This is a genomic window from Nocardioides sp. LMS-CY (assembly GCF_018732145.1).
Taxonomy (GTDB): Bacteria; Actinomycetota; Actinomycetes; order Propionibacteriales; family Nocardioidaceae; genus Nocardioides; species Nocardioides soli.
Genome location: NZ_CP076104.1, coordinates 1080896 through 1136539, shown reverse-complemented (window position 1 = coordinate 1136539; position 55644 = coordinate 1080896). Strand labels below are relative to the sequence as shown.

The following is a 55644-nucleotide window of genomic DNA, read 5'->3' as shown; positions in this document are numbered from 1 at the left end:
GGCGAGGCGACACCCAAGGTGGACGGCGACCCGATCCCGCAGTGGACGTGCGTCACGGTCCGGGCCGGGCAGGTCCTCGACGTCGGTGTCATCCGACGTGGCCTGCGTACCTATCTGGCCGTCGGCGGAGGCTTCGACGTCGAGACCTATCTCGGGAGCCGGTCGACCCTGCTCTCCGCCGGGCTCGGAGGCCACCAGGGCCGCGCTCTTCGGGCGGCGGACGAACTGCGCCTCGGGCGTCCCTCCCCGCGCCCAGCCGAAGAGACGGCGGCCGAGCTGCCACTGCCGGTGGTCGGAGAGGTCTGCCGAGTCCGCGTCCACGCCGGTCCGCAGGCGCACCTGTTCACCGAGGAGAGCCGGCGGCTGTTCCACGACGCGGTGTGGAAGCTGACCCCGATGAGCAACCGGATGGGCAGCCGGTTCGTCGGTCCGACTCTCGAGTTCGTGCCGCGGCCCGACTACCTGGACGCTCAGGCGGGTTCCAACGTCTCGAACATCGTCGACGACATCATCCCGATGGGCGGGGTCCAGTGCCCCGACGGGGCTGCTGCCATCGTGATGAACGCCGAGCATCCGACTGCCGGGGGATACGCCAAGATCGCCTCGATCGTCGCCGCCGACCTGCGTCTCGTCGCCCAGATGAGGCCGGGCCAGGAGGCAAGGTTCAAGCTCGTCGAGTCAGCGGAGGGACATCGATGACCAGCAACGTGACCAGGTCGACCCTGGACGTCAACTGCGACCTCGGGGAGAGCTTCGGCAACTGGCGGATGGGTGAGGACGAGGCGATCATGCCGCTGGTCAGCACCGCCAACGTGGCGTGCGGCTTCCATGCCGGCGACCCGGTGACCCTGCTGGAGACGGTCCGCGCGGCGCGCGTCCACCAACTCGCCATCGGCGCTCATCCCGGGCTGCCGGACCTGGTGGGATTCGGCCGTCGGCGGCTGGACATCAGCGAGGACGACGCGTACGCGCTCGTGGTCTACCAGGTGGGCGCCGTGCAGGCGGCGCTGCGCGCGCAGGGCGCCTCCCTTCACCACGTGAAGCCGCACGGGACGCTCATGTCGATGACGATGTACGACGACCACATCGCCGACGCCGTACTGGGCGCGATCGCGGACGTCTGCGACGCTCCCCTGGTCTACGCGACCTCCCCGACTGCTGGCACCGCCCTCGAACGAGCGGCCCGGAGTCACGGGGTCGCGGTGGTGCGGGAGGTGTACCCCGACCTGGAGTACTCCGACGACGGAGCGGTGATCGTCCAGCGGCGCAAGCTCGCCACGCACGTCCCGACCGCCCAGGCCCAGCTACGACGGTTCCTCAGGTCGGGAGTGGTGCGCAGCGTCAACGGCATCGAGATCCCGCTCGAGGCGGAGAGCCTGTGCGTCCACGGCGACAGCCCCAACGCCCTCGAGGTCGTGACCGGCCTGCTGGACGTCCTCGAGGAGGAGGGGATCGGCGTCCGGGCCGTCCACCCGAGGAAGGAGCCCGCATGAGGTACGACGTGCCGCTGGTCAGGACGATCAGCGACAACTACCTGACCGTGGAGCTGGGCGACGTGATCGACCTCCGCGACAACATGCGGCTCCAGGGCGCGGCGCGGCTCCTCGACACGATGTGCCTGCCGGGTGTGATCGAGGTCGTGCCCCATCTGCGCAGCCTGGCGCTGGTCTTCGAGAGCGGCACGAACGTCACGCTTCTCGAGGGGGCGGTTCGCGAGGCCATCGCCGGTGCGGAGCGCCTCGAACGGGTGCGGTCCCGCCTGTTCCGGCTGCCGGTCTGGTACGACGACCCGTTCTCCGACGCCACCGCGAAGCACTTCGGCGTCGAGAACAACCTGTCGTACGTGGCCCGGCTCAACCGGGTCTCCGTGGACGAGGCGGTCGCCAGGCACACCGGCGGCGATGCCTGGGTCGTCGCCGTCGGATTCGTGCCGGGCTGCTTCTGGTCCGTCCCACTCGACCCGAGCCTCACCCTGAGCTCGCCCAAGTACGTACAGCCCCGGGATCGAACGCCGTCGCGGACGGTTGCCTTGGCCGGCATCACGACCACCATCTATCCGTATCCGGGGCCGGGCGGCTACCAGTGCATCGGCCGGTGCGCGGTCGATGTCTACCGTGCACCGTCGCAGCCGGCGGACCCGATGTTCGGCGAGGACGGGGTCCTGGTCCGCCCCGGCGACCGGCACCGCTACTACTCCGTCGGACCGCTGGAGTACGAGGCGATCCGGCAGGAGGTTCACGCCGGGACCTACAGCTACGACGTCATCGAGGAGGACCTCGACGTCGCGGAACTCTTCGACGCCACCACCAACAGCGAGGAAGACACATGAAGTTCGGACTGATGTACAGCTTCGTAGTGCCCCCCGACTCGGGGTTCACCAACCTGGACGCCTATCGCGAGATGGACGACCTCCTCCCCTACGCCGAGCAACTGGGGTTCGAGGCCTTCCACACGACCGAGCACCACTTCCAGTTCAACGGGTGGGCGCCGAGCCCGCTCGTGGTCCTCGGCAAGGCGGCGGGCCTGACCAAGCACATGCGGCTGGTGACCAACATCCTCATCGTGCCCCTGTACCACCCGCTGCGCCTGGCCGAGGACGTCGCGACCCTGGACAACCTGTCCGAGGGCAGGGTGACGCTGGGCGTCAGTCCCGGGTACGTCTCGGAGGAGCTGGCGGCGTTCGGAGTGCCGTCGAAGGAGCGATTCGGCCGCTTCGAGGAGTCCCTGGACCTCATGCAGGAGGCCTGGAAGGGAGAGCCCTTCACCTGGGAGGGCAAGCACTTCCAGATTCCCGACGCACAGGTGGTCCCGCGACCGGTGCAGGAGCAGATCCCGATCTGGTACGGCGTGTCCGGGCCCAAGCTCCTCCAACGAGCTGCCGAACGGGGCGTCCCGGTCACCGCGTCACCGCGTCACACCGTGGACGAGCTGATCGCCCACTTCGAGCACTACGGCACCATCGCGGCCGCGAACGACTACGTCCCGGACGAGCGGCCGATCATCCGCGAGGTGTTCGTCGCCCCCACGACCGAGGAGGCCGAGCGCCTCGCCGGCCCCGCCGTCACCCATCTCTTCAGCCTCTACGGCAAGAAGTCCGCTCAGGGGGAGCGAGACCTCCGCAACGACCAGGGCGAGCTCATCACCGACGCGGCGATGGTCGACTACCGGACCTTCAGCTCTCGCTACATCATCGCCGACCCGGCGACGGCGATCGAGGAGATCAAGCAGCTGCAGGAGCAGGTGCAGCCCACCGAGCTGATCTGCCGGATGCAGCTCCCGGGCATCCCGACCAAGAACCTCGAGGAGTCGATCCGCCTGTTCGGCGAAGAGGTCATGCCGGCCTTCCGAGCCTGAGCCCACGCCAGATCCAGCACACTGACAGCAAGAGGACGTTCACATGAGTCAGACAATCGATTCCACAGCCTTGGCTCCGCACCTGACCGGCGCCCTGACCATCGAGCAGGTCGAGACGACGGCGATCAGGGTCGAGCTTCCCCGCGTCTACCGGGGCAGCCAGTACCAGATGACCCATCGCTCGACGATCATCGTCCGCGTGCACTGCGCCGGCGGGATCATCGGCGAGGCGTACGCGGGCGACGAGGACAAGACGCTCTTCGAGATCGACGCGATCATCCGCGATGAGCTGGCACCCAAGATCGTCGGCCTCGACGCCCGCGCGACCGAGCTCTGCTGGGAGACCATGCGCCCGGCGACGTTCGACATCCTGCGCGACCGGCGCCTGGGGCTCGTAGCCTCGGGCGCCCTGGACGCCGCGCTGTGGGACGCGGTCGGGAAGAGCCTGGGCCAGCCGCTCTGGCGCCTCTGGGGTGGCTATCGCAACCGGATCCAGATGATCTCCATCGGCGGCTACTACGGTTCCGAGATGTCCATCGAGGAGGAGATGGCCGATCTCCGGGCCCGACAGCTGGCGGGCGTGAAGTTCAAGGTCGGGGGCCTGTCACCGGCCGAGGACGCCGAGCGCTTCAGGCGAGCCAGGAAGGCCGCCGGGCCGGACTTCGTGATGGCGGCCGACGCCAACCAGGGATGGTCCCCGGCCGAGGCGGTCGAGTTCGCTCAGCGAGTTGCCGACCACGACCTGCGCTGGTTCGAGGAACCCTGTAACTGGCAGAACGACCGGATGGCCATGCGCGACGTGCGTCTCAAGACCGGCGCCCAGGTGTGCGCCGGGCAGAGCGAACTGTCGGCCGCCGGGTGCAAGCTGCTCATCGAGTCGGGGTCGATCGACGTCTGCAACTTCGACTCCTCATGGTCCGGAGGACCGACCGAGTGGCGACGCGCCGCCGCGGTCGCCGCGATCTCGGACGTGCAGATGGGACACCACGAGGAGCCGCAGATCTCGTCGCACCTGCTGTGCTCCATTCCCCACGGCACGTACGCCGAGTGCTTCCACCCCGAGCGCGACCCGATCTGGTGGAACTTGATCGCCAACCGTCCCGAGCTCGTGGACGGATGGATGACGCTCAGCGAGCGACCCGGCCTCGGCTGGGATCTCGACGCCGACTACATCGATGCGCACCGAGTGCAGGCCTGATCCATCTCTGCCCAGAACAGGAGTCCCATGAACCACCACGAAGTCGAGCCCTGGCACGTTTGGATGCCGTTCAAGGCGCCGTTCGGTCCCCAGTCGGACCTGCCGGTGCGGATCGTCCGCGGGGAAGGCTGCTACCTCTTCGACGACCAGGGGAACCGCTACCTGGACTCGTTCGCCTCGATCTGCTCCATGGCGCTCGGGCACGGACGAGCCGACGTCGTGGCCGCCGGGGTCGAACAGGCGAAGCAGGTCGGCTACTCGCAGATGTGGAACTACCGCAACGAGCCGGCGGAGGCCCTGGCGCAGTTCATCGTCGAGCGCGCACCGGAGGGACTGGAGCGGGTCTTCTTCACCAGCGGCGGCAGCGAGGCCGTGGAGTCGGCGATCAAGCTCGCTCGGCAGTATCACCGGGTGCGCGGCAACCTCGGCAAGACCAAGATGATCGCCCGGAAGGTCGCGTACCACGGGACGACCATGGGCGCTCTGGCCCTCACCGGCCTGACGCCCATCAGGACGGCGTACGAGCCGATGCTGGACGGTGCGTGTCACGTCTCCAACACCAACGTCTATCGGCTGCCCGACGGACAAGACCCATCGGTCTACGCCGAGGAGATCCGCGACCGGATCCTGTTCGAAGGGCCGGAGACCGTGGCCGCCGTCTTCCTGGAGCCGGTCCAGAACGCCGGTGGTTGCATCCCGCCGCCGGAGGGCTACTTCCAGCGCGTCCGAGAGATCTGTGACGAGTTCGACGTGCTCCTCGTGAGCGACGAGGTCATCTGCGCGTGGGGCCGGTTGGGGGACTGGTTCGGGGCGAGCCGAATCGGCTACTCCCCCGATCTGATCACCGCGGCCAAGGGACTGACCAGTGGCTACGCACCGCTGGGGGCCGTGGTGATCTCCGACAAGGTCGCCACGCCGTTCCTGGAGACCGGAACCCCGTTCCTGCACGGCTACACGTTCTCCGGGCACCCGGTCGTGTGTGCCATCGCCCTGGCTGCGTCGAGGGTCATGGAGGAGGACGGGCTGATCGACAACGTGCGGCGACACGAAGGGGCGCTGGCCGACATGCTGGCATCGCTGCGCGACATCCCCATCGTCGGGGACACTCGGGGCGTCGGCTACTTCCAGGCGATCGAGTTCGTCAAGGACGCCGAGACCAGGACCAGCTTCGCGCCTGCCGAGGCGGCCGCCCTCACCCAGCGGATCACCGCGCTCTCCCTGTCCGCGGGCATGCTCGCTCGATCCGACGTCCGCGGCGAGCCGGTGCTCCAGGTGGCTCTTCCGCTGGTGGCGGGTCGCGCAGAGATCGACGAGCTCGGCACGATCCTGCGGAAGGTGCTGACGCAGGTGTCGGACGAGTTCGCCCCGGCGACCAGCTGACGCAGGACACCGTCCGCGCCCGCCACCAAGCGGCGGGCGCGGACGGGAGGGGCCGGCCTTCGGGCAGGTCGAGGGCCCTGGTGGTCATCACCGCGGTCGAGATCGAGGCATGCGGATCGCGACGCCGAGGTTCGTGGGATCAACCGCCATGGACTTGGTACGCAGCGTCGTCATGTTCGACGCGGCCGACCACGTCCCCCCTGAGTGGCCGGACGGAGCGCCCTCAGCAAGTGCACGTCGACCTCCACGTCGAGGACGCCAGGGCAGCGCACGAGCAGGCGATGGCCCTTGGCGCGCGCCTGCTCCCGGCAGCACCTGACCTGCACCGCACCGAGGGACACCAGGTGTACGCCGCCCCAGCGGGCCACCCGTTCTGCATCGGTTGGGGGGCATCCGACTCGCGAGGAGCGAGCCACCTTCGTTGCCGAGAGGCTGGGATGACGGCGCTCTGCGTGTCGGTGCCGGCTGAAGTCGCGGCTCGACCCCGCCGGGAGGTCGCGGGTGACCCGGATCCCGCGCCGACCACGGTCATACTCGCCACACCCGAGTCGGCAGCACACCTGACGAGACTGCTCTCAAATCCGCGGATCCACGACCCTCAGGTCAGGTGAACGAGGTCTGGTGCGCATTGAGTCCGGTCCGACACTCCAGTCGCCTCTTGGAGGAGGTCGGGACATGGCCTGTCACTTGCCACATCTGCCACGCGGGGGCGGATAGCGAGCCGATCCCCGCGAACTTCAAGATGTGACAATGTTTGGAGTTGTACTGAAGGTCGCACGCGGTCTGCACCATCTCCCAAGCAACTTCAAGAAGCGAAAATACTTGAAGTTGGCGCTCCCGTGGCTAGGCTGGACCACAAGTTCAAGCCTTGGCAGATCTAGGAGTTCGCGTTGAAGACGCCAGTTGCGCCGCCTGACTATGACGCGATCCTCCTCAACCTTCAGGAGAGCGGACGATTCAGCGCCGTCCTGCAGCAGGCGCTGCCCGACGGGGCACTCACCACGCGCTACCTTCCGTGGGACAAGCTTCGCTTCAAGACGCCACCTGGTGACCTGACCCACGAGGAATGGTGGCTCGCGATCCGTCTGCTCCGCCGCAGCGTCCAGCGCGCGATCGATGTCCTGCGCGACAAGGACGACCGACCATTCTCCTATGCCCTACCCGACGAGGTCCTTGCGGCGATTGATCAGATCACGCGGGACGCGAGCGGCAACATCACGATCAGCGAAGAAGTCACGAATCCTGCATCGCGAGACCGCTACGTCGTGAACTCACTCATCGAGGAAGCGATCACCTCAAGCCAGCTCGAAGGCGCTGCGACGACTCGCCAGGTCGCCAAGGACATGCTCCGCAATGGCCGCGAACCCCGCGATCGAAGCGAGCGGATGATCTTCAACAACTTCCACGCCATGCAGCGGATCACCGAACTGCGCAACGAGCCCTTGACTCCCGACCTCGTCTGCGAGATCCACCGCATCGTGACCGACGGGACTCTCAAACACCCCGAAAACGCTGGACGGCTGCAAGACGTAGACGCCGATCGCATCGCCGTGTGGGACGAGTGGGGCAACCTGCTCCACCAGCCGCCGCCGGTAGCCGAACTCCCCAGGCGCTTGGAGCGTCTCTGCGAGTTCGCCAACGGCGGTGGCTCAGATCACTACATGCCGGCCGTCCTACGAGCGATCGCAGTGCATTTCATGGTCGGCTACGACCACTACTTCGAGGACGGCAACGGACGCACCGCGAGAGCTCTCTTCTACTGGACCATGCTGCGCAACGGGTACTGGCTCACCGAGTTCCTGACCATCTCGAGAATCCTGAAGAAGGCTCCGGCCCAATACGGACGCTCCTACCTGCTCACCGAGCAGGATGGCGGCGACCTCACTCACTTCTTCATCTACCACCTCGGCGTCATCAATCGCGCGATCTGCGACCTCCACGAGTACCTGGCGGAGAAGGCCGCCCAGCTTCGCGAGATGACGCGAGCGATCCAAGCCGCCCCGGGGGAGTACAACTATCGCCAACTCGCCCTGCTCGAGCACGCGGTCAAGCAGCCCGGGGCCAGCTACACCACGCGGAGCCACGCCCGAAGCCATCATGTGTCAGGAGAGACGGCACGGCACGACCTCATGGACCTGGAGTCGCGCGGGCTCCTCGACCGATTCAAAATCGGCCGCCAGTTCGCCTGGGCTCCGGCCGCCGACCTTCAGACACGCCTGCTCACGTAGCAGGTACCGACCGCGCCGGCGTACCGTTCGCTGCCCTACATACCTGCGCAATGCCTTCGCAACCTGGAACAACCCGCGAGCCAGGGAACGCTGCTGGCAACAGCGCCGGCATAGGCTGGCGACAGGTCGGCCAGCACTCCATCGGGCCCTACCACCACGCACCCGACAGCACCCGCCAACACCTCAACAGCACGTTCTTCGAGCGATTCTTCCCGACGACGAACCACTCAAGGTCACCGGCGACGACCGCCTCCCACCCTTCGACGAGTTCCCCGATGCGGTCGCCGTCTACGGCGGCCCGGATCGTGTTGGCACGCAGGAGGGCGGCCACCGAAACCTAAAAGGCGACCCGTCCCATCGGACAGATCGCCTTCTCGTAACCGGACACCCGTACTCGCCGACCTTCTTCCGGTCAGTGTTTCGAGTAAGCCTGTCCTGGTGGAGCTGAGGGGATTCGAACCCCTGACCTTCTCATTGCGAACGAGACGCGCTACCAACTGCGCCACAGCCCCAGTGCGTCGTACGACGCGGTGGGAAACGTTAGCACCCGGCCTCGGTGAGCACCGAATCGGCTCAGGCGCCGAGCTTCCCGGAGTCCGGTTACGAGCCGACCGCGCGGTTGTCGTCGCCGTCGCGGCGGGAGCGGGCGGCCTTCTCGGCCTTCTCCGCCTCGTCGGCCTCGCGGGCGAGCTGGGCGTCCGCGTCGGTGCGGCCGGAGGTCCACACGCCGGTGGAGTCGAGGTCGATGGTGCGGACGGTACGGCGGGTGGCGGCCGGCTTGGTGACGTACGTCGGGAGCGTGACCGGGACCGGGTCCCACATCGCCGGGTCGACGATGGCGGAGATACCGGCGGAGGTGTCCTCCATCGGGTCGATGTCGTCGGCCGCCTCCTCAGCGGCCTCGACCGCCGGGTCGGTGACCTCGCGCTCGCGGGTCTCGGCGTCGTCCTCGGCCGGTGCGTCGGCGGGGGCGTCGGCGGGCATCCGGTCGACCGGCGTGCGATCGGCGGGGCGGCGCGCGGGCAGCAGTCGCTGCTCGCCCTTGACCATCAGCCGGCACAGCACCAGCCAGCCGACGAGCAGCGCGGCCGGGAGCGCGACGTACGGCCACGCGAGCACGCCGAACGCGGCGAGGCCGATGACCACGAGGTTGGTGAGCAGCACGACGCCGAGCACGTTGCGGCGCCGCTTGGTGGCCCGCCTGGCCGCGGCCCGGCGGGCCCGGACCTGGGCGGGAGTGAGCGAGGCGGCGAGGCGCTCGGCCTCGGCGGCCCGGGCCATCTGGCGCTCGGCCTTCGCGGCGCGACGCTCCGCTCGGCGCTCGGCGCGGGAGACCCCGGCCGGCTGCTCCTCGTCGACGGCCTGGCCGTCCGGCGTCACCAGCCGGGCGGTGCGCTTGTCGACGGGCTCGCGTCGGGCCAGCACGCGCATCGTGTGCGAGAACCGGTCGACGGTGCGGCTTCGGGCGTCCTCGTCGTGGTGCTTGAGCGCCTTGGGCACGAGGTAGACCGCCCACGCCACGGCGAGGGCGACGAAGATCAAAGCGCTCATGTCCACGAGACAGAGGTTATGAGTGCTACCTCACGAGGCCGCGGATGTCCACAGGTGTGTCGCAAAATCACTCGTGTGACTCGTGAGAATCGAGCCTCCGGAGCATCCCCTCGGGGCACTCCTCGACGGTGACGGCGTAGATGCGGTGATCGCGCCACGCGCCGTCGATGTGCAGGAAGAGCGGCGCGAAGCCGACCTCACGGATGCCGAGCTTCTCGACGACCCGCAGCGAGTTGGAGTTCTCGGGCCGGATGGCCACCTCGATCCGGTGCAGTCGGGCGACCGTGAAGCAGTGGTCGATCACCAGCGCCACGGCGCGCGGCATCACCCCGCGCCCGGCGTACCGCTGGTCGAGCCAGTAGCCCACCGAGGCGAACTGCGCCGAGCCGCGCACGATGTTGTTCACGGTGAGCTGTCCGGCGAACCGGCCGTCGACGTCGATCGCGAAGGGGTACGTCGTGCCCGCCCGCGCCTGCCGGTGCAGCCGGCGCACCAGCGACCGGAACGTCGAGGGCCGGGCGTCCGCCCCCGGTGGCGCGGTCGCGTCCCAGGGTGTCAGCCACGCACCGTTGCGCCGGCGGGCGTCGCGCCAGGCGCGGGCGTCGGAGCCGACCAGCGGGCGGACGGTCACCTCGCGCGACTCCAGCCGAGCCGGCCACCCGGCGGTCAATGATCGCCTCCGGCAACCTGCTCCACGGCGTGCACGAGCATCGGGCGGAGCACCGCGAGCCCGTCCTTCACCCCACCCCGCGAGCCGGGCAGGTTCACCACCAGGCACCGGCCGACGACGCCGGCCAGCCCACGCGAGAGCACCGCCGATGGGACGCCGTTCGCGACGCCGTACGCCCGGATCGCCTCGGCGATCCCCGGAGCCTCGAAGTCCAACAGCACCCGGGTGACCTCCGGCGTGCGGTCGGTCGGGGTGAGCCCGGTGCCGCCGGTGGTGAGCACCACCCGCGCGCCGGCCTCGGCCGCGGCGGCGATCGCCGCGCCCACCGGCTCGCCGTCGGGTACGACGGCCGGGGCATCGACGGCGAACCCCAGCTCGCGCAGGAAGTCCACGATCAGCGGCCCGGTGGCGTCCTCGTAGACACCGGCCGCGGCCCGGTTGGAAGCCACGACCACCGCGGCGGGCAGCGCCGACTCGTCCGGCCCGCTCATGGCCGCGACCAGTCCCCCGACTTGCCGCCGGTCTTGGTCTCGACGCGCACGTCGGTGATCACGGCGCCCTTGTCGACGGCCTTGACCATGTCGACGACGGTCAGCGCGGCCACGGACACCGCGGTCAGGGCCTCCATCTCCACGCCGGTGCGGTCGTTGGTGCGCACGGTCGCGACGATCTCGACGGCGTCGCCGGCGACGGAGAGGTCGACGATCACCCCCGAGATCGACAGCGGGTGGCACAGCGGCACCAGCGACGGCGTCTGCTTGGCGCCCATGATGCCGGCGATCCGGGCGACCGCGAGCGCGTCGCCCTTCGGCACGCCGTCCCCGCGCAGCAGCGCGACGACCTCCGGCGACACCAGCACCCGGCCCGAGGCCGAGGCGGTGCGTGCGGTGACGGCCTTGCCCGACACGTCGACCATCCGGGCCGCGCCCGACTCGTCCACGTGCGTCAAGCGCGGTTCCGACATCAGAACTCCTCGTCGAGCCTCAGCACCTGCACCTGCGTGCCGGCGGCGACCGAGGTGACGTCCTCGGGCACCACGACCAGCGCGTTGGACGATGCCAGATCGCCGATCAGGTGGGAACCGTGTCCACCGACCGGCGTGGCGTACGCTGCGCCCGCGTCGACGCCGTACTCGGCCCGCACCAGCTGCCGGCGCCCGGCGGGCGAGCCGATCGCGTGGGTGAGGCGCGCGGGCACGGTCGGTCGCGCGTACGGCGTGCGACCCATCAGCTTGCGGATCGCCGGCAGCACGAACTGCTCGAAGGAGACGTACGACGACACCGGGTTGCCCGGCAGCGTGAAGATCGGGGTGCGGTCGTCGCCGACGTGGCCGAAGCCCTGCGGCTTGCCGGGCTGCATCCGGATCCCGCCGAACCACACGGTGCCCAGCGGGGTCAGCGCCTCCTTGACCACGTCGTAGTCGCCCTGCGAGACGCCGCCACTGGTGACGACGAGGTCGGCCCGTACGAGCTGGTCGTGCAGCGCGTCGAGGAAGGCATCCGGCTGGTCGGGGACGATCCCCACCCGGTAGGCGATCGCGCCCGCCCGCCGCGCGGCCGCGGCCAGCAGATAGGAGTTGCCGTCGTAGATCGAGTCCCGGCCCAGCGGCGTGCCGGGGTCGCGGAGCTCGGATCCGGTGGACAGCACGACCACCCTCGGACGCGGGCGGGAGCGCACGGTGGCCCGGCCGACGGCGGCCAGCAGGCCGAGGTGGCGCGGCCCCAGGACCGTGCCCTGGGAGACCAGCACGTCGCCGACGGCGACGTCGTCGCCCATCGGCCGGATGTGCTGCCCGAGCGTCGGCGCCGCGCTGATGCGCACCTGGGCGACGCCGCGGTCGGTCCACTCGTAGGGCACGACGCTGTCGGCGCCGGCGGGCACCGGCGCACCGGTCATGATCTTGGCGGCCGTGCCGGGCGGCAGCGCCAGCAGGCCACCCTGGCCCGCACCGATCTCGCCGACCACGGGCAGGTGCACGGGCGTCTCGTCGGTGGCCGCGACGACGTCCTCGCGGCGTACGGCGTAGCCGTCCATCGCGGAGTTGTCGAACGACGGCAGCGCCACCTCGGCGACGACGTCCTCGGCGATGGCCAGGCCCAGGGCGTCCATGAGCGGCTGCGGGAAGTCGGGCAGCGGCTCGATCGCCTCCAGGATGCGCGCGCGGTGCTCGTCGACGGTGAGCAGCTCGGGGTGCGCCCCCGCGGCCGGGTCAGGCATCCGAGCCGGTGGTCAGCACGGCGTCCGCGGGGACGCGCTGGGCGGCGCCGGCCTCGAGCTCGACGTCGCCGACGACCTGGACGCCGGGGCCGAAGGTCCAGTCCCCCGCCACCCGCAGCGACTGCGCCTTGCGCATCGAGGGGGCGCCCTCCGGGAAGCGCTTGTCGAACTCGCCGACGAGCCGGTAGTAGCTCGCGTCGAGGTCGACGAAGGGGACGTCGGGAACGGTCTGGTCGAGCACGAAGTCCTGGCCGATGTCGTAGACGTCGGAGCGCAGCACCAGCAGGTCGTTGGTGGTCTTGACCGGCACGAACCGGTCGCGCCCGACCTCGATCAGCGCCGCACCCTCGAACACCTCGATCGCCGCACCCATGGCGGTCTCGATCTGGATCACCTCGGGCGTGGACCTGTCACTCGGGTCGACCGGCTTGACGTTGCGGATCAGCGGCAGGCCGAGGATGCCGCCGCGGCGGTCCAGCTCGTTCTGCATCGCGACCAGGTCGAACCAGAGGTTATTGGTGGAGCAGAAGCGGTGCCGGTCGAGGTCGGCGAGCGCCTTGCGGTCCTCCGCCGGCGTCTGGGCGGTCTCGCGCAGCACCAGGCGGCCGTCGGACTTGCGGCGGGCGAAGTGGCCGCCCTTGCGGTCGGACGGCGTACGGCGGACCGCCTCGATCGCGAACGGCGCGCCGCTCGTGGCGAACCAGCCGGCGACCAGTGGGTCGGGCACCGCACCGAGGTTGTCGGAGTTGGAGACGAACACGTACCGGTAGCCCGCCTCGATCAGCACGTCGAGCAGGCCGGTGCCACGCAGCGCGGTGTAGAGGTCGCCGTGGCCGGGCGGGCACCACTCGAGGTCGGGGTCCTTGGGCCAGCTGACCGGGCTGAGGTCCTTGGCGAGCAGCTTGGGCTCCTTGTTCTGCAGGAACTCCAGCGGCAACCCCTCGACCGGCAGGTCCTCGTAGCGGGCCAGCGCCGCCATCGTGTCGGCGGAGGTGCGGAAGCTGTTCATGAAGATCAGCGGCAGCGTCGCGTCGTAGTCGCGCCGCAGGTGCAGGATCTGCCGGGCGATGATGTCGAGGAAGGACAGCCCGCGCCGCACGCACAGCAGCGACTTGGCCCGGTCCATGCCCATCGAGGTGCCGAGGCCGCCGTTGAGCTTGATCACCGCCGTCGCCCGCACCGCGGCCGCGCCATCCTCGTCGGACACCTCGACGTCGGCCAGCGCGTCGATGTCGACGGGGTCGATCGACGCCTCGGGGATCATCCCCGTCTCACCGTGCTCGAGGAGCCGGTAGTAGTGGGCGAAGGTCTCGATCGCGATCTCGTCGATGCCCGCCGCCGACATCTTCTCGCGTGCCCTCTGGAGGCCAGCAGAACCCATACTCACGATCGTAGGCTTCCCTGGTGAGGCACATGCAATCTCCGGCCAAGCTGGCTGTCCGGGACCGGCTGCTCACCGCCCGCGGCCGCCGCCCGCTGGTCGACGTGGTCGCCGACGCGCACGCCATCGCGGCGCACCTGCTCGGGGCACCGGAGGTACGCCGGGCGGCGACGGTCGCGGCGTACGTCTCGATCGACGGCGAGCCCGGCACCGGCCCGCTCCTCGACGGGCTGCGCGCCGCCGGCAAGCGGGTGGTGCTGCCGGTGCTGCTGCCCGACGGCGACCTCGACTGGGCGGCGTACGACGGTCCGGACTCGCTGCTCCCCGCGCGCTTCGGCCTGCTCGAGCCGGCCGGGCGGCGACTCGGACCCGAGTCGGTCGGCACCGCCGACGCGGTGCTCGTGCCGGGGCTGGCGGTCGCCGCGGACGGGCTCCGGCTCGGTCGCGGGGGCGGCTCCTACGACCGGGCGCTGGGCCGGGTCCCCGTCGGCACCTTCACCTGCGTGCTGCTCTACGACGAGGAGGTCGGGGTCGCCGTGCCGGCCGAGCCGCACGACCGCCGGGTGACCCACGCCGCGAGCCCGGCGGGAATCGTGCGGCTGCGCGGCTGACGCTGGAGGTCTCGGGTACTCTTGGCACTCGTCAGTGCCGAGTGCCAGCCCGGGGCCGTCCGAGAAGGAGAACCGTGCCGACCTATCAGTACGCCTGCACCGAGTGCGGGCATGCCTTCGAGCAGTTCCAGAGCTTCTCCGACGACGCGCTGACCACGTGCCCGGAGTGCCAGGGCAAGCTGCGCAAGCTCTTCAACGCCGTCGGCGTCGTCTTCAAGGGCTCGGGCTTCTACCGCACCGACAGCCGCTCCGGCGGGTCCGCCACCGACGGCGGCTCCTCGAAGTCCGACTCGTCGACGTCGGACTCCTCGAGCACGAAGACCGAGACCAAGAGCGAGTCGAAGCCAGCGGCGACCGCCGCCGCGGCGTCCTCCGACTGAGCCCGGGCCGGGCCCTGTGGAGAGCCGGAGCGCGACCCCGGCTCCTTCTCCTAGCGTCGCGGCATGTCCGTCCGTGACCGTCTCGCCGTCGTACGCCGAACTCTGCGCCGCACGCTGCTCGCGCGCCGGCGACTGCTCGCCGCACTGCTGACGGCGGTCGCCGTCGCCGCCGGCCTGCACGCCGCCGCGGCCGAACCACCCGCCCGGGTGGCGGTGACCGTGGCCGCCCGCGACCTGCCGTCCGGCACGGTGCTGAGCGCCGGCGACGTCCGCCGCGCGGAGTTCGCGCCCGGCTCGGCGCCCGACGGGCTCGCCACGGAGCCAGTCGGCCGCACGCTGGCGGCGCCGCTGCGCGCGGGCGAGCCGGTGACCGACGTACGCCTGGTCGGCCCGGCCCTCACCGACGGCTACCCCGGTCTGGTCGCCGTACCGGTGCGGCTCCCGGACGCCGGGACCGCCGCGCTGCTGCGGGTCGGCGACCGGATCGACCTGGTCTCCGCCGACCCGGAGGGCGGGCCGGCGGCAGTGGTCGCCGAGTCGGTGCCGGTGCTGGCCCTGCCCGGCACCCCCGACGAGGCCGGCGCCACCGGCCTGACCGGCCGGCTCGTCGTGGTCGGCACCGCGCCCGGCGACGTCGCCCGCATCGCGGACGCGTCGGTGCGGACCTTCCTCACCATCGCCTTCGCCCATTAGCGTCGGGCCATGACCGGATTCAAGAACTTCATCCTGCGAGGCAACCTCATCGAGCTGGCCGTGGCCCTGATCATGGCGCTCGCGTTCACGGCCATCGTGACCGCGACGGTCGACCTCATCATGGGGCTGATCGGCAAGGTCGGCGGGCAGCCGGACTTCTCGGGCTGGGAGCCCGGCGGGCTCCCCTTCGGCGCCTGGGTGACGGCGGTCATCAGCTTCCTGATCATCTCCGCCGTCGTCTACTTCTTCATCGTGCTGCCCTACACCAAGGCCAAGGAGAGGTTCTTCCCGGCCGAGGAGCCCGGCACCCCCGAGGACGTCCAACTCCTCGAGGAGATCCGCGACCTGCTCGCCGCACAGCAGGGCCGCCCGACACCGGGGGCCTGAGCCGCCTACTGACCACCCTTCGAGCCGGTTGCTAGCGCAACCTCCTCAGGAACCGTGGTGCGGGGGCACCTGCTCCCGCAGCCACCGGTCCCCGGCCGGCTCCCGGTCGGGCCGGGCCGGGTCTCGCTCGTCGTTCGTGGTCTCAGGCAGCACGTCGCCGAAGATCTCGGCGCGCCGCCGGCGGCGCCGCCACTCGGCGTCCCGCTCAGCGTCCGGCTGGGCGTCCGGCTCCGTCGGCGGCTGCTCGCTCACCCGCGCCGCCTCACACGCACAGGCCGGCGTTGGCGAGCGCCTGCCGGCTGGCCTCGTCCTCGGGCGTCGACGACGGACTGCCGGTCGACGGCGAGTCCGAGGGGCTGCTCGGGGTGTCCGAGGGCGAGCTCGACGGCGAGTCCGACGGGCTGCTCGACGGGGAGTCGGAGGGCGACGGCGTCTTGCCGCCGGGCACGCTGCCGGCGCTGATCACGCCGTCGGAGAGGCGCTTGGTCAGCGGCTCGTCCTTGCGAATCTTCTTCCAGACCTGGTCGGCCTCGGGCTGCTTCCACGCGAGCCGGTTGGGGTCGCTGGGCGCGGTGATGATCGGGATGGTGATGAACTGGATGTTGTCCAGGCCGATCCCCTTGAACTGGTTGCCCAGCTCGGCGATCTTGATGACGTTCTCGAGGCCGGGGTCGACGGTGAGCGACTTGGTCGCGGAGTCCAGGAAGCGCACCAGCCGGTCGGGGCGGGCCAGCGTGCCGGCGGTGACCACCTGGTGGGCCATCGAGGCGATGAACGCCTGCTGCCGCTTCATCCGGCCGATGTCGGAGCCGTCGCCCACGACGTACCGCTCCCGCACGTAGTTGAGCGCCTCGTTGCCGTGCAGCTTGCGGGTGCCGGCGGGGATGTGGATGCCGTGCGCCGGGTCGTCGATGTCCTCGGGGATGCACATCTCGACTCCGCCGATCGCGTCGACCATGCCCCGGAAGCCCTCGAAGTCGACCTTCACGAAGTGGTCGAGACGGATGCCGGTGATCTGCTCGAACTGCTGGATCGTGCAGGCGGGGCCGCCGAGCGCGAAGGCCTCGTTCCACATCGCGCTGCTGCTGCCGGGGATCGAGTCGCCGTTCTCCCTCGTGCACTCCGGCCGCTGCACGAGCAGGTCGCGCGGGATGCTGATGCCGTAGGCGCGCTCGCGGTCGGCCGAGAGGTGGAAGAGGATCGTGGTGTCCGACCGCTCGCCGCCGCCGGTGAGGCCGTCGATGTTGTTGCCCGCGCCGTCCCGGGTGTCGGAGCCCATCACCAGCACGTTCAGGGGCTCGCGAGGGCCCTCGACGTCGACCTTGTCGGGGCGATCGGAGAGCTGCGCACTGGGGTCGAGGACCTCCAGGTTGCCGTTGAGGTGGCGGTAGAGATAGACCACCCCGAGGCCGGTCGCGAGGCCGAGCACGACCACGGTGGCGAGGACGACCTTGCCGACCGTGTGCCGCCGCTTGACCTTGCCCCGTCGCTTCGGACCGGAGGGGGTGGCCGGGGTGGCAGCGCCGGACTCGGACGGGGTACCGTCGAGCTCAGCGTCGGACATCTATCAGCCTTCGGTCGGGGACTCGGAGCCGCTCGGCGGCCTCGATGAGCCTAGACGGCGATCCTTAATTGTCCCTGTGACGCCGGTCGTCGGCCAAACCGGCGGTCGATCCGACCCGGGTGGGCGGTGTCGTGCGGCCCCGAGCCACGCGACTACGATGCCCGGGCACGCCCCAGTAGCTCAGTGGATAGAGCAGCCGCCTCCTAAGCGAAAGGTCGTAGGTTCGACTCCTACCTGGGGCACGACCACCAACGCGCAGGTCAGCGCGCCGAATCGACTCCTGACCTGCGCGTTTGTCATTGCTCCGGTCCTGTCGGTCGATATCGAACCGTGACAGCCTGGGTCGGGCTGACCTCTGCGAATCGTTGCGTAGAGCTCCCGGTGCCGCAACCCGACCTAGGAGCGGACCTCGTCGGGCAGGTCTCGGACTCCGGGGAGTCCGGTCGGCGACATCGTTCCTATTCCGACCGCGACACCGTGACCGGCTCAGTGGCGGTCGGACCTCGATCGCAGCAGCGCTGCGGCTTCCTTGGCCACCAGGGCCTGCGCGGGGTCCCCGTTGATGCTCGCGTTGACGATGGCGCCCTCAGCGAGCAGGCAGAGCGCTGGCGCGACTGCGGTGGGGTAGCCGCTCTCGACGGCGGCCCTGGTGACGAACGCGTGGAAGGCGCGTTTGTGCGCTTGTACGGATTCCACGACGGCGGCGTCCGTGCCACCGAGCTCGCCGAAGGTGTTGATCCAGGCGCATCCGTGAAACCCGGGCGCTTGGAACCAGTCGTGGAGCCAGTCGAAGATCGCGGAGACCCGTTCCGCGTCAGGCGCTCGGTCGACGAAGGTCTCGAGGTCTTCTCGCCAACGGGTGTCTCGTCGTTCAAGTACAGCGAGGAGCAGGTCGCTCTTGGTGCGGAACAGCTGGTAGATCCGTTTCAGCGAGATCCCGCTTCCGGCGCGAATCTCGTCCATGCCGACCGCCTGGACACCGCGTGCGTAGAAGAGCGCTTCCGCGGCTGCTAGCAGCCGCGACACCTGCGCGTCCCGCGCTGGCGGTGCAACTTCGGCCATGACGTCAAACCTTCGGGGTTGCGTGAAGAACGATCGTTCTCTAGCCTAGCTGGCACGTAGAGAACGATCGTTCTCCACCTTGAGGAGGAGCCATGAGCGGACGACCACCGTTCCCACCGTTCGACCTGGAGACAGCACGAGAGAAGGTTCAGGCGGGCGAGGACGGCTGGAACACACGTGATCCGGAGCGGGTCGCTCTTGCCTACACCGAAGACTCGGTGTGGCGTAACCGGGACGCCTTTGTCACTGGCCGGGCGGAGATCCTCGAGTTCTTGACCTCCAAGTGGCAGCGGGAGCTCGACTACGCGCTCCGCAAGAACCTGTGGGGTTTCCATGAGAATCGAATCGCCGTCCGCTTCCAGTACGAGTCGCACGATCCGGCGGGCCAGTGGTGGCGCAGCTACGGCAACGAGCTCTGGGAGTTCGACCAGCACGGTCTGATGAGCCGGCGCGAGGCGAGCATCAACGACGTTCGCATCGAGGACGGCGACCGCCGAATCTTCGGTCCCCGATCGAAGTCCGAGTACGGCGTCGAGTTCCCGCTCCACTGACCACCAGATCGTTCCTCACCGCGGCACCTCCTTCCGCCGCCGACCGTCACCACCAGCACCGCTGAAGGCGCGAGCCTGACCTGAAGCACCCCGACTCCCCCAGAACGCCGCTGACCCGCCACGTCAGCGGCGTTTGCCGTCCTCACGGATCGTCAACGCCACCAAGCGGGCCCGGAAATGCGAGACACCCGGCCCAGATCTCTCTGGATCGGGTCTCTGTGAACCACAGCGGGTTTCCTCTGTGAGACCACCGTTGTGCGCGAGGCGGAGTTCAACCAGTGGAATTCGCCATGAGATGCCCAAACTCCACGACCGGCGACCATCGGAACGACGTCGGCGTCCGCCCCAGGCTCGGGGCGGACGCCGACATCGATGTGGTGCTGCTCAGGATCCGTAGAGGCTCGTGAAGTTGTCCCGCAGCATGAGGTTGCCCAACTCACCGTCACCGGCGGCCTCGGCCAGCCGGTAGACCTCGCCGGTGTAGTCGCCCCAGGGCTCGTCGCTGGCGAAGAGCACGCGATCGTGCCCGATGCCCCGCTTCTCGATCTCGGAGGCGAGCCAGCGCGGCGCGAAGCCGATCGCCCAGCTGGTGTCGGTGTAGACCTTCTTGCCCTGCTCGATCCAGGTGAAGAACCGCTCGCTGATGAGCTTGATGTGGCCGCTCATGCCGCCACCGAAGTGGACCAGGTGCATCTTGGTCTCGTCGCCGTAGCGCTCGACCAGCTTGCCGATCTGGTCGATGTCGGAGGCCGCGCCCGGGGAGGTGTGGATGTGGACCACGAGGTCGTTGTCCCGAGCCGTGTTGAAGATGGTCTCGAGCTGCGGCTGGCAGGCCTCGTCGTCGACCGCGCCGCCGAGCAGGAAGCTGGTCTTGAGGGCGACCACGCCCGGCTCACCGACCAGCTTGAGCGCCTCGGCGTTCAGCTCGGCGTCCTGGGCCCGGGGCGAGACCCACAGGCCGCACTTGATCCGGTCGTCGGTCGCCGCCGCCTCGACCACCAGGGGGTTGAACCCGAAGGAGACCCCGGCGTCCGGCACCCCGTAGTTGGGCAGCACGAGCGTGCGCTCGGCTCCCTCGCGGTCGAGGTCGGCGATCAGCTCGGCGACCGTGCCCCGGGCGCTGATGTCCGGGTTCGCGGGCGGTCCGCCGTAGAAGGGGAACGCCGGCATCACCCCGATGTGGCGGTGCGCGTCGTTCGTCAGGTGCGTGGCCATCGCGACGTCAGACCGTCCAGGTGGCCAGCACGAGGGCGCGGTCCCGCCATGCCTGGATGTTGGCATCCAGTACGTCGAGCGGGTTGAACGCCTTGACGCCGGGGATCAGGTCGTCCTCGCGCATCCCGTAGAGCGCACCCATCGCGAACCGGCAGGCGTAGACCGTCGCACCCTCGTCGATCAGGGTCTTGATCTGCTTGTTGTAGCCGAGGTTGCCCGGGAACCCCTCCGCGCCGACAGCCGGGTAGCCGCGAGCCGCGGAGGCCATCAGCACGGCGGGGCCGTAGAGGACGAAAGTGAGCTCGAAGCCCTTGCGCTGCAGGCGGGTCGCGGTCAGCATGTTGACCAGGCCGACCGAGCCCTCGAACGGCACGGTGTGCATGAAGACGTAGGCCTTGTCGCCCTCGTTCGCCTTGTGGTCGGGGAAGATCTTCTCCTCGACGTTGAAGAGGATGTCGCCTTCCTTCGGCGGGTCGATCGTCACGGTCTTGGGCACGGTAGCGCTCCTTGCTCGGGTCGGTTGGTTGGCTGTGGTGCGACTCAGTCGATCTGCTCCGGATCGACGTACTGGGGTGCGGGCCAGCCCATCCGGTGGCTGCCCGGGATCTGCTGCATGACGACGCGGCGCAGCCTCCAGGGGAGGAAGCGGTAGACCGGTGCGAAGACCTGCAGCCACCACCGCTCGGCGAGTCCGCGCGGCCGCGCGGGCGCGTTCGCGTGGTGCTGCTCGGCCATCCGGCGCTGGGCGTCGCGGAGCAGAGAGCTCTCGGCGTTGTGACGCAGCCAGTGCGTGAAGCTCACGGCTCCGCCTCTCAGAGCTTCGCGACGGCGGCCTGGGCGGCCATCGCGATCGGCTCGTTGAGGGCGCCGATGGCGGGCGAGTAGACGTTCTCCATCGTGGCCAGGGTGTCGATGGGGACACCGGTACGGGCGACGATGCCCAGGAAGTCGGCACGCTCCTTGATCCCCTCGCCGCCGACCATCTGTGCGCCGATCAGGCGCCGGCTGCGGGGGTCGACGAGGAGCTTGACGGTGATCGGCTTGACGCCGGGGTAGTAGCGCGCCCGGGTGATGCCGTTGGCCACGCCGGTGACGAAGGGCAGGCCGAGCGCGGTGGCCAGCGTCTCGCCGAAGGAGACCCCGCCGATCATCCACTGTCCGGCGAGCATGCCCCAGGGCACGTAGACGGGGTTGTGGGTGCGTCGGCCGCCGGCCGCGTTGATGCCGGCGGTCTTGCCCTGGGCGTAGGCGTGGCTGCCCGAGAGTCCCTGCAGGGGCACGTTGGAGACCCCGTGGGGGATCTCCGCGCAGTCGCCCGCGGCGTACACGTGCGGGTCCGAGGTGCGCATCTGCGGGTCTACCGCGATCCCTCCGGTGCTCCCGAGCTTGATCCCGGCCGCACGGGCCAGACCGGCGTTCGCGACCTTGTGGCTTCCGATCACGGCCAGCTGACAGGGCACGTCACCGAACGAGGTGGTCGCGTGGGTCAGCTTGCCGCCCTTGCCGACGAAGCCCGTCACCTTCTCGTTGAACCGCAGGTCGACACCGTCGGCCTCCCAGTCGGCCCGCACCGGCTCGACGATGTCGGGGTCGATGACGTCGGCCATCGGCCACGGGCCTGGGTCGACCAGGGTGACCTCGATGCCCCGGTGACGCAGCGCCGAGACCATCTCCATCGCGATCGGACCGGACTCCACCACCACCGCCTGACGCACGGTGTCGAGGTACTTGTCCCACTCCATCGCGGCCCGGATGTTCTTGACGTGGTAGATGCCCTCGAGGTCGGTGCCCGGCACGTCGGGCGTGGCGTAGTCCCAGCCGGTGGCAAGGACCAGCCGGTCGTAGGTGACCCACCCCTCGCCCTTGACCTGGATGGACTTCGACTTCAGGTCGATGCTCTCGACCGTCGTCTCGTAGTGGACGTCGATGCCCTGCTGGACGTACTGCTCCTTCGTGGCCAGGAAGAGCCGCTCGAAGGAGTCGATCTCCTTGCCGTGCACGAAGGGGATGCCGCACGGGCTGTAGGCGACGTCCTCGAACTCGGTGTAGACCACCGTCTCCACCGACGGATCCTGGCCCTTGGCCGCACCAGCGACGCCCAGTCCTGCCGCCCCGCCACCGATCACGACGATCTTCACGAGTGTGCCCGCTCTCTTTCCGTCGCAAAATCAACGTCGTGTCGGATAGTAGATGCGAGCCCGCGGGCGGTCAAGCCTCGACGGCGGCCACCTCGGTGGTCAGCTCCACCCCGGAGCGCAGCGTGTTGGTGACGTAGCAGACCCGCTCCGCCGCCTCGAGCAGCGCGTCGACCCGGCCGGCCGGGACGCCGACCTCGGCCGAGATCCGCACCGAGGCGAAGCGCAGCCCTTCGTAGGTGCCGGTGACCTGGACCCGGAGCGCGCTCGGCACCAGCCCCTGCCGCTTGGCGGCATGCCCGAGCGCGAGGGTGAAGCAGGAGGCGATCGACGCAAGGAAGTAGTCAGTGGGCTGGGGACCGAGGCCGGAGCCGCCGACCTCCACGGGCTCGTCGACGGTGACCTCGAAGTCGCCGGCGGTCACCGTGCAGTGGTAGCCGCCGTGCCAGACACCGGCGACCGTTCGCTCGACACCCATCGACAGCCTCCTCGAGGTGGTGATCACTTCGCGCGAAGATGTTTCAGATCAGAGATGATGCATCATCATAGGAGATATCGGGGTGGGACGGCGGTCCGCTAGTCTGCACAGTTGGCAACCCGCCCCGACTCCGAGCGAAGGAGACCCGCTCTTGACCGCGCCCGCCCCGCAACCGACCTCCGACGAATCCCGTCGCGCCTCCGCGACGCCCATGTCGGAGGACGACGTCGCACAGGTCGTGACCGGGATCGGGCCCCGGTTGCGGGCACTGCGCACCCGGCAGGGACTGTCGCTGCAGCAGCTGGCGGACCAGTCCGGCGTCTCGCCGGCGGCGATCCACAAGGTCGAGCAGTCGACGATGGTGCCGACGATCACCACGCTGCTGAAGCTGGCGGCCACCTTCGAGGTCCCCGTCGGACACTTCATCGACGAGGCGCCGGCCCCGGCCAGCTCCGCGGTCCACGTCCCGGCGAAGCGGCGCCGCCAGGTGACGTCGGCGGCCGGCGACATCGTCACCGGGCAGCTCTCGGCCGACGGCGGGCCCTTCGATCTCGACGCCACCCTCAGCGAGGTCGGGCCGGGCGCCTCCTCCGGGGAGGCGACGGCCAGGTCGGCCGGCGAGACCCTGGTGCACGTGGTCTCCGGCTCCCTGGAGGTGACGGTGTCCGGGCAGCCGATCAAGCTCAGCGCGGGTGACTCGCTGCACTTCCGCGCCGAGGAGCCGCACAGCTGGCGCAACCCCGGCGCCCGGGTGGCGAAGGTGATCTTCGCGTCCGTCCCCGAGCGCCGCTGAGCCCGGGCCGACCGAGGCCGGCCGCCAGCTCTCAGGAGTTGACGGCGACCCGCGGGTCGCGCTCCGGCCGGAGCTCGGTGACGGTCGCCATCGGCGCCGGCGGGACCAGGCTGGCCAACGCGACCAGGGCGTCGAACACCCGCTCCGGGTCCACCCACGGGTGCCCCTGGGCGAACTCGATCCAGTCCCCGGGCGGGATCACCGGCTCGCCCTCGCCGTACTCCAGCTCACCCCACGTGGCCGCCAGCTCGATCAGCTCGACGAGCCCCGTCATCGGCTGGAACTCCAGCCCCAACAGGCGTCGATGGTGTGCGGGTGCCGCCGCCTCGAACCGACAGCCACACTGCCCTTCGGAAACGATCGGGTTGTCCATGACCCGAGCCTGCCCGGTGGTGTTGCAGGGACGTTGCACGGCCGCGCAGCCGTCACGAAGCGGCCGTCCGCACCACCTCGCGCGCGGTGGCGAGCAGTCGGCGCTCCACCTCCGCGTAGTCGTCCAGGGCGGCCTGGGCGCGCTCACGCAGCGACTCGGCGGCGGCGGCGTACTCCTCGGTCATGGCCAGCACCGCGCGTGGCGCCGCGCCGCCGGCGGCATCCCTCGTGGCGACGATGTTGCGCGGGTCGACGGTGGCGCGCAGCTCCTCGGCGTCCAGCCCCAGGCTGCGCTCGGGCCCCCAGCCCAGCACCGTGCGCGCGGCGGTGTCGAGGTCCTCGGGGGTGAGGTCGATGGCACCGACGCCGGTACGGCTGGCGGTCCGGACGGTCTCGCCCACGACCAGGTACGCCGCGCGGTAGTCGATCCCGCAGCGGAGCATGACGTACTCGGCGAGGTCGGTCGCCTGGGTGTAGCCCTCGATCAGCCGCTGCCACATCCGCCCCCGGTTCACGGCCAGGGTGTCGACCACGCCGTCCATCAGGGCGGTGATGCGGGTCCCGAACTCGAGCGCCTTCGGGATCTCGCCGTAGGCGAAGATCAGGTTGTCGCTGCGCGCGGACGGCGACTTCACCACCGCGAGGAAGCCGGTCAGGCGGCCGATCAGCACGCCGCCCGCGCCGCGGACGATGGACAGGGCGTAGGGGTTGCGCTTCTGCGGCATCAGCACGGAGGCCCGCGTGTAGGGCCCGGCGAGATCGACGTAGTCGAACTCCTGACTCGACCAGATCTCGAGGTCCTCCGCGAGCTTCGCCTGGTTGGAGATCAGGCTGACGGTGGTCGCCAGCACGTCGATGAACGTGTCGGTCTGCCACATCGCGTCCCGGGTGTGGGTGATCACGCCCCCGAAGCCGAGCAGGTCCGCGATCACCTCGCGGTCGTCGAGCAGTCGGCTGCCGTTGACGCAGCCCGCGCCGCCCGGACTGGTGTTGACCTCCGCCAGCGCGACCAGCAGCCGCTCGGCGTCGCGGATCGCCGGCGGCACGAAGCCGAGCAGGTAGTGGCCGAAGGTCGACGGTTGCGCCTGCTGCAGGTAGGTCTGGTCGGGCATCAGCACCTCGGCGTTGTCGGCCGCGACCCGACTGGCCGTGGCGGCGAAGCCGGCGGCGGCGAGGGTCAGCTCCGCGGTCAGGCCGCGCAGCAGCAGCCGGAGCGCGACCCGCGCCGCCTCCCGCCGGGGACGGCCGGCGTGCAGCCAGCCGGCGTCGTCGCCGATCGCCGCGACGAACCTGCGCTCCCGGGAGTTGTACGGCTCGCCGTACGCCGCGTCGTAGCCGAAGTCCTCCGGCGCCGTCTCGTGCGCCTCCAGCAGCACGGCGAGCAGCCGGGCCGCGGCCGGCTCCGGGACGATGCCGCGGTGCCGGAGGTCCAGCACGTGCGCGATGTCGGCGAGGTTCAGCCCCGCGTGCAGCAGCGGCGCGTCGGCGATCTCCCAGGCGAAGCCCGCCTCGATCAGCTCCGGCGCGGGCGCCTCCTTCGACGGCCCCTCGGCCCGGCGCGGACGGTGCGGTTCGGGGATCTGGACAGCCGTCATGGACGGACCTCCTGTGCTCGATCGGGTCGGCCTGGTGCCGGGGTGCCGGCCAGGGAGTCGGCGGCGGCGAGCAGCCCACCGGTCAGCCAGTAGACGACCGGGCGGGAGAAGTCGTCGCGGTGCGCAGCCAGCCAGCCCAGCGCCGGGGCGTTGTAGACCGGATCGGCGACCAGCCCCACGCTCCTCAGGAGGGTCGCCTCCGTCGCCGGTACGTCGACCTGGCGGCCGTCCACGACCCGCCAGTCGACCGCGGGGGTCTCACCGCCGGCGACCTCGGCGGCCAGCTCGCTGACGACGCCGGCGACCTGCGCGGGGTCGCGGGTGACCGCCACCGCCACCACCTCGACCCGGTCCGACCCGGTGGACCGGGCCGCGGCAAGGCCGGCCAGCAACCCCGCGGTGCTGCCACCGGAGCCCAGGGGCAGCACCACGCTGACCCGGTCCAGGCCGCGCTCGTCCAGCTGGGCCAGCAGCTCGGCCGCGGCCGTGACGAACCCTCGGGCACCGACCGCGGTGGCACCCCCGCGGGGCACCGCGCGGACCCGACGGCCCGCGGCCCGGAGCCGCTCGACCTCGGCGAGCGCGGCGGTCTCCATCGAGGCCTTGTCCGGTGATCCGGTGTAGTGGATCAGCGCACCGGCGCGTTCGGCGAGGGTGATCGCGGCGCCCCCGCGCGGGTGGCCGTGGCTGAACTGGCGCACCTCGACCCCGTGCTCCGCGGCCGCGACCGCCAGCAGCGCGGCGAAGTTCGACGAGGGACCACCGGCGACGACGAGCACCTCCACGTCGGCCGCCAGCGCGTCGGTCAGGATCGCCTCCACCGTGCGGACCTTGTTGCCGCCCCAGCAGTAGCCGGTGAGGTCGTCGCGCTTGAGCCAGAGCCGGCCGAGGCGGGAGCCGAGATCGGCATGGTGCAGCGGCGTCGGGAAGAGGCCCAGGCCCACTCCCTCGGCACGGGCTCCACTCATGCCCAGTCCTCGCCCAGGGCGTCGCGGCGCTCGGCGGCCCGGGCCAGCACCCGGTCGACCATCTCCCCGGCGGCACCGACATGGACCCGGTCCAGCTCGGCCGCCTCCTCCTCGGTCAGGTCGAGGGCGTCGACGACCGCGATCCCCCTGGTCCGAGCCACCCGGTAGGCCTCCTGCAACGCGGCCTGGGCCCGGTGCTTGCCGAGCCGCACGGACACGACGCTGAGCAGCCGCTCGGACGAGGCGCTGCCACCCGCGGTCAGGTTGGCCAGCATCCGGTCGGTGTCGACCTCGAGCCCCTCGACGAGGCGGACCGACATCGCGGTCGCCGCCAGGGCGTAGTGGGCCAGCTCCGGCACCAGCACCCACTCGGTCTTCCAGGTGCGCCCGTCCCGCTCGTGCTCGCCGACCATCGTCTCGGTCAGGACGGCGGACTGGCTGCGCACCAGTCGGGCCAGCGTGACGACCTGCTCGCTGACCTCCGGGTTCCTCTTGTGCGGCATCGTGATGGAACCGACGGTGCCGTCGGCGACCGGCTCCCGCAGCTCGCCGATCTCGGCCCGGGCGAGGGCGTAGGTCTCGTTGGCCACCCGGGCGAGCGCGGTCACCGTGGACGCGACGACCTGGGCGAACTCGGCCAGCCGGTCGCGGGTCGAGAGCCAGGAGATCGGCGGCTGCGCGAGGCCGAGCCGCCCGACGTACGCCTGCTGCATCGGCAGCGCGGCGCTCCCGAAGAACCCCAGCACCCCCACGGCACCGGCGAGCTGACCGACCAGCCACCGGTCCCGCCCCTGGGCCAGTCGGTCGAGGCACCGGCCGATCTCGTCGGCCCAGGTGGCCGCCTTGAAGCCGAAGGTGATCGGCGCGCCGGGCTGGCCGTGGGTACGTCCGACCATCGGCGTGTCCCGGTGCCGGCGCGCGAGCTCCAGCAGCGCCGCCTCGATCCGGCGCAGGTCCCGCCAGAGCAGCCGGCCGACGGCCCGGACCTCCAGGACCTGCGCGGTGTCGGTGACGTCCTGCACGGTGGCGCCGTAGTAGACCCACTCCGCCGCCTCGGCGGGCAGCGCACCCTTCAGCACGTCGATCATGCCCAGGGTCGAGTGGGAGGTACGCCGCGTACCGGCGGCGATCGCCTCGATCGCCGCGCCGTCCCACGTCCGGTCGCGCAGCCCGGCGATCGCGGCCGCGGCGGACTCCGGGATCAGTCCGACCTCGGCCTGCGCGCCGGCCAGGGCGGCGAGCACCTCGACCCATCGTCCGATCCGCGCCGGCTCGGCGAGGAGCCGGCGACTCTCGGGCGTGCTCCACTGGTGCCCGAAGACGGCCGAGTCGATCAGATGCGCGTCCACGGCACCCCGGCCCTCTGCACGATCCGGTCCAACGCCGCCCGGACCTCGTGGAGCGACGCCCCCCAAGGCACCAGCACACCGTCGTCGCGCTCCTCGATGCCCTCCTGGAGCAGGCAGCACCGGGTCAGCGACTCCCCGCTCGGCTGCTGGCCGGCGGCGGGGAGCCACTGTCGGGGACAGGTGTCCACCCGGTCGGGGACCGAGCCGTAGAACCACCGGTGGATCTGGTCGGAGCGCTCGCAGCCGACCAGGGTCCACTCCTGCTGCGGCGGCCGCTCGTCGAGGAACCAGACCCGGCTGGTGCCGAACTCCATCCCCGAGGCGCGGCACGGGATCAGGAGGTCCGCCGCCGGGACCGGGCGGCCGGCGGCCAGCAGGTCCCGGCTGTCCTTCAGCTCGGCGTCGACCACGATCGGAGGCAGGTCCTCGGCCAGCGCGAGCACCCGGCCGACCTGGTCGACCAGCTTCGCCGGGCCGGGCGGCACCACGTCGACCACACGGAGCCGCAGCGGCGCCGGATCCAAGATGAAGCTGAGGTGGGAGTAGGCGCCCTCGACGACGACGCAGCGGGCGCCGGGGGCCCGCTCGGCGGCCAGCGCGAGCTGGGACGGGACCGCGGTGTCCAGCGCCTCGTCCACCACCAGGGCGCACTCCTCGGGGCCGGCCAGCACCCGGGCGGCCGTCGTGGGCACGAAGAGGGCGGCGTCGCCGGTCGGCTCGGCCCGGTCGACCTCGACCAGGGCGAGCCGCTCACCGCGGCGCGCGACGATGAAGCGGGTCCGGAAGTAGACCTCGCGCCCGGTGAAGTACGCCACGAGATCCGTGGCCGTCAGCGACGGCACCGTGGCCACCGCGACCTGCCGGTAGCGGCCCGGTACGACGTTGGCCTGCGGCATCACGCGCCCCGACCGGCGGCGAGGCGGAGCCCGGTCTCGGTGAGTCCGATCGTGTCCGAGCGCAGCCCGCGCCGCAGCGTCTCCAGGCCGACGACATCGTCCAGCGCGACGTTGCCGAGATTGACGTTCGGCCCGAGCCGGCGGAGCAGGACCGCCTGCTGGGCCCGCTGGGGGGCCTCGTAGATGATCCGCTCGGCTCCGGGCACCGCGGCCAGGCTGTCGAGCAGCTGCTCGCGGACCGCGCCCTGCGCGTCGTAGAGCCCGACCGTGCCGCTCTCCCGCCCCTCCGTCACGATCCAGCTGGCCCCGGCCTCGAGATCGGCGCGGACCTCGGCGACCCAGGCGTCGGCGGAGACCAGCTCGCACGGATCCTTGCTGCCCACCTCGGCGAACACCTCGAAGCCCAGCGCCCGGCCCCGCTCGATCAGCTCCACCTTCCGGGCGGCGGGCATCGGCGTCGCCCCCCGGGAGACCTCGACGCACTCGAACCCGGCCCAGGTGGCGAACTCGAAGAACTCGTCGACCCGGTCCTGGCTCCAGGCGATCTCCAGCAGCGTGCCACCGGTGCAGGCGAGGATGCCGCGATCGCGCAGCAGCCGCACCTTCTCCGCCAGGAGGGGCTCGACGTACGCGGTCCCCCACCCGAACTTCCACACGTCCACCCACTCGGCGTAGGCGGAGAGGGTCTCCTCTACCCGGCCGATTGAATACCCTTTGTCCAGCACGTGGGTGAGGCCGGTGGCGCGGGGCTTCGCCGGGCGAGGTGGGAGCGTGAGGAAACTGGGACGGCTGGTCTGCATCCACCCACCTCTCTCGAACGGCGAAGAGCGCGCACAACCGGACATCGCATCTATTATCAGCCAGAGCGTATCGCATAGGAGACGCACCGGCCGGGGAGGAGGTGGCGCCGGATGAGCCGCGAGAGCACCTCCACCGTCTTCGTCCTCGGAGAGCTCGAGGTCGTCGATCCGTCGGGTCGAGCACTCGGTCCCGTCCCGGCCGGTCGCGCCCAGGTGCTGCTGCGTCGCCTCGTCGCCGCCGACGGAGCCGCCGTGGAGACCGGCGCTCTCGTCGACGCGCTGTGGGACGACGACGTGCCGAGCACGCCGGAGCGGGTGATCGCCTCGCTGGTGAGCCGGATCCGCAAGGCCATCGGGGCCGACGCCGTCACCGGCTCCTCGGCCACCGGCTACCGCTTCAACGCCGGCCCCGCCTGGACCAGCGACATCGCTCAGCTGGAGGAGCTGACTCGATCGTGCCAGGCGCGCGCGGCGCTGAGCCCCGCGGTCGCCGTGGCCGCCGCCCGGCGCGGCTTCGCACTGCTCGACCGCGGTCAGCCGCAGCTGGGGTCGGCGTTCGCGCAGCACGCGTGGGCCGAGGACCAGCGTCGCTACGTCGAGGGGCTGACCCGGCGCCTGCATCGCTCCTGCTGGGAGGCCGAGGCGCACCTGGGCATGTGGCCCGAGATCGCCGAGCAGGCGGCGGAGGTGTTCGGCTCCGACCCCCACGACGAGCTCGCGGGCCGGGCCCTGATCCGCGCCCTGTGGCACCTGGGCGACCGCGCCGAGGCACTGCGGACCTACGAGCGGCTCCGCGAGCAGCTGCGCGAGCAGTTCGGCGTCGATCCGAGCCCCGAGACCGACGCCCTCTTCAGCACGATCGTCAGCGGCCAGGACCCGGACGCGCCCCGGAGCACCGACACCGCACTGGAGCTGGACTCGCTCGCCCTGATCGGGCGCCGCGTCGAGCTGGACGCGCTGGTGGCCCGGTGGCAGCGGGCCGTCGACGGGGAGCCCGGGGTCGTGGTGATCACCGGCAACCCCGGCGCCGGCTGCTCCACGCTCGCCCAGGCACTCACGGCCGTCGCGCAGGAGTCGGGAGCGCGCGCGATCCGCGTGGACTGCTTCGAGGGCGCCCGGTCCTCCGCCCTGCAGCCGCTGGTCTCCGTGCTGAGTCGCATCCTGCTCAGCACGCCGCCGGAGGCCCTGCCGGCGCTGCTGGGCGGGTGGACCGACACCGCGACCGAGCTGGTGCCCGAGCTGCGCGAGGTGGTCGGCCCGGTCGCCTACCGGCGCGCCAGTCCGGAGATCGAGCACCGGCGGGTGCTGCACACCATGCGGCACATCCTCACCGCCAGCGCCGAGACCCAGCCGCTGATCCTGCACTTCGACGACCTGCACCTGGCCGGCGCCGCGACCATCGACGCCGTGCAGTGGCTGCTGCACAGCGACAGCCGGGCACCGGTGCTGCTGGTGGCGACCGCCCCGATCGATCGCCTGGACAGCGGCCTGCGCGGCCTGGCCGACACCGGCCTGCTCGTCGAGCTGGGGCCGTTGACCGAGTACGACGTCGCCGTCCTGGCCGAGCGCGCCGGTCTGGCCAGTGAGGCCGCCTTCGTCTGGGACCTCACCCAGGGGCACCTGATGTTCGTCGTCGACGTGCTGGCGGCCCTGGGGCGCGGCGAGCGGCGCGAGGACATCCCGGGCACCCTCCGCTCCATGGTCCTGCACCGCGTCCGGCGCAGCGGCTCCGAGGTCGAGGGGCTGCTGCAGGCGGCCTCGGTGATCGGCACCGCGTTCGCCCCCGATACCCTGCAGCAGCTCGTCGACCGCAGCCCGGCCGAGTTGATGAACGTGCTCCAGACGGCCTCGGCCACCGGCCTGATCGTCTCCCGCAACGACCGGTTCGTCTTCTCGCCGCCGATCCTGGGCCGCGCGCTCTACGAGGACCTGCCCGGCCCGATCCGCGTCCTGCGGCACCGGCAGCTCGCCGAGATCCTCGCCGACCGGCCCGAGCTGCGGGCCCACCACCAGGAGCGCGGCGGCCTGGTCGCCGCCGCCGCTCACTCGTGGTTCGAGGCGGCCGACCTCGCCCGGCGTGCCTTCGCGAACGCCGACGCGGTCCGGCTCTACACCTGGGCGCTCGCCGGCGCCCGGGAGGTCCAGGACCATGCCCTCGAGGGCGAGGTGCTGATCGGCCGCGGTGCCGCCCGCGAGGATCTGGCCGACTTCGACGGCGCGACCGAGGACCACCTGCGGGCCGAGGAGCTCGCGGTCGCGGGCGGCGACCGCAAGCTCCGCGCCCGGGCGGTCGAGCGGCTGGGCTGGACCGCCTACTACCGACGCGACGTCGACGAGACGTTCGCACGGGCCGAGGAGGCGTCCCAGATGCCCGAGGCGGGCCCGGGCGCCTGGAACCTCCTGGGCCGCACCCGGCATTGGGCCGGCGACTTCCACGGGGCACACCAGGCCTACGAGCGCGCGCTCGAGGAGATGGGCTCCGAGGACGAGGCGATCCGGGCCTCGGTCCTCAGCTGCCTGGGGGCCCTGCTCGAGCACGCCGACCGCTACGGCGATGCCATCGAGGTGCTCGACGAGGCCGTGGCCGTCTCCCACGACCTGGGCACCTTCCACCCGCTGCTGCGCGGGCTGTTCTTCGCCGGGATGGCCCGGGCGAACGCGGGCGACCTGTCCGGCGCACTGACCGCGCTGCAGACCAAGGCGGCGATACTGGAGCGCTACGACGTGGCGTTCTACCGGGCACGCACCAACACGACGCTCGCCTGGGTGTGGCGCGAGCTGGGCGAGTCGTCCCGGGCGCAGCTGCTGGCCGAGCTCGCCCTCAGCCAGTCCCGCGAGGTGGAGGCCGGCAGCCTGCAGATCGAGCAGGAGCTGCACGCGCTGGTCGCCCTGGCCGACAGCGAGCTCGCCGCCGGCCGCAGCGACCTGGCCGCCGAGCGGCTGAGCGCCGCCCAGGGGCTGGTCGACGCGTGGCTGCCCTTCCGGTGGCGCGGCGACCTGCGGGTCAAGGAGGTCGGCGCCCGGATGGGTCTGGTCGCCCCGGAGGCGCTGCTGGTCGCCGCGCGCGAGGCGCAGTCGCCGAAGTACCAGACCCTCGCGCTCCACCTGATGGGCCGGCGCGAGGAGGCGGCGGCGCTGGCCCGGCAGACCGGGTCGCTGCTGCTCCTGGGCGAGGTGGGGGCGCCGGCGGAGGCCGACGACGCCCTGCGCCGGCTGGCCGCCTCGCTTCCGCAGCAGCTGCGCGCCGGATTCGTCCGGGCCGGTCGCCTACCCCGATCCCGCGCCTGAGGGCGCACCACCGAGCCGCCGGCGGAGCCGGGCCAGACGGGCGCCGGTCGCCAGCCCGAAGAGCAGCGCCCCACCCGACGACGCGCCGATCCGGCGGACCCGGGCGGCCGCCTCCGCAGCTCCGGCCGCGTCCGCGACCGCGACCGACCGCCCGAGGTCGTGCACCGGGGCGATCGACTCGCCGCGCTCGGCCCAGTGCAGGAACCCGCGACTCAGGTCCGTGGTCCGCGCCGCCACGGCGGCCGCGACGTCCGCGGACTCCTCGTCCGCCGCGATCCACGCCCGGGCCAGCAGCAGTCCGGCCACCACGTCGTCGCCCGCCGGGGTCAGCCCGCCGCCACGGCCGGCCAGGGTCCGGGCCGCGGCGACCAGGTCGCGGCGGACCAGTGCGTCACGGACGCCCGGCCAGCAGCCGTGCAGGTCGGCGGGCAAGGGATCGGGCAGCGTCGACAACCCTTGGGCGAGCCGGACCAGCCGCTCCGGGTCCCCCGGCCGCGGCAGCCACGGCGCATAGGGCTCCACCTCGGCCAGGTCGACCGCCCAGCCCCGCCCCTGGAGCAGGTCGCCGGACCGCCGGACCGGCTCTCCCTCGCCGACCCGAGGTGGGACGTCCACCACCAGATGGAGGGGGCCGCACGGGATCGCCGGGCCCGCGACGGCGTACACCCCGGCGGGCGTGCCGATGTAGCAGCCGTGCCGGAAGCGACCCACGACCCGGCCGGTGACGCCGTCGGGATGCAGGTCGGGTACGCCGCGGCCGAGGCCGGTCGGCCCACGCACGGTCGTCTCAACCAGCGGTCCGGGTCCCTCCGGCGAGCCGTCGGTCGAGGTCGAGCAGGGCCGCGGCGAAGCACTCGACCGGAGCCCACGCGACCCCTGCGCCGACCTGACCGACCCCGTCGGAGACGTGCACGATGCCGGTGTTCACCGCCGGCGTCACCCCGGACTCCACGACCCGGCGCACGTCCACGCCCACCGGGGTGCCCACGTTGTCGAGGATCGGCAGCCGGAACCGTGGGCTCTCCCCGACGCAGATCCGCTGCATGCTCCGCGTCGCCGCGATCGCGTCGGCCATCCGACCGCCGAGGAAGCCCGCCACCGCCGGCGAGTTGGCGGCCGCGGGGCCGCCCAGCCCGATCAGCTCGAGGACCGCGCTGTCGCCGATGTCGGGCGCGCTGGTCTCCGGCCCGTAGCCCGGGTAGTAGAGCGCGTCCTGGATGGGCGGCGAGGGCGCGAGGAACCAGTCCCGGCCGGCTCCGGCGAGCCGGATCCCGTAGTCGGTGCCGTTGCGCGCCATCGTCGTCACGATGCTCGACTCGGGGACCTCCCCCGCCCATTCGGTGAGCGACTTCGCCGCGGCCATGGCGACGTTGAGGAACATCAGGTGGTTGGCGCTCAGGAAGGTGGCCGCGTCCGCGGCGCTGGGGTGAGCGCTGCGGACGAGATAGGGCAGCAGGTCGCGCAGGAACAGGTTGGTGGTGGCCTGCACCCGCATGTGCACGTCGTCGCCCATCGGCACGCCCTGGGCGGCGAGCGCCAACACGTCCACCGGCCCGTGTGCCTCCACCGCCTCGGCGAGCACCGGACCGAGGTGGTCGCGGACGAACCGCAGCCGGTCGATCGCCTCGTCGGAGTCCACCCCGAACCACGGCACCTGACCCGAGCCCTGGTTGAGGCTGGAGTACGTCGTCAGGCCCGCGGCTTCGTTGCGGACCTCGTAGACCGGCGCGCTCGGACCGATCGAGGTGGCCATCGGCACCACGGTGCGATGCTCGTTGGCCGGCCGCAGCTCGACCTCGCCCGCCTCGACCAGCGCCGCGGCGGCGGCCACGTCGGGCGCCCAGCCCTCGGCGACCACCGTCGCCTGCACCGAGCGGCGCAACGGGTCCGGCATCCGGTCCCAGGTGATCCCCGGACCGCTGTGCAGCACCGTCCGCCCGCCCATGCCGGGCACGGCCTCTCCGGCGGTGCGTACGCCGACCAACAGCGGAACGCCTTCGTTGAGCCGCCGGACCACCTCGGCGTTGGCGGCGTCGACCCGCTCGGCGTACGGCCCCGAGAGCCGGCTCAACGCGGCCACCAGCTCGGTGTCCCCGCCCGCGGGGATCCGCCAGTCCACACCGATCACGGCGTGGCCCTGGTCCCGCACGGCCTGCTCGAAGAGCGGGAGCCCGACGTTGACCACGTCCACGGACTTCGGGAGATCGACGACGGGCGACTGCGTCATGGGTGCGGACCCCTTCACGAGCGACGATGGATGTCTCGAACGACATTGACGTTTACTATACGATACGTCGGATGGCGAACACAGCACCGCTCAGTCCCCCGACCGCCCACCCGGCACGGCCGGACCTGGCCGACGTGGTGCGGGTGGTCCGCGAGCACAGCGGGGTGACCGGGAAGCGGCACATCGCAGGAGTCCGACGGATCGTCGGCACCGACGATCCCCTGCACGGCCCCGGCGACGACGGCGCGGTCGTGGAGCTCGACGGCGCCCGGGCCGTGGTCTGCGGCGAGGCGATCGCACCCGCCTTCGTCACCGCGGACCCCTACGGCGCCGGCATCGCCGCGGTGCTGGCCAACGTCAACGACATCGCCGCGATGGGCGCGGTCCCCCATGCGATCGTGAACACGCTGGTGGGACGGGCGGCGGAGGTCGACCGGGTGCTCGACGGGATGCGCGACGCCGCGGCGATCTACCGGGTGCCGATCGTCGGCGGCCACCTGACCGCCAGCGACGGCGACGCCTCCCTGTCCGCCTTCGCCCTCGGCCAGACCCGGGCACCCCTCTCGATGGCCCACGTCCGACCCGGACAGGCCCTGCTCCTCCTGTCCTGCCTGCACGGCACCATGCGCAGCGACTTCCCGTTCTTCACCACACTCGAGCAGCAGCGCGAGACGCTCGCCGACGACGTCCGGCTGCTGGCCGGCGTGGCCGAGTCCGGCGCAGCGGTCGCCGCGAAGGACGTGTCGATGGCCGGCCCGCTCGGGTCGCTCGCGATGCTCCTGGAGTTCACCCGGCACGGCGCGGTCGTCGACCTGGACGCCATGCCGATCCCCTCCGGCGTCGACCCGTTGCGCTGGGCCGTCTCGTTCCCCACCTACAGTTTCTGGCTGACCGCGGCCGCCGACCGGGTGCCGGAGTGCCTCGACCGGTTCGCCGCCCATCCCCACCTGACCTGTGCCGCGGTCGGTGAGGTCACCGAGTCCAGCCAGGTGGTCCTGACGCAGGGCTCGGAGCACGAGGTGCTGATGGACCTCGCCCGCGAGTCGGTGACCGGCCTCTGGGCCTGATCACCGCAGCCCGACCGGGCGAGGCGGCCAGCTCCGGGCCTCCGCCTCGGTCAGGTCGAAGTGCATCAGCTGGTGGTCGAAGCCGCAGTACGGAGCCGGGTCGCCCATGGCGCGCCAGCCGAGCCGGCCGAAGAAGCGGACGTTGGGCAGCTGGATCTGCGCCTCCATCACCTCGCCGCCGGCCGCGGCGGCGGCGGTCACGGCGAAGCGGACCAGCTCGGCGCCGACGGTCGAGGACCGGTGCTCGGGCAGCACCGCCAGGCGGTCCCCACGCCAGCGCCCCGGACCGAGGCGGTAGAGCCGGACCGTGCCCGCCACCTCGTCGCCCTCCGCGGCGAGGACGTGCACCGTCGCGGGATCCGCGTCATGGGCGTCGATGTCGGTGAACTCCATGATCCGCTGCTCGATCACGAAGACCCGATGCCGTACGGCGTAGTGCGCGGCGCGATCGGTGACTCCGGCCGCCCAGACGGCGATCGTCGGGGACTCGACGACGGCGCCCCTCGCACTCATCGCCGGCCTCAGGACGCGCTGCGGGCGGGGATCCCGCCCGGCATGGAGGGCATCCCGAGCTGGATCGACCGCTCCAGCGAGCCGAGGGCCGAGCACGCCTGGCAGCGGGCGCAGCCGGCGGCGACCTTGTCGGCGGTGAGCCCCCGCCGGACCAGCTCCGGCGCGACGGCGCGGGCGATCCGCTCGGTGTAGTCGGCCGCCGGCGGCACCGCATCGGCCATCAGGCTCCCCGGCACCGGGCGCAGCGGCACGATGAACGGGTAGACCCCGATGTCCACGGCCCGCTTGCAGCCCTCGATCGTCAGCTCGGGATCCTCGCCCATCCCGAGGATCACGTACGTGGTGACCTGGCCCTCGCCGAACCGCTCGACGGCGTACTCCCAGGTCTCGAAGTAGCGCTCGATGCCGGTGCGAGCCTTCGGCGGCGCGACCCGAGCGAGCACCTGGGGGTCGAACGACTCCACATGGATGCCCAGGCTGTCGATGCCGCGGTCGCGCACCGTGTCGATCACCGCGAGATCGGTGGGCGGCTCGAACTGCACCTCCACGGGCAGCCCGCTGGCCTCCTTCATCGCCTGGCCGCACTTGCTGACATAGAAGGCCCCGCGGTCCTTGCCGTACGTCGACCCCGTCGTCAGCGTGATGTCCACCGCGCCGTCGAGGTCACGGGCGGCGACCGCCACCTCGGCCAGCTGCTCGGGGCGCTTGACCTTGACCGTGCTGCCCGAGTCGAGGGAGACGCCGATGCCGCAGAACCGGCACTGGTCGTCGTTGCCCCAGTAGGCGCAGGTCTGCAGCACCGTGCTGGCCAAGGAGTCCAGGTGCATCAGCGCGAGCTTCCAGTACGGCGTCCCGTCGGCCGTGGACAGGTCGTAGAACCGGGGCCGGTTCGCCGGCGTGGCCGAGGCGAGCCGGACCCCGTCGCGGTAGATGCCGTGCCCCGAGTCCTCGCTGAGCATCTCGTAGGGGGAGTCGCCCACGTAGCCGGCGTCGACCGGCACCGTCACCGGACTCCCCTCGACCCAGATCATCCCGGCGTCGGAGGGTCCGGCGCCGCCGGGGCGCCGCTCCAAGGGACCACTGATCCGTAGGCCCTTCTCCTGGAGCTGGAGGATCAGGTCGCTGAGGCGACCTGCGTCGTCGGCAGTGGTGACGGGTCCACTGCTCGATGCCGTCTGGGTCACGGTGGTCCTTCCCGGTAGGCGCTGTCTCACTGTAGTTCTCGCAAGAGATGCCGTCTACTATCCGACACGTTCGGGGCCGTACGCCTCGATCGCGCGGACCAGTGCGGCCTCGGCATCGCGAGCAGACTCCTCGTCGGCGTAGTCACCGACCATCGCCAGCAGCGCGGCCGGCGGGTCGGCGATCGCGTGATCACCCGTCTCCGGCTCCAGCGCCAGCACCTCCAGGGCCCACGAGCACTCGAGCCCCGAGCCCAGCGCCGGCTGGTCGACCCGCTGGACCGCCAGCCCGCTCGGGAGGTGCATGCGGACCTCGACCACCGGAGCGCCGTACTCGACGGCGTCCGCACGGGACCGATGGATGTCCACCCACGCGCCACCCTCCGCCCGCGCCTCCGCGATCCGGTCCACGCGCGCCCGTCGCGCCTCCAGTGCCACGACCCTCTGGTGCCGCAGCGAGAAGGCCGCGCCCGCGACCTGGTCCGCCACGATCGCCCCGGGCGGCAGGCCGGCCTCGTCGGCCACCTCGGCCGCCAGTCGCTCGGCCTCCGACCACCGGTCGACGAGCTCGTCGGTGGTCTCGACGTCGGCGAGCCGGTCGACCAGGGCGCGCACCAGTCGGATCGCACGCTGATAGCGCTCGACATCGCCGCCACCGAGCGAGTAGAGGGACTGCTCGGCCGAGCGCCAGCCGGCCACCAGGGTGCGCACCGTCAGCTCGTCCATCGCGGCCTCCATGCCTCGCCTCATTGGCTCGTTCCGGGAACGTGTGTCTACTATACGACACGTCCTCTGTCATGGTGTCTGCAGCGGACCGCACCTGACCGGGAGGTTGAGACCCCAGATGAACGAGGTCGCCGTGATCGCCCTCGGTGGCAACGCGCTCACCAGGGAGGGCCAGCGCGGGACGCTGGAGGAGCAGTACAGCAACGCGCTCGCGATGGCCAGATCCGTGCGCTCCCTGCTGCGCAAGGGCTGGCGGATCGTCATCGTGCACGGCAACGGACCCCAGGTGGGCAACCTGGCGATCCAGCACGAGGAGGGCGCCCGCCTGGTGCCCGCACTGCCGCTCTACTCGCTCGGCGCGATGACCCAGGGGGCGCTCGGCAGCCTGATCTGCCTCGCCCTGCACGAGGTGTGCGCCGCCGAGATCTCCGGCGCCGTCTCGGTGGTCACCCACATCGTCGTCGACGCCGACGACCCGGCGTTCACCAACCCGACCAAGCCGATCGGCCCGTTCTTCGAGCAGCAGGTCGCCGAGGACTTCGCCCGGACCCGTGGCTGGACCATGGTGCCGGACTCGGGTCGCGGCTTCCGGCGCGTGGTGCCCTCCCCCGTACCCCGGGCGATCCTCGAGGCCGACGCGATCGCCACCCTGACCGCGGCGGGCAACATCGTGGTCGCCGCGGGCGGCGGCGGCATCCCGGTCGTGCGCGAGAACGGCGTGCATCGCGGCGTCGACGCGGTGATCGACAAGGACCTCGCCGCCGAGCGCATCGCGGTCGCCGCACGAGCGACCGCACTGGTGATGGTCACCGGGGTGCCGGCGGTGAAGCTGGACTTCGGAACGCCGACGGAGCGGGCGATCGCCGACATGAGCGTCGGCGATGCTCGGCGGCACCTGGTCGACGGGCAGTTCCCCCCGGGGTCGATGGGCCCCAAGATGAGCGCCGCCATCGAGTTCGTGGCGGGCTCGCCGCCCGGCGCCCGCCGCTTCGCGGCGATCACCACCCCCGAGCTGGTGTACGCCACCCTCGACGAGCCGCACGGCATCGTCGAGGGTGAGCGTGGCACCCGGATCCTGCCCGAAGATGTCCCCGCGCACCTGGTCGAGGAGCCTGTCGGATGACCACCCGCGTCACGGTACGGAAGAACGCCTACAAGGACAGCGTCCGCCTCCTGGAGGCGACCAGAGCGGTCCTCGAGTCGCCCGGCGTGGACTGGGGGTGGGCGCTGATGGCCACCCCGGCCAACCTGGAGACCCTGGCCGAGCAGGGGATCACCGAGGGCCTCACGGGCGCCGTCGCCAACGATCTCGTGATCGCCGCGACCGCCGACTCGGAGGAGAGCGCCGAACGCGCACTCGCCGTGGCCGAGGCCACGCTGTTCGAGGCGGGGTCCGCCGAGCAGGACGAGGTCGAGCGCACGGCCGCCGACCTGGGCGCCGCCCTGGTCGAGCACCCGGCGGCCAACGTCGCGATCGTCTCGGTGCCCGGCGCCTACGCCGCCCTCGAGACGCACAAGGCCCTGACGGCCGGCCTGGACGTGCTCCTCTTCAGCGACAACGTCCCGCTCCCCCAGGAGGTGGAGCTCAAGCAGCGGGCCCGGGCGCTCGGCCGCCTGGTGATGGGCCCCGGCGCCGGCACCGCCATGCTCGCGGGGGTCGGTCTCGGCTTCGCCAACCGGGTCAGCCCGGGGCCGGTCGGCGTCGTGGCCGCCGCCGGCACCGGTGCGCAGGAGGTGATGAGCCTGCTGCACGGCTGGGGCGTCGGCGTCACACACGTCATCGGCGTCGGTGGCCGCGACCTCTCCCCCGACGTGGACGGGCTGATGGCCGAGTCGGCGCTGCGCGCCCTCGACGCCGACGACCGGACCGAGGCGATCCTCCTCGTCTCCAAGCCCCCGTCCCGGGAGGTCGCGGAGCGGCTGCTCGGCATCGTGCGGAAGCCGATGGTGGCGGCGCTGATGGGCCTGCAGGAGACGCTCGCCGCACCCGATCACGTGCGTGTCGTGAACACCCTGGAGGCCGGCGCCGTCCGCACCCTGGCCCTGGCCGGGGGCACCGAGCCGGATCTGGTCGGCGACCTGGGCGAGCAGGTCGCGACCGCGATCACCGGTCTCCCCCAGGACCGGCGCAAGCTCGTGGGCCTCTACAGCGGGGGCACGCTCTGCTACGAGGCGCTGACCATCGTGACGCCGCACCTGGGACCGATCCACTCCAACGTCCCCCTCGAGAAGGGGCTGACCCCCGAGACGGCGGCGCCCGGCGACCACCTGCTCCTCGACCTCGGGGAGGAGGAGTACACCCAGGGCCGGCCGCACCCGATGATCGACCCGCAGGCCCGGGTGGAGTTCCTCCACCAGCAGGCCGACGACCCCGCGGTCGCCGCCGTCCTGCTCGACGTGGTCATCGGCGACGGTGCCCACGCGGATCCCGCCGGGATGCTCGCCCCGGCCGTCGAGAAGGTCATCGCGTCCGGTGCGGTCGTGGTCGCCTACGTCCTCGGCACCGACCTGGACCCCCAGGACCGGGCCGCCCAGGTCGCCACCCTCCGCGCCGCGGGCTGCGTGGTCGCCCCGACCGCCGCCCGGGCCGCGCTGGCGGGTGCGGCGATCTCACTGCGGGACCCCGCACTGGTCGCGCAGGAGCTGTGAGGTCCCCCGGATGAGCAGCACGCGGATCGCACTCACCACCTACTCGGTCAAGCCACGCGGCGGCGTCGTGCACACGCTCGAGCTGGCCGAGGCGCTGAGCGCCCGCGGCGCCGACGTCACGGTGGTCGCGCTCGCCGAGGCGGGTCGGGGGTTCTTCCGCCCCACCGCGGTGCCGGTGCACCTCGTGGAGTCGCCGCCGCCGGCGCCGACCCTCGAGGAACGGGTCTTCGACTCGATCGCCGCCCTCACCGACGCGTTGCGCCGGATCGGGCCCGGCTTCGACATCGTGCACAGCCAGGACTGCATCTCCGCCCGGGCCGCCGCCCGGGTCCGCGACGCCGGTGCCGGCTTCCGGCTGATCCGCACCGTGCACCATGTCGACGACTTCACCACGCAGGCGCTGATCGACTGCCAGCGCGCGGCGATCGAGGAGCCCGACGAGGTGCTGGTGGTCAGCGAGCTCTGGCGCCGGCTGCTCGCCGAGGAGTACGACGTACCGGCCCGGGTGGTGACCAACGGCGTGCGGGCGGATCGGTTCGCCGGGACGCTCGACGCGGTCCGGCGCAAGGAGCTGCGCGCCGAGATCGGCGCCGAGGACCGGTTCCTCTACCTGACCATCGGCGGCATCGAGCCGCGCAAGGGGAGCCGGCACCTCGTCGACGCGCTGGCCCGGCTGCGGCACACCCGGCCGGATCCGCCGATGCTGGCCGTCATCGGCGGCCACTCCTTCCAGGACTACCGCGCCTACCGCGAGGAGGTGCTCGGTGGTCTGGAGGCCCAGGGTCTGGCGCTCGGGCGGGACCTGGTGCTGCTCGGCACCCTCTCCGACGACGCGGTGGTGGACTGGCTCCACGCCGCCGACGGCTTCGCCTTCCCCTCGCTCAAGGAGGGCTGGGGCCTGGTGATCCTGGAGGCGATGGCCGCCGGCCTCCCCGTGGTGAGCTCGGACCTCGAGGTGTTCGGCGAGTTCCTGACCCCCGACGTCGACGCCGTGATGACCCGGGCCGGCGACGATGCCGACCTCGCGGCCGGCCTGGCCCGGCTGCTCGACGAGCCGGCGACCCGCACGCGGCTCGCCGACCACGGCCCGCGGGTGGCGGCGCGCTACTCCTGGGCGAACACCGCCGACCAGCACCTGCGGATCTACCGCGGCTCGTGAGGTGACGAGGCCGCTCCCCACGGAGCGCGTCTGATCACCCGGCGCGGGCGCCTTCGGGCGACCGGATGAGGTGGTCGAAGGCGGACAGCGCCGCGGTGGCGCCGTCGCCGGCGGAGGTCACGATCTGCTTGTACGGCGCCGCGGTGCAGTCGCCGGCCGCGAACACGCCCGCGACGTCCGTGCGACCGCGGTCGTCGACCACGACCTCGCCCCGCTCGTTGAGGCCGACGACGCCGCTCAGCCAGTCGGTGGCGGGCAGCAGCCCGATCTGGACGAACACGCCGTCGACCGGCACGTCGTGGATGCTGCCGTCGTCGCGGCTCGCGTAGCGCAGCGCCGTGACCCGGTGCCCGTCGCCGAGCACCTCCTCCGTCTCCGCCGACGTGACCACGTCGACCGTGGACAGGCCGCGCAGGGTTCGCTGCAGGACCGCGTCGGCGCGCAGGACGCGGTCGTACTCGAGCAGGGTCACGTGTGCGGCCAGGCCCGCCAGGTCGATCGCGGCCTCGACCCCGGAGTTGCCGCCACCGACGACGGCGACCCGCTTGCCCCGGAACAGCGGCCCGTCGCAGTGCGGGCAGAAGGTGACGCCGCGGTTGAGGTACTCCTCCTCGCCGGGCACGCCGAGCCGCCGCCAGCGGGCGCCGGTGGCGATCACGACCGTGCGCGAGGCCAGCGTCGCGCCGTTGCTGAGATCGACGGCGATCGGCGCGCCGGGCTGCTCCGGCGGGCGCACGGAGGTAGCGCGGTGCGCGACCACCACGTCGACGTCGTGCTCGCGCACGTGGCTCTCCAGCGCGGCGCCCAGGTGCGTCCCCTCGGTGCGCACCACGGAGGGGAAGTTCTCGATGCCCGCCGTGTCGAGCACCTGGCCGCCCATCCGCTCGGCCAGCAGCGCGGTGCGGATGCCCTTGCGGGCGGCGTACATCGCCGCGGTCACGCCGGCCGGACCGCCGCCGACCACCAGGACGTCGTACGGCGGACGGGCGGCGAGGTCGGCGGCCTCTCGCTCGCCGGACGCCGGGTCGAGCCGCGCGACGATCTCGGCCAGCCCCATCCGGCCCTGCCCGAACGGCTCTCCGTCGAGGAAGACCGCCGGCACGCTCAGCACCCCGCGCTCCTCGATCTCCGCCGCGAACGCGCCGCCCTCGATCGCGGTGTGCGACACCTGGGGGTGGAGGGCGCTCAGGGTGTTGAGCGCCTGCACGACGTCGGGGCAGTTCTGGCAGGTCAGCGAGAAGTAGGTCTCGAAGTGCAGCGGCCCCTCCAGGGCACGAGCGCGCGCGAGCAGGTCGGCGTCCGCCTGGGGTGGGTGGCCGCCGACGTGCAGCAGCGCCAGCACGAGGGAGGCCAGCTCGTGGCCCAGCGGAAGGCCCGCGAACCGGACCCCGACGTCCTCCCCCGGTCGGGTCACGAGGAACGACGGGATGCGCGCGTCCCGATCGGGGACGCCCCGGACGGCGGACACCAGCGGGCTCACCTCGGCGATCTCGCTCAGCAGCTCCCAGGTGCGATGCGAGGCCGCGCCGTCGTCCAGGTCGGCGACCAGCTCGACCGGCGTCCGCAGGTGCTGCAGGTGCACGGCGAGCTGCGCCCGGAGATCGGGGCCGAGCATCAGAGCTTGCCCACCAGGTCGAGGGACGGCGTCAGGGTGTCGGCGCCCTCGTCCCACTTGGCGGGGCAGACCTCGCCCGGGTGCGCGGTGATGTACTGCGCCGCCCTGACCTTGCGCAGCAGCTCGGCGGCGTCGCGGCCGATCCCGGCGTCGTGCACCTCGACGGTCCGGATCGTGCCCTCGGGGTCGATGACGAAGGTGCCGCGCAGGGCCTGGCCGTCCTCCTCCACGAGGACGCCGAAGGCCCGAGAGAGCCGGAGCGCGGGGTCGGCCAGCAACGGGTAGCGGACCTTGCCGACGGCGGCCGAGGTCTCGTGCCACGCCTTGTGGGCGAAGTGGCTGTCGGTCGACGCGCCGTACACCTCGACGCCGATCGCGCGGAACTCCTCGTAGAGGTCGGCGAGGTCCTCGAGCTCGGTCGGGCATACGAAGGTGAAGTCGCCGGGGTAGAAGACGATCACGCTCCACCGGCCGCGCAGGTCCTCGTCGGTGACCTCGCGGAAGGCACCCTCCTGGTAGGCGTGGACACGGAACGGCGGGACGGTGGTGTTGACGAGGGACATCGGGCTGGTTCCTGTTCTCGATGAGGTTGATCGGGGGCGGGGATGCTCAGGGGCGGGCGGGCTCGCCGGCGTACAGCGGGTGCTCGGCCACCAGCCGGTCGATCCGGGCGCGCAGGGAGTCGGGGCCGGCGGCGCCGAGGAGCGCCTGGGCGACGACGTCCGCGAGCTCGGCGAACGCCGCATCGCCGAAGCCGCGGGCGGCCAGGGCGGGCGTCCCGAGCCGGAGCCCGGAGGCGACCGAGGCCGGCCGCGGGTCGAAGGGCACGACGTTGCGGTTGGTGGTGATGCCGAGATCGCCGAGGCATCGCTCGGCGTCGAGGCCGGACAGGGCGGCGTCGCGCAGGTCGAGCAGGACCAGGTGGACGTCGGTCCCTCCGGTGAGCACGGAGATGCCGGCCGCCGCCACGTCGGGAGCGCTGAGGCGCTCGGCGACGATCTCGGCCCCGCGCAGCACCCGCTGCTGCCGCTCGCGGAACTCCGGCCTGCCGGCCAGCAGCAGCGCCGTGGCCTTGGCCGCGATGACGTGCATCAGCGGACCACCCTGCTGGCCGGGGAAGATCGCCGAGTCCACCGCGCGCGCCCACTCCGCCCCGCACAGGATCAGGCCGCCGCGCGGCCCGCCGAGTGTCTTGTGCGTCGTCGTGGTGACGATGTCGGCGTACGGGACGGGGTCGGGGTGCAGGCCGGTGGCGACCAACCCCGCCACGTGCGCCATGTCGGCCCACAGCACCGCCCCGACCTCGTCGGCGATCGCTCGGAAGGCGGCGTAGTCCAGGTGCCGCGGGTACGCCGACCAGCCCGCGACGAGCACCCGCGGCCGCTCGGCCAGCGCCCGCTCGCGCACCTGGTCCATGTCGAGCCGGTACGACGTGCGGTCGACCCCGTAGGAGCGCGCGTCGTAGAGCCTCCCGGAGAAGTTGGCCCGCATCCCGTGCGTGAGGTGGCCGCCGTGGGAGAGCTCCTGGCCGAGCAGGACGTCGCCCGGCTGGGCGATCGCCGCGAGCACCGCGGCGTTCGCCTGGGCGCCCGAGTGCGGCTGCAGGTTGACGTGCGTGGCACCGAACAGCGCCTGCGCCCGCTCGATGGCGAGGCGCTCGGCCACGTCGACGTGCTCGCAGCCGCCGTAGTAGCGCCGGCCCGGATAGCCCTCGGCGTACTTGTTGGTGAGGACCGATCCCTGGGCCTGGAGCACCGACCGGGGTGCGACGTTCTCGCTGGCGATCATCTCGAGGCCGGAGCGCTGCCGGCGGAGCTCGGCGTCCAGCACCGCCGCGATCGCGGGGTCGACGTCGCCCAGATCCGCGTCGAGCACGTGGGCGATCGGGCTGGGGTCGGTGACGGTCATGGTGTCCTCTCAGGGGCATGGCGAATGTCAGGGCGGATGTCGAGGCGATGTCGAGGTGGAGGCAGGAGTCGAACCTGCGTACGCGGTGCTGCAGACCGCGGCCTTGCCTCTCGGCCACTCCACCGGGTGGGGTCGTTCAGGTGCAGGGCATCGCCGAGACCGGCGACGAGCCCACGACCGACGTGCTCATGTCGACGTGCTCATGTCGACGTGCTCATGTCGACGTCTCGCCGGACACCACGGGACTCCCTGCGACCGCGGCCGCCACGTCCGCGACCAGCTGCTCCGCCGTCGCGGCGTCGAGCGCGTGGACCGTCAGCCGCAGGTGGTGTGCCGACGGGCCGTCCTCCGCGAGCGCGAAGTCGTCGCCGATCCGCGCGAGCCACCCGCGCCGCATCAGCCGCTGACCGACCCGAGCGGCGTCGCCCCGGACGTCGACCCATACGTTGAGCCCGTCGTCGGCGCGAGCGGCCACCCCGTGGGCGGCCAGCCCGGCGACGAAGGCCGCGTTGCGCTCGGCGTAGTGCGCGCCCGCCGCGGAGACCGCACCGCCGACCGCGGGGTCGAGGAGCAGCGTGCGGGCCAGCCGCTGCAGGAGGTGGCTCACCCACGTCGTACCGGGGCTGATCCGGGCCGCGAGCCGCCCTCCGGTCTCGGGGTCGGACGCGACGAAGGCCAGCCGCAGGTCGGGGCCGAGGAACTTCGAGACCGAGCGGACCAGTGCCCAGCGGGCGTGCTCGGGACCGATGATGCTGTGGTAATCGGTGGTGGACAGCCGGGAGAAGTGGTCGTCCTCGATCACGAGCACGTAGGGGTGCTCGGCGAGCACCGCCCGCAACTCGGCCGCCCGGGCGGCGCTGAGGCTGGTCCCCGTGGGGTTGTGGGCGCGAGGCGTGCACACGACGGCACGCACCCCCGCGCTCAGGGCGGCGCGCAGGCCGGCGACCGTCATCCCCTCCTCGTCCATCGGCACCGGCATCGTGCGGTAGCCCGCCAGGCGGACGGTGTGGATGCTGGCCAGGAAGCACGGGTCCTCCAGGGCGACGGCGTCGCCCTGGGTGAGCGCCTGGGCGAGCAGCCGCTCGACCGCGTCCACCGCGCCGTGGGTGAGGGTCAGCCGGAAGTCCCGTGGCTGGTCGGTGGCGATCCACCGGGTCGCCCACTCGGCCAGCTCGGGGTCGATCACCGACTCGCCGTACAGCGTCGGGGGCGCCGACGACGCCGTCAGCGCGGCCGCGGCGTCCGGCAGCAACCGGGGGTCCGGGTTGCCGTGGCCGACGTCGCGCAGCTCGGTGTCGCGCGCGAACCCCTCCTCGGGGCCGTCGCTGCGCTCGGCGATGGTGGTGCCGGCCCGGCCGCGGGTCCGAGCGACGCCCGCCCGGACGAGCTGGCGGTAGGCCGAGACGACCGTGTTGCGGTTGACCCCGAGCACGTCGGCGAGCTGGCGCACCGGCGGCAGCGGCGCCCCGGGGCGGAGCGCACCGCTGTCGACGTGAGCGCGGACGCTGGCCGCGATCTCACTCGCGGTGGTCCCGGCGATCGGCGCGGTCACCGTCGACTCCCCCTCGCTCCAGTTTGGCATAGGCCAACGCTAACATATGACCTATGCCAAACGAACCGGGGCCCCTCGAGCCCGAGCCGCACTACCCCACGGCCCGCACCGTCGCCGACGTCGAGCGGAACCTCGCCGCCGTCCGCGACCGCATCGACGGCGCCGCGCGGCGCGTCGACCGCGACCCGGACGAAGTGCGGCTGCTTCCCGTCAGCAAGACCGTCCCCGAGGACCGGATCCGCCTGGCCGTCGCCGCCGGCGCCACCCTGCTCGGTGAGAACAAGGTGCAGGAGGCGCTCCGCAAGCACCGCGCGCTCGCGAACCTCCCCGTGGCGTGGTCGGTGATCGGCCATCTGCAGACCAACAAGGCCAAGGACGTGGCGAGCTTCGCTGCCGAGTTCCAGGCCCTCGACCGGCTCCGGGTCGCCGAGGCGCTCGACCGCCGGCTCCAGGCGGCCGGGCGCAGGCTCGACGTCCACGTGCAGGTGAACACGTCGGCCGAGGACTCCAAGTTCGGGCTGCCACCCGAGGAGCTGCCCGCCTTCCTGGCCGCGCTCTCCCCCTACTCCGCCCTGCGCGTGCGCGGCCTGATGACGCTGGCCCTCCTCACCCCCGACACCGACCGGATCCGGGCCTGCTTCCGCCTGCTCCGCACGCTGCGCGATCGGGCCCGCGAGAGCGACCCCGACCTGATCGGACCGGGCGAGCTGTCGATGGGCATGTCGGGCGACTACGAGATCGCGGTCGAGGAGGGCGCTACCTGCGTGCGGGTCGGCCAGGCGATCTTCGGTGCGCGCGCCACGCCCTCCCAGTACTACTGGCCCGAGCAGACCGGCCGCCCCACCGCGTGAACGAGCTCGCCCGTCCCGGCACCCGGTCGGCGACGCTCCGCCGGATGCGCGCGCGACGACCGGGACCTTGCCTCCGGCGTATCCTCGAAGGCGAGGCTCTCCTGCTTGACGGAGGTCGCCGTGGATGTCGTGTGGATCGTGTTGGCGGTGCTGTCGACGCTGGCCGTTGCGGGCTGGCTCGCCTCCGTGCGCGTCGTCAAGCAGGTGGAACGCGGCGTGGTGTTCCGGCTGGGCCGCGTCCAGCCTCAGCCACGGCGCCCCGGCATGACCCTGCTCGTCCCCGTCGCGGACCGGATGACGCGCGTCAACGTGCAGGTGGTGACGCTGCCCGTGCCGGCGCAGGACGGCATCACCCGCGACAACGTCACCGTCCGGGTCGACGCGGTCGTCTACTTCCGGGTCGTCGACCCCCTGCGGGCCGTCGTGGAGGTCCAGGACTACGCGTTCGCCATCGCCCAGGTCGCGCAGACCTCGCTGCGCTCGATCATCGGGAAGAGCGAGCTCGACGACCTGCTGTCCAACCGGGAGAAGCTCAACCAGGGCCTCGAGGTGATGCTCGACAGCCCGGCCGCTCCCTGGGGCATCGAGATCGACCGCGTCGAGATCAAGGACGTGGAGCTGCCGGAGACCATGAAGCGGTCGATGTCGCGCCAGGCCGAGGCCGAGCGGGAGCGGCGGTCCCGGGTGATCACGGCCGACGGCGAGTACCAGGCGTCGCAGCGGCTCTCCCAGGCGGCGGCCGCGATGGCGGACACGCCGGCGGCCCTCCAGCTGCGCCTCCTCCAGACGATGGTGGAGGTGGCCGCCGAGAAGAACTCGACGCTCGTGCTGCCCTTCCCGGTCGAGATGCTCCGCTACTTCGACGCGATCGCGGCCGGGACGTCGACCGCGTTGCCCGATCAGGAGTCGGATCCGGGGTAGCGACCCCGCCGCACTCGTCCCCGAACGCATCCAGACCGAGCACGTTCGCGCAGCCGACCCCCTACCGATTCCGGCACCGCCACCGGAGCCGCACAGTCAGGACACGACACGAACCCAGAGCGACGACGCGCGAAAACCGTCGGCGGCGACACCGGTCCGGCCAGATCGCCGACATCGGTGGCGTCGTCCGCAGTCGTGCCCGCTACGCGCTCGTCGCCGGCGTCCTGTCCGCGATCGGATTCCTCCTGCTCGGCGTGCTGTCGCATTCGGAGGCGGCCGGCGCGTCCCACGACGTGCTGGCCGCGGGCCGAGGCACCGAGGTAGCTGGTGATGCTGGTACCCGTCGCGCCGATGTTGATCGTGGCGACCAGGTTCCGCGACATCGTGGCGAGTGACGCGGCTCAGCCGCCGAGCAGCCGCGCCAGGACGGCCGCCTGGCTGTGCTCGAGGTCGCGGGCCGCGGTCAGCAGGCTGACCGGTCGGTCGCCGACGAGCTCGCGCAGCCGCTCCGCTGCGGCGCGGCCCGCGTCGGACTGCAGCTCGGCGCGGTACCGGTCGGCGAACTCCGGGAACCGCGCGACGTCGTGGGCGTACCACCGGCGCAGCTCGTGGGAGGGGCCGACGTCGGGGCACCAGCGGTCGATGCGCGGGTCGTCGCGACGCACGCCGCGCGGCCAGAGCCGATCGACCAGGACGTGGACCCGGCCGTCGGTCTCGACGTCGTAGAGCCGCTGTGCCCGGATGTCGGTCACCTGGCCACCGTAGCCCCGGGATCGGGGCTGTCCCCTCGCCTCATGATGTCCTAGAGTTTACACAACTCAATCTTGTATAAACGTGGTCAGGAGGAGCTCGTGACGACGACCGCGGCCGGGGGCCGGATCCAGGAGCTCGACGTGCGCGGGCTGCGCAAGCCGGACAAGCATCCGGCGATCTTCGCGACGTACGCCGCGCTGCCCGCCGGCGCGGCGTTCGTGCTGGTCAACGACCACGACCCGCGGCATCTCCACGACGAGTTCGAGGCCGAGCACCCGGGCAGCCACTACTGGGAGTACCTCAGCCGCGAGCCCCGCGACTGGCGGATCCGGATCACCAAGCTCACCACCACTCCCCTGCCCCGCCTGCTGGCGGACACCACGCTCCTGGCGGGTGCCGACGCGGCACCCGACCCGTCGGCCGCCGGGTGGCGGCTCCAGATCCGCGAGCGCGACCTGGACGCCGACGTCCGCACGCTCGCGCCCGGCGCCTCCGTCGAGGCCCGCACCGGTCCCGACTTCGACGTGCTCCTGCACGTGCTGGCGGGGGCCGGGCAGCTCGTCACCGAGCAGGACACGCTCGACCTGGCGCCGGGGGCGCTGGTCTGGCTGCCGCGCCGCTCCCGTCGCCGCTTCGTCTCCGGCCCCGGAGGGCTGCGCTACCTGACCGTCCACCAGCGCCGCCCGGCGCTGGCCCTCGGCTGAGCCGCGACGGACCGGCGCCCGTCATGTCGCAGACCGCCCACGCCGTGGTGCTCGCGGTGTTCGTCCTCGCGGTGAGCGTGTGGGTGGGCGGGTACGTCGCGATCGGCGTGGTCGCCCGCGCCGCGCGGGCCACGCTGCGGCCCGCCGACCGGGTGGCGTTCTTCCGGGCGCTGGGCCGTTCGTACCTGGGGGTGGGGGTCGCCGCGCTGGCGATCGCCCTCGCCGCCGGCGCGGTCCTGGTGCGCGATCACGAGCGCGACCCGCTGCTCGTCCTCACCGCGGTCCTCGCCGTCGCACTGGTCGCGCTGCTCGCGGTGGCGGTCGTCCAGGCCCGGCGGATGACGCGGCTCCGCCGGCGCGCCCTCGAGGCCGGCGCCGACGCGCACCTCGACGCGCAGGTACGCCGCGGCAGCCGCGCCGCCGGGGCGCTCCGGGCGATCCTCGGGCTGCTCACGGTGAGCCTCGTCGTGCTCGGCGCGTTCCTCGCCACCTGACGCGGGCCGGGCGGCCCCCAGCCGGCTGGGTAGACTCCCCCGAGCCCCGGTCGCCCGGTGGCCGTCGCAGCCGCCCGGCGAGAGCGACCGCGACCCGGGGCCAGCGCCACGTCGTCTCGCCCCGACTCACGGAGCCGCCCGGATGATCCCGCCGCTGCCGCCCGGCACGCACCTGATCCACATCGGTCCGCAGAAGACCGGGTCCACGGCGATCCAGTCCGCGCTGCACCGGGAGCGCGGCCGGCTGCGCGAGCTCGGCTGGGTCCATCCCGGTCGGGCCGGCCGGCCGGTCTACGCCACGGCCGCGGGGCTCGGGACCATCCCGCCGCCCGGCGGACGCGAGCCCGACATCGCGGAGTGGCACGCCTACCGCGACGAGGTCCGGGCGGCCGCGCCGTCGAGCGTCGTGATCAGCCACGAGGCCTTCGGGCGCAGCGACTCGGCCCAGGCGACCCGGGTGATCGAGGAGCTGGGCGGCGAGCGACCGCACGTCGTCGCGGTGGCGCGCCGGCTCGACCAGCTGCTTCCCTCCCAGTGGCAGCAGCGGGTCAAGGGCGGCGAGCCCCGCGCCTTCGAGGAGTGGCTGCGGGTCGTGCTCGACGACCGGCCCGACGACTGGGCATGGCGCAACGTCTGGCGCGGCCACGACACCGTCGCCCTGCTGCGCCGCTGGGCCGACATCGTCGGTCCCGAGAACGTCACGCTGCTGGTGCCCGGCAGCGACCACGCGATGCTGCCCCGGGCGTTCGAGCAGCTGATGGGGCTGCCGGAGGGCCTGCTGGAGCCGACGCCCACCCGCACGAACCGCTCGCTCAGCCGCACCGAGACCGAGCTGGTCCGGCGGCTGAACGTCGCCTTCCACCGGGAGCGCTGGGGCAAGCCGCAGCGCCATGCCCTGCTGACCCGCGGCCTCGTGCGCACCCTGGTCCTCTCCCCGGAGCCGGACGAGGCGACCGCCGACCGGGAGCGGCTGCCCGGGTGGGCGCTCGACCGGGTGCGGGTGCTGTCCGAGGCCCGGCTGGCCGAGCTCCCCGGGCTCGGCGTGCGCATCGTGGGCGACGTCGACGCCCTGCGCGTGCCCGACGACGACCCCGGCGCGGATCCGCAGCCGATCGCCCAGGTGCCGGTCGAGGTGGCCGCCACCACCCTGGAGGCGCTGGCCGCCGCGGCCGTGCGCGCCCACCGGGTGGAACGGCGGGGACACCGCCGCCAGGTGCGCCGGCTGCGGCGTACCGTCCGGCGGCTGCGACGCACGCGGCGGACGCAGGCACCGCGCCCCGGACCCGTGCGCCGGCTGCGGCGCCGGCTCGCGGCGCTCCGGCGCCGGTAGGCCGTCAGCTCATGCGGTCGACGACGTGCTCGGCGATCGCGAGGCTGGAGGTCGCCGCGGGCGACGGCGCGTTGCGGACGCTGGTGATGCCGTCGGCCCGGTGGATCACGAAGTCGTCGACCAGCGAGCCGTCGCGCTCCAGGGCCTGGGCGCGCAGCCCGAGACCGGCCCGGCGTACGTCGGCGGCGCCGATCGAGGGCACGTAGCGCTGGGCGTCGCGCATGTACGCCGACGCGGACAGCACCCCGCGCAGCTCGGTGAGGCCGGTGCGCCAGTGCTCGCCCGCGAACCGCCAGAAGCCCGGCCAGGTCAGGGTGTCGGCGAGGTCGCGGGCCGCGAACGACGCGCGGCCGTAGGCGCGCCTGCTCAGCGCGAGGAACGCGTTGGGCCCGACCTCGAGCCCACCGGTCACCCGGCGGGTGAAGTGCACGCCCAGGAACGGGTAGCGGGGGTCGGGGACCGGGTAGATCATGCCGCGCACCCGGTCCTGCTTCTCGGGCACGACGGCCATGTACTCCCCGCGGAAGGGCACGATGCGCGGGGCGCTCGGTCCGCCGAGCAGCACCCCGAGGCGGTCGGACTCCAGACCGCCGCACACGACGAGGCGGTCGACGCGGTGTCGCTCAGCCCCGCAGAGGACGTCGATACCGCCGGGCCCGCGCACGGCGCCGGTCACGGTCGTCGACAGCCGGATCCGGCCGCCGGCGGACGCGATCTCCGCCGCGATCCGCTCCGCGATCGCCACGTAGTCGGTGATCGCGGTGTGCGGCGAGTGCAGGGCGGCGATGCCGGCGGCGTGCGGCTCGATCTCGGCGATGCCGGCGCCGTCGACGCGGCGCAGACCGGGCACGCCGTTGCTCCGCGCGGTCTGCTCGAGCGCGGCGAAGCGGCCCAGCTCGTCGGCGTCGACGGCGACGACCAGTTTGCCGCACTCGTCGTAGGGCAGGCCGTGATCGGCGCAGTAGTCCCGCAGCAGCGCGCGGCCGCGGGTGCACAGCTCGGCCTTGAGACTGCCGGGCCGGTAGTAGATGCCCGCGTGCACGACGCCGGAGTTGTGGCCGGTCTGGTGCGCGGCCAGCCGGTCCTCCTTTTCGAAGACCACGACCCGCACCCCCGCGCGACGGCGGGTGAGCTCGCGACCGACGGCCAGGCCGACGATGCCGCCCCCGACGATCCCGACGGTCTCCTCGGACATGCCCCGATCCTCCCCTATCCGGGGCTCCGTTCGCAGGTGTACGTCGGGTGGGGCTGGGTCTTCGGGTCTCGGGGTCGCAGGTTCATCAAGGGATGAAGGTCGACCCGCGCTCACCCGGGTGAGCTCGACCAGGGACGCGGCGCTCCGCCCTCATCCCTTGATGAAGCGACGACACGACCGCCCCGGGTGGACGGCAAGACGCCCGCCGGACGAGCCGGCGCTCAGGCGGACCGCGGCCCGCTGAGCCGGACCAGCCCCCAGCCGAGCAGCATCAGCACGACGCCCATCACGGCCACGAACGCCGCGACGCCGAACGCCACGACCGAGGTGAACAGGCTGGCGCGGAGGAACGACGCGTTCATCACCGTGGCGCGGTTGGGGTCGTCCTGGGCGAGCTCGGAGTAGGTCTTGCCGCCCGCGATCTCCTCGGCGTGCGTGGCGATGATGTCGGCCTGCGAGTACGCCGTGAACGGGCCCTTGACGTCCTTGCCCGCGAACCAGCGGGCGTCGTCGGAGACGGTGATGTGCTCCTGGGCGAGGGTGTTCGAGACGATGGCGTAGGTCGCGACGCCGGCCACCAGGAAGATCGCGCCGAGCACGGCGATGATGATCCCGATGGTGCGGGCGCTCTTGGTGCGCTGCTGGCCCGGATGCGCGGGGGCGGCCGGGCTCTCCTCTGGCTCGGTCATGGGACCAGACAAGCACCCGGGCCGCCGGCCGGGGTCACCCGTTCCGGGTGGAAGACGGCGTCCTACGCGACGACCTCGAAGCGCAGCCCGGCGGGGCGCAGGCGGGCCAGCAGCGCGTCGCCCATCGCCTGCGCGGTGGTGACCTGGCCGGCGGTGGGCGGGTTGTCGTCGAGCACGAGGCAGAGCGCCGACTCGGCGAGCATCTTCGCGGTCTCGTCGTAGCCCGGGTCGCCGCCGGAGACCCGGGTGTGCGCCCGGCGCCCGTCGCCCTCGGCGACGACGTCGACGCTGAACCACGACCGCGACCGGCGGGCCGGGTCGGGCCCCTCGCCCGGCTTGACCCGGTCGAGCGCGAGCCGCCGCAGCGGCGGCACCTGCGCGGTGAGCACCATGGCGCCGACGGCGGCCGCCCCGCCCACGGCGTACCGCAGCGTGCGGGTGCCGGCGAAGTGGGAGTAGCGGAAGTCGGGACCGTACGCCGCGAGCGCCGCGCCGCTGCGGGCCACCACGATCGGGTCGATGGTCGGCAGCGGCAGCAGCCAGTAGCCGAGCAGCGGGTCGCGGTGCGGCTTGCCCGCGACCGCCCGGGAGCGGCGGCCCTCCGGCCGGGGCTCGACGCGCCTGCGCTCCTCGGTCACCTCCTTGATCTGCTTGGCCCGCGAGAGCGCCGTCATCGCGGAGTGGAAGGTGCCGCCGGAGAACGCCGCGCCCGCCCGCACCACGCCGCGAGCGGTGACCGGCCCCTCGGCGGCGAGGTGCTGCACGGCGTGCAGCACGCCCAGGTCGTGGGGCACCGAGTCGAAGCCGCAGGCGTGCACGATCCGGGCGCCGCTGCGCACCGCGGTCGAGTGGTGGCGCAGGTACATCCGGTCCACGAACTCCGGCTCGCCGGTGAGGTCGACGTAGTCGGTCCCGGCCGCCGCACACGCGGCGACCAGCGGCTCGCCGTACGTCACGTAGGGGCCGACGGTCGTGATCACCAGCCGGGCGCGGC

58 protein-coding genes and 3 tRNA genes (2 of these 61 only partly in view) are annotated in these 55644 nt (G+C 72.3%); 25 read left to right on the top strand and 36 right to left on the bottom strand.

Annotated features, from left to right (window positions below):
- The 8 genes from KM427_RS05505 to KM427_RS05470 form a co-directional block, all read left to right on the top strand.
- Positions 1-699: the 3' portion of a 5-oxoprolinase subunit C family protein gene (locus KM427_RS05505; protein ID WP_215526542.1), read on the top strand. The gene continues 261 nt to the left of window position 1, outside the view; only the last 699 of its 960 coding nucleotides appear in the window; its start codon lies off the left edge, out of view; its stop codon occupies positions 697-699.
- Positions 696-1493 (top strand): LamB/YcsF family protein, encoded by a 798-nt coding sequence (locus tag KM427_RS05500; RefSeq protein ID WP_215526541.1) that lies wholly within the window; start codon positions 696-698, stop codon positions 1491-1493. Before KM427_RS05505 ends, KM427_RS05500 begins: the two co-directional genes overlap by 4 nt.
- The gene (locus tag KM427_RS05495) at positions 1490-2329 is read left to right on the top strand and encodes a 5-oxoprolinase subunit B family protein (RefSeq protein ID WP_215526540.1); all 840 of its coding nucleotides are present in this window, start codon (positions 1490-1492) and stop codon (positions 2327-2329) included. The genes KM427_RS05500 and KM427_RS05495 overlap by 4 nt, the downstream gene beginning before the upstream one ends.
- The gene (locus tag KM427_RS05490) at positions 2326-3354 is read left to right on the top strand and encodes an LLM class flavin-dependent oxidoreductase (RefSeq protein WP_215526539.1); all 1029 of its coding nucleotides are present in this window, start codon (positions 2326-2328) and stop codon (positions 3352-3354) included. Before KM427_RS05495 ends, KM427_RS05490 begins: the two co-directional genes overlap by 4 nt.
- Positions 3355-3397: 43 nt before the next feature.
- Positions 3398-4552 (top strand): mandelate racemase/muconate lactonizing enzyme family protein, encoded by a 1155-nt coding sequence (locus KM427_RS05485; protein WP_215526538.1) that lies wholly within the window; start codon positions 3398-3400, stop codon positions 4550-4552.
- 27 nt (positions 4553-4579) lie between these two features.
- A complete protein-coding gene (locus KM427_RS05480) occupies positions 4580-5932 on the top strand; it encodes an aspartate aminotransferase family protein (RefSeq protein WP_215526537.1) in 1353 nt (450 codons plus the stop codon).
- Between the two features lie 80 nt (positions 5933-6012).
- On the top strand, positions 6013-6543 hold the full coding sequence (locus tag KM427_RS25830; protein WP_215526536.1) for a VOC family protein: 531 nt from the start codon (positions 6013-6015) through the stop codon (positions 6541-6543).
- A 279-nt stretch (positions 6544-6822) separates the two neighbouring features.
- Positions 6823-8160: a Fic family protein gene (locus KM427_RS05470; RefSeq protein ID WP_215526535.1), complete on the top strand. Its 1338-nt coding sequence runs from the start codon at positions 6823-6825 to the stop codon at positions 8158-8160.
- A 148-nt stretch (positions 8161-8308) separates the two neighbouring features.
- Here the strand turns inward: KM427_RS05470 and KM427_RS05465 are convergent, their stop codons facing one another.
- The 8 genes from KM427_RS05465 to KM427_RS05430 all read right to left on the bottom strand — a co-directional run bounded on the left by KM427_RS05465 (position 8309) and on the right by KM427_RS05430 (position 13979).
- On the bottom strand, positions 8309-8491 hold the full coding sequence (locus tag KM427_RS05465; protein ID WP_215526534.1) for a hypothetical protein: 183 nt from the start codon (positions 8489-8491) through the stop codon (positions 8309-8311).
- Positions 8492-8596: 105 nt separating this feature from the next.
- Positions 8597-8672, bottom strand: a tRNA-Ala gene (locus KM427_RS05460).
- An 88-nt stretch (positions 8673-8760) separates the two neighbouring features.
- Complete coding sequence (sepX, locus tag KM427_RS05455) at positions 8761-9711, bottom strand: divisome protein SepX/GlpR (RefSeq protein ID WP_215526533.1); 951 nt, start codon at positions 9709-9711, stop codon at positions 8761-8763.
- A gap of 67 nt (positions 9712-9778) precedes the next feature.
- Positions 9779-10342: a GNAT family N-acetyltransferase gene (locus KM427_RS05450; RefSeq protein ID WP_252275083.1), complete on the bottom strand. Its 564-nt coding sequence runs from the start codon at positions 10340-10342 to the stop codon at positions 9779-9781.
- A gap of 35 nt (positions 10343-10377) precedes the next feature.
- Positions 10378-10872 carry a MogA/MoaB family molybdenum cofactor biosynthesis protein gene (locus KM427_RS05445; protein ID WP_215526531.1) on the bottom strand — a complete coding sequence of 165 codons (495 nt, stop codon included), beginning with the start codon at positions 10870-10872 and terminating at the stop codon, positions 10378-10380.
- Entirely contained in the window at positions 10869-11345 is a 477-nt protein-coding gene (gene moaC / locus KM427_RS05440) for a cyclic pyranopterin monophosphate synthase MoaC (RefSeq protein WP_215526530.1), read from the bottom strand. Before moaC ends, KM427_RS05445 begins: the two co-directional genes overlap by 4 nt.
- The gene (gene glp, locus KM427_RS05435; protein ID WP_215526529.1) at positions 11345-12598 is read right to left on the bottom strand and encodes a molybdotransferase-like divisome protein Glp; all 1254 of its coding nucleotides are present in this window, start codon (positions 12596-12598) and stop codon (positions 11345-11347) included. The genes moaC and glp overlap by 1 nt, the downstream gene beginning before the upstream one ends.
- Positions 12591-13979, bottom strand: coding sequence for a UTP--glucose-1-phosphate uridylyltransferase (locus KM427_RS05430; protein WP_215526528.1), 1389 nt, complete (start codon positions 13977-13979; stop codon positions 12591-12593). Before KM427_RS05430 ends, glp begins: the two co-directional genes overlap by 8 nt.
- A 32-nt stretch (positions 13980-14011) precedes the next feature.
- Between KM427_RS05430 and KM427_RS05425 the strand changes: the two genes are divergently transcribed.
- The 4 genes from KM427_RS05425 (at position 14012) to KM427_RS05410 (ending at position 16050) form a co-directional block, all read left to right on the top strand.
- Entirely contained in the window at positions 14012-14590 is a 579-nt protein-coding gene (locus KM427_RS05425) for a 5-formyltetrahydrofolate cyclo-ligase (RefSeq protein ID WP_183593814.1), read from the top strand.
- Positions 14591-14664: 74 nt separating this feature from the next.
- Complete coding sequence (locus KM427_RS05420; protein WP_183592970.1) at positions 14665-14970, top strand: FmdB family zinc ribbon protein; 306 nt, start codon at positions 14665-14667, stop codon at positions 14968-14970.
- 63 nt (positions 14971-15033) lie between these two features.
- Entirely contained in the window at positions 15034-15663 is a 630-nt protein-coding gene (locus tag KM427_RS05415; protein WP_215526527.1) for an SAF domain-containing protein, read from the top strand.
- Between the two features lie 9 nt (positions 15664-15672).
- Positions 15673-16050 carry an MscL family protein gene (locus tag KM427_RS05410; protein WP_215526526.1) on the top strand — a complete coding sequence of 126 codons (378 nt, stop codon included), beginning with the start codon at positions 15673-15675 and terminating at the stop codon, positions 16048-16050.
- A 45-nt stretch (positions 16051-16095) separates the two neighbouring features.
- On the opposite strand, the gene KM427_RS05405 is transcribed toward KM427_RS05410, so the two are convergent.
- Complete coding sequence (locus KM427_RS05405) at positions 16096-16302, bottom strand: hypothetical protein (RefSeq protein WP_215526525.1); 207 nt, start codon at positions 16300-16302, stop codon at positions 16096-16098.
- A 10-nt stretch (positions 16303-16312) separates the two neighbouring features.
- Positions 16313-17614: an LCP family protein gene (locus tag KM427_RS05400; protein WP_183592967.1), complete on the bottom strand. Its 1302-nt coding sequence runs from the start codon at positions 17612-17614 to the stop codon at positions 16313-16315.
- Between the two features lie 169 nt (positions 17615-17783).
- On the opposite strand from KM427_RS05400, the gene KM427_RS05395 reads away from it, so the two are divergent.
- Positions 17784-17856 (top strand) — tRNA-Arg (locus KM427_RS05395).
- A gap of 244 nt (positions 17857-18100) precedes the next feature.
- Here KM427_RS05395 and KM427_RS05390 read toward each other — a convergent pair.
- Entirely contained in the window at positions 18101-18676 is a 576-nt protein-coding gene (locus KM427_RS05390; protein WP_183592966.1) for a TetR/AcrR family transcriptional regulator, read from the bottom strand.
- A 92-nt stretch (positions 18677-18768) separates the two neighbouring features.
- Between KM427_RS05390 and KM427_RS05385 the strand changes: the two genes are divergently transcribed.
- The gene (locus tag KM427_RS05385; protein ID WP_215526524.1) at positions 18769-19227 is read left to right on the top strand and encodes a nuclear transport factor 2 family protein; all 459 of its coding nucleotides are present in this window, start codon (positions 18769-18771) and stop codon (positions 19225-19227) included.
- Between the two features lie 384 nt (positions 19228-19611).
- Here KM427_RS05385 and KM427_RS05380 read toward each other — a convergent pair whose 3' ends face one another.
- The 5 genes from KM427_RS05380 to KM427_RS05360 form a co-directional block, all read right to left on the bottom strand.
- Entirely contained in the window at positions 19612-20442 is an 831-nt protein-coding gene (locus tag KM427_RS05380; RefSeq protein WP_215526523.1) for an amidohydrolase family protein, read from the bottom strand.
- Positions 20443-20449: 7 nt separating this feature from the next.
- Positions 20450-20938, bottom strand: a complete 489-nt coding sequence (locus tag KM427_RS05375) for an MSMEG_0572/Sll0783 family nitrogen starvation response protein (RefSeq protein ID WP_183592963.1) — start codon at positions 20936-20938, stop codon at positions 20450-20452.
- 44 nt (positions 20939-20982) lie between these two features.
- Positions 20983-21243: a hypothetical protein gene (locus tag KM427_RS05370; RefSeq protein ID WP_215526522.1), complete on the bottom strand. Its 261-nt coding sequence runs from the start codon at positions 21241-21243 to the stop codon at positions 20983-20985.
- Positions 21244-21254: 11 nt separating this feature from the next.
- Positions 21255-22580, bottom strand: a complete 1326-nt coding sequence (locus KM427_RS05365; RefSeq protein WP_183592961.1) for an FAD-dependent oxidoreductase — start codon at positions 22578-22580, stop codon at positions 21255-21257.
- A 70-nt stretch (positions 22581-22650) separates the two neighbouring features.
- Positions 22651-23055 (bottom strand): OsmC family protein, encoded by a 405-nt coding sequence (locus KM427_RS05360; protein WP_215526521.1) that lies wholly within the window; start codon positions 23053-23055, stop codon positions 22651-22653.
- Between the two features lie 211 nt (positions 23056-23266).
- Between KM427_RS05360 and KM427_RS05355 the strand changes: the two genes are divergently transcribed.
- Positions 23267-23848, top strand: coding sequence for a cupin domain-containing protein (locus KM427_RS05355; protein ID WP_215526520.1), 582 nt, complete (start codon positions 23267-23269; stop codon positions 23846-23848).
- A 31-nt stretch (positions 23849-23879) separates the two neighbouring features.
- On the opposite strand, the gene KM427_RS05350 is transcribed toward KM427_RS05355, so the two are convergent.
- From KM427_RS05350 to KM427_RS05325, 6 genes are all read right to left on the bottom strand, one after another.
- Positions 23880-24122: a hypothetical protein gene (locus tag KM427_RS05350; protein WP_215526519.1), complete on the bottom strand. Its 243-nt coding sequence runs from the start codon at positions 24120-24122 to the stop codon at positions 23880-23882.
- A gap of 151 nt (positions 24123-24273) precedes the next feature.
- A complete protein-coding gene (locus KM427_RS05345; RefSeq protein WP_215526518.1) occupies positions 24274-25815 on the bottom strand; it encodes a lyase family protein in 1542 nt (513 codons plus the stop codon).
- Positions 25812-26783 carry a pyridoxal-phosphate dependent enzyme gene (locus tag KM427_RS05340; protein ID WP_215526517.1) on the bottom strand — a complete coding sequence of 324 codons (972 nt, stop codon included), beginning with the start codon at positions 26781-26783 and terminating at the stop codon, positions 25812-25814. Before KM427_RS05340 ends, KM427_RS05345 begins: the two co-directional genes overlap by 4 nt.
- Positions 26780-28132 carry a class-II fumarase/aspartase family protein gene (locus tag KM427_RS05335; RefSeq protein WP_215526516.1) on the bottom strand — a complete coding sequence of 451 codons (1353 nt, stop codon included), beginning with the start codon at positions 28130-28132 and terminating at the stop codon, positions 26780-26782. The genes KM427_RS05340 and KM427_RS05335 overlap by 4 nt, the downstream gene beginning before the upstream one ends.
- Positions 28117-29028: an XcbA family protein gene (locus KM427_RS05330; RefSeq protein ID WP_215526515.1), complete on the bottom strand. Its 912-nt coding sequence runs from the start codon at positions 29026-29028 to the stop codon at positions 28117-28119. The genes KM427_RS05335 and KM427_RS05330 overlap by 16 nt, the downstream gene beginning before the upstream one ends.
- On the bottom strand, positions 29028-29828 hold the full coding sequence (locus tag KM427_RS05325; RefSeq protein WP_215526514.1) for a phosphosulfolactate synthase: 801 nt from the start codon (positions 29826-29828) through the stop codon (positions 29028-29030). Before KM427_RS05325 ends, KM427_RS05330 begins: the two co-directional genes overlap by 1 nt.
- Positions 29829-29939: 111 nt before the next feature.
- Between KM427_RS05325 and KM427_RS05320 the strand changes: the two genes are divergently transcribed.
- Positions 29940-33116 (top strand): ATP-binding protein, encoded by a 3177-nt coding sequence (locus KM427_RS05320; protein ID WP_215526513.1) that lies wholly within the window; start codon positions 29940-29942, stop codon positions 33114-33116.
- On the opposite strand, the gene KM427_RS05315 is transcribed toward KM427_RS05320, so the two are convergent.
- Both KM427_RS05315 and KM427_RS05310 read right to left on the bottom strand, forming a co-directional pair.
- Positions 33096-33896: an oxamate carbamoyltransferase subunit AllH family protein gene (locus KM427_RS05315; protein WP_183592951.1), complete on the bottom strand. Its 801-nt coding sequence runs from the start codon at positions 33894-33896 to the stop codon at positions 33096-33098. The genes KM427_RS05320 and KM427_RS05315 overlap by 21 nt on opposite strands.
- Positions 33897-33903: 7 nt before the next feature.
- A complete protein-coding gene (locus KM427_RS05310; RefSeq protein WP_215526512.1) occupies positions 33904-35343 on the bottom strand; it encodes a YlbE family protein in 1440 nt (479 codons plus the stop codon).
- Positions 35344-35414: 71 nt separating this feature from the next.
- Between KM427_RS05310 and KM427_RS05305 the strand changes: the two genes are divergently transcribed.
- Positions 35415-36410, top strand: coding sequence for an AIR synthase related protein (locus KM427_RS05305; protein WP_215526511.1), 996 nt, complete (start codon positions 35415-35417; stop codon positions 36408-36410).
- On the opposite strand, the gene KM427_RS05300 is transcribed toward KM427_RS05305, so the two are convergent.
- From KM427_RS05300 to KM427_RS05290, 3 genes are read right to left on the bottom strand one after another with little or no spacing between them, the layout of a single operon-like run.
- Complete coding sequence (locus KM427_RS05300; RefSeq protein ID WP_215526510.1) at positions 36411-36923, bottom strand: MSMEG_0567/Sll0786 family nitrogen starvation N-acetyltransferase; 513 nt, start codon at positions 36921-36923, stop codon at positions 36411-36413.
- A gap of 8 nt (positions 36924-36931) precedes the next feature.
- The gene (locus tag KM427_RS05295; RefSeq protein WP_215526509.1) at positions 36932-38107 is read right to left on the bottom strand and encodes an MSMEG_0568 family radical SAM protein; all 1176 of its coding nucleotides are present in this window, start codon (positions 38105-38107) and stop codon (positions 36932-36934) included.
- 57 nt (positions 38108-38164) lie between these two features.
- Complete coding sequence (locus tag KM427_RS05290) at positions 38165-38842, bottom strand: hypothetical protein (RefSeq protein WP_215526508.1); 678 nt, start codon at positions 38840-38842, stop codon at positions 38165-38167.
- A gap of 106 nt (positions 38843-38948) precedes the next feature.
- Here KM427_RS05290 and KM427_RS05285 point away from each other — a divergent pair, with 106 nt between their 5' ends.
- Genes KM427_RS05285 through KM427_RS05275 form a run of 3 tightly spaced genes read left to right on the top strand, consistent with a single transcriptional unit; the run spans position 38949 to position 42638 of the window.
- A complete protein-coding gene (locus KM427_RS05285) occupies positions 38949-39953 on the top strand; it encodes a carbamate kinase (RefSeq protein WP_215526507.1) in 1005 nt (334 codons plus the stop codon).
- The gene (locus KM427_RS05280; protein ID WP_215526506.1) at positions 39950-41479 is read left to right on the top strand and encodes an AllF/FdrA family protein; all 1530 of its coding nucleotides are present in this window, start codon (positions 39950-39952) and stop codon (positions 41477-41479) included. The genes KM427_RS05285 and KM427_RS05280 overlap by 4 nt, the downstream gene beginning before the upstream one ends.
- 10 nt (positions 41480-41489) lie before the next feature.
- On the top strand, positions 41490-42638 hold the full coding sequence (locus KM427_RS05275; protein WP_215526505.1) for an MSMEG_0565 family glycosyltransferase: 1149 nt from the start codon (positions 41490-41492) through the stop codon (positions 42636-42638).
- A gap of 34 nt (positions 42639-42672) precedes the next feature.
- On the opposite strand, the gene ahpF is transcribed toward KM427_RS05275, so the two are convergent.
- The 5 genes from ahpF to KM427_RS05250 all read right to left on the bottom strand — a co-directional run bounded on the left by ahpF (position 42673) and on the right by KM427_RS05250 (position 47743).
- The gene (ahpF, locus tag KM427_RS05270) at positions 42673-44253 is read right to left on the bottom strand and encodes an alkyl hydroperoxide reductase subunit F (RefSeq protein ID WP_215526504.1); all 1581 of its coding nucleotides are present in this window, start codon (positions 44251-44253) and stop codon (positions 42673-42675) included.
- Positions 44253-44816: an alkyl hydroperoxide reductase subunit C gene (gene ahpC, locus KM427_RS05265; protein WP_215526503.1), complete on the bottom strand. Its 564-nt coding sequence runs from the start codon at positions 44814-44816 to the stop codon at positions 44253-44255. The genes ahpF and ahpC overlap by 1 nt, the downstream gene beginning before the upstream one ends.
- A gap of 46 nt (positions 44817-44862) precedes the next feature.
- On the bottom strand, positions 44863-46161 hold the full coding sequence (glyA, locus tag KM427_RS05260; RefSeq protein WP_215526502.1) for a serine hydroxymethyltransferase: 1299 nt from the start codon (positions 46159-46161) through the stop codon (positions 44863-44865).
- 53 nt (positions 46162-46214) lie between these two features.
- Positions 46215-46285 (bottom strand) — tRNA-Cys (locus KM427_RS05255).
- Between the two features lie 90 nt (positions 46286-46375).
- Positions 46376-47743, bottom strand: coding sequence for an aminotransferase class I/II-fold pyridoxal phosphate-dependent enzyme (locus tag KM427_RS05250; protein WP_215526501.1), 1368 nt, complete (start codon positions 47741-47743; stop codon positions 46376-46378).
- Positions 47744-47766: 23 nt separating this feature from the next.
- Here KM427_RS05250 and KM427_RS05245 point away from each other — a divergent pair, with 23 nt between their 5' ends.
- Positions 47767-48564, top strand: coding sequence for a YggS family pyridoxal phosphate-dependent enzyme (locus tag KM427_RS05245; protein WP_215526500.1), 798 nt, complete (start codon positions 47767-47769; stop codon positions 48562-48564).
- 105 nt (positions 48565-48669) lie between these two features.
- A complete protein-coding gene (locus tag KM427_RS05240) occupies positions 48670-49485 on the top strand; it encodes a slipin family protein (protein ID WP_252275082.1) in 816 nt (271 codons plus the stop codon).
- A gap of 401 nt (positions 49486-49886) precedes the next feature.
- Here the strand turns inward: KM427_RS05240 and KM427_RS05235 are convergent, their stop codons facing one another.
- Positions 49887-50237 (bottom strand): DUF488 domain-containing protein, encoded by a 351-nt coding sequence (locus KM427_RS05235; protein WP_252275081.1) that lies wholly within the window; start codon positions 50235-50237, stop codon positions 49887-49889.
- A 99-nt stretch (positions 50238-50336) separates the two neighbouring features.
- Between KM427_RS05235 and KM427_RS05230 the strand changes: the two genes are divergently transcribed.
- The 3 genes from KM427_RS05230 to KM427_RS05220 all read left to right on the top strand — a co-directional run bounded on the left by KM427_RS05230 (position 50337) and on the right by KM427_RS05220 (position 52766).
- Positions 50337-50942 carry a DUF2249 domain-containing protein gene (locus tag KM427_RS05230; RefSeq protein WP_215526499.1) on the top strand — a complete coding sequence of 202 codons (606 nt, stop codon included), beginning with the start codon at positions 50337-50339 and terminating at the stop codon, positions 50940-50942.
- Positions 50943-50965: 23 nt separating this feature from the next.
- Positions 50966-51436 (top strand): hypothetical protein, encoded by a 471-nt coding sequence (locus KM427_RS05225; RefSeq protein WP_215526498.1) that lies wholly within the window; start codon positions 50966-50968, stop codon positions 51434-51436.
- A 142-nt stretch (positions 51437-51578) separates the two neighbouring features.
- The gene (locus KM427_RS05220) at positions 51579-52766 is read left to right on the top strand and encodes a hypothetical protein (RefSeq protein ID WP_215526497.1); all 1188 of its coding nucleotides are present in this window, start codon (positions 51579-51581) and stop codon (positions 52764-52766) included.
- A gap of 4 nt (positions 52767-52770) precedes the next feature.
- Here KM427_RS05220 and lhgD read toward each other — a convergent pair whose 3' ends face one another.
- The 3 genes from lhgD to KM427_RS05205 all read right to left on the bottom strand — a co-directional run.
- Positions 52771-53961 carry an L-2-hydroxyglutarate dehydrogenase gene (lhgD, locus tag KM427_RS05215; protein ID WP_215526496.1) on the bottom strand — a complete coding sequence of 397 codons (1191 nt, stop codon included), beginning with the start codon at positions 53959-53961 and terminating at the stop codon, positions 52771-52773.
- 221 nt (positions 53962-54182) lie between these two features.
- On the bottom strand, positions 54183-54650 hold the full coding sequence (locus KM427_RS05210; protein ID WP_252275079.1) for an aromatic ring-opening dioxygenase LigA: 468 nt from the start codon (positions 54648-54650) through the stop codon (positions 54183-54185).
- 62 nt (positions 54651-54712) lie between these two features.
- Positions 54713-55644 carry the 3' portion of a saccharopine dehydrogenase family protein gene (locus KM427_RS05205; protein WP_215526495.1) on the bottom strand. It continues 241 nt past the right edge of the window, so the window shows 932 of its 1173 coding nt (coding positions 242-1173); its start codon lies off the right edge, out of view — the gene reads right to left on this strand; it ends in the stop codon at positions 54713-54715.

Coding starts and splice junctions, on each gene's coding strand:
- KM427_RS05225 (WP_215526498.1), top strand. CDS start 50,966: ATGTCGCAGACCGCCCACGCCGTGGTGCTCGCGGTGTTCGTCCTCGCG.
- KM427_RS05220 (WP_215526497.1), top strand. CDS start 51,579: ATGATCCCGCCGCTGCCGCCCGGCACGCACCTGATCCACATCGGTCCG.
- sepX (WP_215526533.1), bottom strand. CDS start 9,711: ATGAGCGCTTTGATCTTCGTCGCCCTCGCCGTGGCGTGGGCGGTCTAC.
- KM427_RS05300 (WP_215526510.1), bottom strand. CDS start 36,923: ATGAGTGCGAGGGGCGCCGTCGTCGAGTCCCCGACGATCGCCGTCTGG.
- glp (WP_215526529.1), bottom strand. CDS start 12,598: ATGCCTGACCCGGCCGCGGGGGCGCACCCCGAGCTGCTCACCGTCGAC.
- KM427_RS05495 (WP_215526540.1), top strand. CDS start 1,490: ATGAGGTACGACGTGCCGCTGGTCAGGACGATCAGCGACAACTACCTG.
- KM427_RS05360 (WP_215526521.1), bottom strand. CDS start 23,055: ATGGGTGTCGAGCGAACGGTCGCCGGTGTCTGGCACGGCGGCTACCAC.
- KM427_RS05445 (WP_215526531.1), bottom strand. CDS start 10,872: ATGAGCGGGCCGGACGAGTCGGCGCTGCCCGCCGCGGTGGTCGTGGCT.
- KM427_RS05305 (WP_215526511.1), top strand. CDS start 35,415: ATGGCGAACACAGCACCGCTCAGTCCCCCGACCGCCCACCCGGCACGG.
- KM427_RS05250 (WP_215526501.1), bottom strand. CDS start 47,743: ATGCCAAACTGGAGCGAGGGGGAGTCGACGGTGACCGCGCCGATCGCC.
- KM427_RS05425 (WP_183593814.1), top strand. CDS start 14,012: ATGCAATCTCCGGCCAAGCTGGCTGTCCGGGACCGGCTGCTCACCGCC.
- KM427_RS05280 (WP_215526506.1), top strand. CDS start 39,950: ATGACCACCCGCGTCACGGTACGGAAGAACGCCTACAAGGACAGCGTC.
- KM427_RS05330 (WP_215526515.1), bottom strand. CDS start 29,028: ATGCCGCAGGCCAACGTCGTACCGGGCCGCTACCGGCAGGTCGCGGTG.
- KM427_RS05350 (WP_215526519.1), bottom strand. CDS start 24,122: ATGACGGGGCTCGTCGAGCTGATCGAGCTGGCGGCCACGTGGGGTGAG.
- KM427_RS05500 (WP_215526541.1), top strand. CDS start 696: ATGACCAGCAACGTGACCAGGTCGACCCTGGACGTCAACTGCGACCTC.
- ahpF (WP_215526504.1), bottom strand. CDS start 44,253: ATGCTCGGCCCCGATCTCCGGGCGCAGCTCGCCGTGCACCTGCAGCAC.
- glyA (WP_215526502.1), bottom strand. CDS start 46,161: ATGACCGTCACCGACCCCAGCCCGATCGCCCACGTGCTCGACGCGGAT.
- KM427_RS05430 (WP_215526528.1), bottom strand. CDS start 13,979: ATGGGTTCTGCTGGCCTCCAGAGGGCACGCGAGAAGATGTCGGCGGCG.
- KM427_RS05340 (WP_215526517.1), bottom strand. CDS start 26,783: ATGAGTGGAGCCCGTGCCGAGGGAGTGGGCCTGGGCCTCTTCCCGACG.
- KM427_RS05245 (WP_215526500.1), top strand. CDS start 47,767: ATGCCAAACGAACCGGGGCCCCTCGAGCCCGAGCCGCACTACCCCACG.
- KM427_RS05325 (WP_215526514.1), bottom strand. CDS start 29,828: ATGCAGACCAGCCGTCCCAGTTTCCTCACGCTCCCACCTCGCCCGGCG.
- KM427_RS05380 (WP_215526523.1), bottom strand. CDS start 20,442: ATGGCCACGCACCTGACGAACGACGCGCACCGCCACATCGGGGTGATG.
- KM427_RS05485 (WP_215526538.1), top strand. CDS start 3,398: ATGAGTCAGACAATCGATTCCACAGCCTTGGCTCCGCACCTGACCGGC.
- KM427_RS05345 (WP_215526518.1), bottom strand. CDS start 25,815: ATGACGGCTGTCCAGATCCCCGAACCGCACCGTCCGCGCCGGGCCGAG.
- KM427_RS05310 (WP_215526512.1), bottom strand. CDS start 35,343: ATGACGCAGTCGCCCGTCGTCGATCTCCCGAAGTCCGTGGACGTGGTC.
- KM427_RS05355 (WP_215526520.1), top strand. CDS start 23,267: ATGTCGGAGGACGACGTCGCACAGGTCGTGACCGGGATCGGGCCCCGG.
- KM427_RS05480 (WP_215526537.1), top strand. CDS start 4,580: ATGAACCACCACGAAGTCGAGCCCTGGCACGTTTGGATGCCGTTCAAG.
- KM427_RS05210 (WP_252275079.1), bottom strand. CDS start 54,650: ATGACCGAGCCAGAGGAGAGCCCGGCCGCCCCCGCGCATCCGGGCCAG.
- KM427_RS05415 (WP_215526527.1), top strand. CDS start 15,034: ATGTCCGTCCGTGACCGTCTCGCCGTCGTACGCCGAACTCTGCGCCGC.
- KM427_RS05290 (WP_215526508.1), bottom strand. CDS start 38,842: ATGGAGGCCGCGATGGACGAGCTGACGGTGCGCACCCTGGTGGCCGGC.
- KM427_RS05390 (WP_183592966.1), bottom strand. CDS start 18,676: ATGGCCGAAGTTGCACCGCCAGCGCGGGACGCGCAGGTGTCGCGGCTG.
- ahpC (WP_215526503.1), bottom strand. CDS start 44,816: ATGTCCCTCGTCAACACCACCGTCCCGCCGTTCCGTGTCCACGCCTAC.
- moaC (WP_215526530.1), bottom strand. CDS start 11,345: ATGTCGGAACCGCGCTTGACGCACGTGGACGAGTCGGGCGCGGCCCGG.
- KM427_RS05490 (WP_215526539.1), top strand. CDS start 2,326: ATGAAGTTCGGACTGATGTACAGCTTCGTAGTGCCCCCCGACTCGGGG.
- KM427_RS05410 (WP_215526526.1), top strand. CDS start 15,673: ATGACCGGATTCAAGAACTTCATCCTGCGAGGCAACCTCATCGAGCTG.
- KM427_RS05320 (WP_215526513.1), top strand. CDS start 29,940: ATGAGCCGCGAGAGCACCTCCACCGTCTTCGTCCTCGGAGAGCTCGAG.
- KM427_RS05400 (WP_183592967.1), bottom strand. CDS start 17,614: ATGTCCGACGCTGAGCTCGACGGTACCCCGTCCGAGTCCGGCGCTGCC.
- KM427_RS05385 (WP_215526524.1), top strand. CDS start 18,769: ATGAGCGGACGACCACCGTTCCCACCGTTCGACCTGGAGACAGCACGA.
- KM427_RS05285 (WP_215526507.1), top strand. CDS start 38,949: ATGAACGAGGTCGCCGTGATCGCCCTCGGTGGCAACGCGCTCACCAGG.
- KM427_RS05275 (WP_215526505.1), top strand. CDS start 41,490: ATGAGCAGCACGCGGATCGCACTCACCACCTACTCGGTCAAGCCACGC.
- lhgD (WP_215526496.1), bottom strand. CDS start 53,961: ATGTCCGAGGAGACCGTCGGGATCGTCGGGGGCGGCATCGTCGGCCTG.